The organism is Acidiphilium sp. (genome assembly GCF_049977125.1).
Classification (GTDB): domain Bacteria; phylum Pseudomonadota; class Alphaproteobacteria; order Acetobacterales; family Acetobacteraceae; genus Acidiphilium.
This window is the reverse complement of sequence record NZ_JBMFGY010000019.1, coordinates 1-40,701: the sequence shown is the minus strand read 5'-3', so window position 1 is coordinate 40,701 and position 40,701 is coordinate 1. Positions and strand designations below refer to the sequence as shown.

The window sequence follows — 40,701 nt, the reverse complement described above, 5'->3', positions numbered from 1 at the left end:
GCTTCGGGAATGACCCGCCACAACGCCGCCAACCCCGCCGGTTCCATCGGCCCCCGGGACCCGTCTTCAATCACCATGACAATGAGGTCCGTCTGTTACAAAAAATCTCGACCGTTAGAACGCTGTTAATCCGCGCCTGCAAAACTGCCTCGCCGCATTACGGTGATCCGATCATCCGGTTCGGACACCGCAACCATAACCGAGATCACGCAGGAGACTTCATGTCCTATCCGCTTCCCCGAATGATCATACCGATCATGCTTTTGCTACCCGCTGCCGGCTGCGCCTCGATCATGGATGGATCGCACCAGACCATCTCGGTGGCAACCTATTCCGTCGGCGGCAACTCCTACGATCATACTGTCGCCAACGCCTTGTGCACTCTGAAAAACAAGGACGGCACCTGGTTTGTCCGTGCGCCCGGCACTGTCACGGTGCATCGCGACTATGATGATCTCAACGTCGAATGCTCCAGACCGGGATTTCGTCCCGGCGTCCGTATTGTCGCGTCCACGACAAAAAATCTTGAATTCGGCAACATCCTGTTCGGCGGCATCATCGGCACCGGGGTCGATGTCAACGATGGCGCCGCCTTTGATTACCCCTATCTGATCAACGTGCCGATGCAACCGCAAACCAAAACCGCCGCTTCACCCGCCAGTCAGCCGCTTGACTGACCCCGCTCACCCGCGCAGCACCCGCGCCAGCCGGTACAGAATCCACGCCGTCACCCCCCAGATCACATGATCGGGGTGCGGCCAGACCGGAAAGTCGCGCGTGCCGCCATGCCAGGTGCCGCGGCGCCATTCCGGCAGCGCGGGATCGAGCAGAATATGAAGGCCGAGCGGAAAAATCGCCGCGACCTCGCCGGGTGCGGCGGTGAACCGGGGCGTGCCATGGATCAGGGCGGTCACCGGCGTCACGTGAAACCCGGTGCCGGTCGCGAAATCGTCGAGCCGCCCGATCACTTCGACCAGCGCGGGATCGAGGCCGATCTCCTCCCACGCCTCGCGCAACGCCGCCGCCTCGGGAGACGCATCGCCGGGGTCGAGCGTGCCGCCCGGCAGCGCCACCTGGCCGGCGTGATGCGCCAGATCCGCCGAGCGCCGGGTCAGCCACACCCCCGCCGCCGGATCGATCGCGACGAGCACGGCGGCCGATCGCGCGCCGCAAGCCGGCACACCCGGCTTGGGCGCGGCGGCCGGATGGCTGAGCCGGCGCCGGATTTCATCGACATTCATCACCGGGTCATTGTGAACCCGCCGTCAGCCCGGATCAATCGGTGCAGGACGAGATCTCGCCGAGCGAGAAAAACGCCCCCTGACTCCAGACCCCCAGCACATTCCGGCCGAACCGCACACCGGGCTCGGCCAGCGCGACCAGCTCGTAATAGACCGCCCGGTTGATCCGCGCCTCGATCGGAAACATCCCGTCGCCATCGCGCAGATGCACATAAGGAGTCGGCTCGCACGTCAGCAGGTTATGGGCGATCCGCAGCGGGTGCGCCGGCCCGGCGGTCACGATCTGATCGATGTTGGTCCGAAAATTCAGCACCTGAGAGCGTCCATCCCCGGTCCAGTCGAGCCCGACCACGACGAACGGTGAATCCTCCACCGCAATCCGCCCGCGTTCGGCCGGGGTCTCCAGCAGGAACTGCCCCTCGGCATCGCGCTTGAGCACGCTGGCGAACAGGCACACCATCGATTTCCGCGTGATCGGCGAGCCACGATACAACCAGACGCCATCGCGCCGGATCACGAACGGCAGATCACCGCAATCCACCGGCACACGCCGCGGACTTCCCGTCGCGGCGAGCGGCGCCATCGTCCGCAGCGTCCGCCCGTGACTGCATGACGCCAGGCCGTTGTCCTTCGACGGGTTCTGCGCCATGGTCCCCATTGTCGGAAACAGCGGCGACTCTCCGGCGTTACGGTGGAAATCGTTCACAATGGCGCGCCTCTATGCTTCGACCTGATCGTTCATACATGTTGATATAGGCAGGCGGCACTCCCGGTAAAACCACACAGGCGATCACAAATGACCAGCATGTTGCAAAATGATGTCCCCGCCGGATATATCGCATCCGAGACGGATATTCTGGCGCGGTTCGCCGCCACCACCACCCGGCTGGCCGCGGCGCGCGATGAAATCCGGCGGGTCATCCTCGGCCAGGACGCCGTGATCGAGCAATGTCTCGCCGCGATCCTGTCCGGCGGTCACGCGCTGATCGTCGGTGTGCCGGGCCTCGGCAAGACCCGTCTGGTCGAGGCCCTCGCCGCCGCACTCGGTCTGGCGACACGGCGGATCCAATGCACCCCCGACCTGATGCCCGGCGATATATTGGGCAGCGAGGTCCTCGAGACCGACGCCGCCGGCGGCCGCAGCTTCCGCTTCATCGAGGGGCCGGTCTTCACCGAATTGCTGATGGCCGATGAAATCAACCGCGCCAGCCCGCGCACCCAGTCCGCGCTGTTGCAGGCGATGGCCGAAAACCGCGTCGCGGTCGCCGGGCTGAACCGTGCGTTGCCCGAACCGTTCCATGTGCTGGCGACCCAGAATCCGCTGGAACAGGAGGGGACCTACCCGCTGCCGGAGGCGCAGCTCGATCGCTTCCTGTTCGAAATCCGGATCGATTATCCAAGCCTGCCCGACGAACGGGCGATGCTGCTCGCCACCACCGGCATCGCCCAGGCCGAGGTGCGCCCCGTGCTCGACCCGGCGGGGTTGCGGGCGGCGCAGCATCTGGTGCGCGCCATGCCGGTGGGCGAGCATGTGCTCGACGGCATCCTGCGGCTGGTGCGCGGCGCGCGGCCGGAAACGCCGCTCATCCCCGAACTCGCCGAGGCGCTGGCCTGGGGGCCGGGGCCGCGCGCCGCCCAGGCGCTGATGCTCGCCTGCCGGGCGCGCGCCCTGCTCGATGGGCGGGAGGCGCCAAGTCTCGACGATGTCGCCGCCCTGGCGCCGCCGGTGCTGCGCCACCGGATGGGCCTGTCCTTCGCGGCCCGCGCCGAGGGCGCCGGGGTCGAGGCATTGATCGGCCGGGTGGTGACCAAGGCGCTTGGCTGACCGGCATCCCTCCCCATCGGCCGGCCGGCACGTCGCGGCGGCGCAGGTCCTGGCGGCGCGGCTGCCGGCGCTCGTGCTGGCCGCCCAGCGCCTCGCCGCGAGTGCCACGCCCGGCCGGCATGGCCGGCGCCGCGCCGGGGCCGGCGAACAATTCTGGCAATATCGCGACGTGCGGGACGGCGATGCCCCCCGCAGTATCGACTGGCGGCGCAGCGCGCGCGGCGAGCGGCTCTACGTCCGCGAGCGTGAATGGGAATCGGTCGAAACCCTGGTGATCGCCCTCCAGGACCATCCCGGCATGGCATTCTCCAGCCAGCGCAGCGGCGAGACCAAGCGCGACCGGGCGATGCTGCTCGCCCTCGCCCTCGCCGCCCTGGCGCTCGATGGTGGCGAGCGGGTGGCCCTGTTCGGCCGCACCCCGGCCTTCGCTGGTCCGGGCGCGCTCGATCGCCTCGCCGCCGGGTTTCTGCTCCCCGCGACCGCAACGCCGCCGCCCGGACGGCTGGCGATGATCGGCGACTTTCTCGATCCGGCCGATGCGCTCACCGCCGGTCTGGCGCGGCATGGCGCGGCGGCGCGCGGCGGCGCCCTGCTTCACCTGCTCGATCCCGCCGAGTGCGAATTCCCCTATCGCGGCCGGGTCCTGTTCGAAGCGGCGAGCAATGACCCGCCGGAGGATGTCGCCCGCGCCGAGGATGTCGCCGCCGCCTACCGCGCCCGGATCGCGGCTCAGCGCGCCCTGGTGGTCAATGCGGCGGAGGCGGCGCGGCTGGTGCCGGTGTTTCACCGCACCGACGCCTCGCCCGGCCCCGCGCTGGCGGCGCTCCGCGCCGGGTTGGAGCCGGTCGCATGATCGGCCCGATCAGCTTCGCCACCCCGGCGATCCTGGCGGGGTTGATCCTGCTGCCGGCGCTCTATTTCCTGTTGCGCGCCACTCCCCCGGCGCCGCGCCGGCAGGTGTTTCCCCCGCTCCGCCTGCTGCGCGACATTCTGCCGACCGAACGCAGCCCGGTGCGGATGCCGATCTGGCTGCTGCTGCTGCGTCTGCTCGCCGCGGCGCTGGTGATCATCGGCTTCGCCGGGCCGCAGATCGTGCCGCCCCGCCTGTTGCCCGGCACCGGACCGATCCTGCTCGTGATCGATAATTCCTGGGCGGCGGCGCCGGATTTTTCCGCCCGGATCGCGGCGGCGCGCCGCATTGTCGATCAAGCGGGACACCGCGGCGTGATCCTGCTCGCCACCGCCGGCACCGCGGCGGGGCGTCAACCGCAGGCGAGCGGCGTCCTTGCCCGCACCGGCGCGCTGGCGGCGCTCGGCGCCCTGCATGCCGAACCCTGGCCGGCCGACCGCGCGCAGGACACGGCGGCGGTGCGCGCCGTGCGCCGCCACAACCACGACATTACCGGGGTGTATCTGGCCGATGCCCTGGCCGCGCCGGGGCTTAACCGCTTCGTCGCCGCGCTCGACCCTGCATGGATCATCACCAATGGCGCGAAATCCATCCGCCTGTTGTACCCTCCCGGCCTCGCGCCGGATGGGGCGTTGATCGCCCGGCTGGGCGTGGTGGCGCAGCCCGCGGCGATCCTGCAACCGGTGCTGGCCGAGGCGGCGTCCGGTGCCGCGTTGGCGCGGGTCGTGGTGAGGGTATCGCCGGGCGCCACACACGGCGAGGCGCGGTTTGACCTGCCGGTGGCGCTCGCCGCACAGGTCGCCAGACTGGCGCTGCCCGGCGCCGCCGCACCCGGCGGCATCGCGCTGCTCGATGGCGCGACCCGGCTGGTCACCGTCGGGCTGGCCTCGGGCGGCACCGCCAATCCCGAACAACGGCTGCTCGGCACCCTCTATTACGTCCGGCGGGCGCTGCCGGTGGGCACCCTTGTCCGCACCGGCAGGGTCGATCAGTTGATCGCCGCCGGGGTCAGCGCCATCATCATGGCCGATCTGCCGCTCGACCCCGGTGAAATCGGCCGGCTGCGCCGCTTCATGGCGGCGGGCGGTGTCGTGATCCGCTTTGCCGGGCCATTGACCGCGCCGCAACCCGACGCTTTGACCCCCGATACGCTGATGCGCGGCGTGCGCGAACTGGGCAGCGCGCTGGCTGCCGGCAAGCCCGAGCGGATTGCCGCGTTCGATCGTGACTCACCCCTCGCCGGTCTGGCGTTGCCGGACCATGCGACGGTCTCGCGTCAGATCCTCGCCGATCCCGCCACCCTCGACCCGGCCACGGTATGGGCGCGGCTGAGCGATGGCACGCCGATTGTTCTGGGCGCGCGGCAGGGGCGCGGCGCGCTGGTGTCGGTGCTGACCACGGCGAACGCCGCCTGGTCGAACTGGCCGATCGCGGCGGATTTTCCGGCGCTGATCGATCGTCTGGTGCATCTCGGACTCGGCTCGGCCCCGAAATCGGGCCTGTTGCGACCCCTGCGGGTGCTCAACGGCGCCGGCGCGCTGGTGGTGCCGGGTGCGGCGGCGCGATCCCTGGCCGCGGGCGATTTTATCACGACGATGGTCTCGCCGCTCCATCCGCCGGGACTATGGGGCAATGCGCATGGGGTGGTGGCCCTCAATATCGGGGATCATGTGCCGGTGCCGGCGGCAGCGGCCTTTCCGGCGACGGTGCCGGTGATGGGGCTGGATGCGGTGCCGCGCGCCCGGCGCTTCGGTCCACCGGTTCTGGCGCTGGCGTTGGCGATCCTGATCGCGGATGGGCTGATCTCGTTGCTGCTGCGCGGCGCGCTGCGGTGGCGCGCCGGGGTGGCGGCGCTGCTGCTGCTCGGCCTCGCACCCCGCGCGCATGCCGCGCCGCCGCCCGGCGCGCTGGCCCCGATGCTCGCCTATGTCCGCACCGGCGATGCGCGGATCGACGCGGTCAGCCGGGCCGGGCTGGGCGCGATCTCCGATCTGGTCAATCAGGAAACCGCGGCACGCCTGGCCGCGCCGCGCGGTGTCACGCCGGGAGCCGATAATCTGAATTTCTATCCGCTGCTCTATTGGCCGATCACCGCCGCCACACGTCCGCCGGACCCTTCGGCCTGCCGCGCGCTCGATGCGTTCATGGCCGGTGGCGGACTTCTGGTGATCGACACTGACGGCGGCGGCGCGGAGCTGGCCGGGTCCGGCGCCGGGTTCGATCCGGGGGCGGGGGCGGCGCTGCGCAAGGCCACCGCCTGTCTTGCGATTCCACCGCTGGAAACCCTGACCGATCGTGATACGCTGGCGCACACGTTTTTTCTCGCCCGGCATTTTCCGGGGCGGTTCGATGGGGCGCCGGTCTTTATCGCGGCCAAGGGCGGACGTGATGCCGACGGGGTCAGCCCGGTGGTGATCGGCTCGAATGACTGGGCCGGGGCCTGGGCGGTCGATGGCGCGGGCATGCCGATGCGCGCGCTGCTGCCCGGTGCGCCGGGGCAACGCCAGGATGCCGACTGGTTCGGCGTCAACCTCGTGATGTATGCGCTGACCGGTACCTATAAATCCGATCAGGTGCAGATCCCGGCGATCCTGCGCCGTCTCGCGCAATGATGCTGCCGATCGGCATTTCACCCCTGATCCCGGTTCCGGCGCTGATCGCGCTGGCGGTGCTGGCGGCACTGGTCGTGCTGGCCGGGATGGCGCGGCGGGCGCGCGGCGCCGTGCTGCGCGCCTTGGGGTTCGCCCTGCTGCTCGCCGTTCTCGCCGGACCGCGCTGGCAGGTGCGGACAACGACGCCGCTGCCCGACATCGCCCTGGTGATCCGCGACCGTTCGCCCTCGATGACGATCGGCGATCGAACGCGGCTCGCCGATGTCGCGTTTCATCATCTGGTCGCGACCCTGCCGCCGGACACCCGGCTGCGCGTGGTGAGCGTGACCGGATCGCATGACGACGGCACGCCGCTGTTTGCCACATTGCGCACGGCGCTGGCGGCGATCCCGCCCGATCGGCTGGCCGGGGTGGTGGCGATTACCGATGGCGAGGCCACCGATCGGCCGGTGCGGATACCGCCCGGCGTAAAGGTATCGGCGTTGCTCGCGGCCTCGGGCAACCAGACCGACCGTGCGCTCAGCCTGATCGCGGCGCCCCGCTATGGTCTGGTCGGGCATCACGTCGCGCTGCGCTTCGTGGTGCGCGATCATGGGCGCGACGATCGCGGCGATCAGGTGCCGGTGAGTGTCTCGGTCGATGGCCGGATCGCGGCGCGGGTGATCGCGACGGTCGGTACCCCGACGGTGGTGCGGCTCAGGATCGCCCATGCCGGGACTGCCGTGGTCGCGGTGGCGGCGCAACCGCTGGCGGGCGCGGTATCGACCGCGAACGATCAGGCGGTGTTCGATCTGGCCGGGGTGCGGCGGCGGTTGACCGTGTTGCTGATCGCGGGCGCGCCCAATCCGGGTCTGCGCACCTGGCGGTTGCTTCTGAAAGCCGATCCGGCGGTGCGGCTGGTCAATTTCACCATCCTGCGTCTGCCGAGCGAGCCGCTCGCCGCCCCGGTGCGCGACATGGCGCTGATCCCGTTTCCGGTCAATCAGCTGTTCGGGCGCGACCTCGGCAAATTCGACCTGATCATTCTCGACCAATTCGCCAACGACGATCTGCTGCTGCCGCCCTACCTCGCCAATATCACCAACCATGTCCGCGCCGGCGGCGCGCTGCTGATCGAGGCCGGTGCCGAATTCGAGGGGGAAAACTCGCTCGATCGCTCACCGCTGGAACCGATCCTGCCGGCGCGCCCCTATGGCGCCGGCACCGTGACCGGCCGGTTCGACCCGACGCTCACGCGTGCCGGGCGGCGTGATCCGGTCACCGCGGCGCTGGCGCATGATCACCTCGGCCCGTGGTATCGCTATGAAAGCGTGCAGCAATCCGCCGGCGTCACCCTGCTGCGCACCCAGGGTCCGGCGCGTGCGCCGTTGCTCATTCTGGCGCATGCCGGCAAGGGGCGCGTCGCGATGCTGCTGTCGGATCAGTTCTGGCTCTGGGCGCGCGGCGCCCTGGCGCATGACCCGACCATGGCGGGACCGGCCGAGCCGTTGCTGCGGCGCACGGTGCATTGGCTGCTCGGTGAACCTTCGCTGGCGGCGCGGCAATTATCCGCGCGGTTCGACGGCGACACGCTCAGGATCGAACGGCGCTCGCTGCGCGGCGGCGCGCCCGGATCGGTCGTGGTGACCGATCCGGGCGGCGCCACGCGCATGGTGCCGTTGCATCGCACCGGCCCCGGCCGTTACGCGACGGCATTGGCGGCGAACCTGCCCGGCGTCTGGCGGGTGCAGGCGGGTGGCATGACCGCCTACGCCGGCGCGGCCAATAACGACCCGGCCGAACAGGCCGATCTCGCGGCGACGGACCGGGTGTTCGCCCCGATCGCGGCGCGCACCGGCGGGCGGATCGTCTGGCTGGGCCAGACCGCGAAACCGAACTGGTCGGGCCTGCTGCACCGGCGTCACGCCGCGCTGGTCACCGGCGCGCGTGATATTCCGATCCCGCCGGCCATCCCGACCGCCATGCTCGCGTTCGCCCTGCTGGCGGCGGCGTGGTGGCGCGAGCGGGGGTGAGCCGCGCCGGTGGGATCAGAGCGCCGCTTCGGCGAAGATCTGCTCGACATTGCCGTGCCAGGCGCCGTGATAGCGCCCCAGCCAATACTCCGCCTGGGTCGGCGCGCCATCGACGATCGCCTGCAACGGCGCGAGATAGATCCGCTCATCCGCGCCGGACGCATCGAGCCGCGCCCGGGCGCGCAACCCCTCGGCCGCGATCGCCACCACATCCCGGCCCAGATCGCGCAGGGAGCCTTTGCCGAAGGCGATGTCGAGCCCGGACCGCGGCACGGCGTTACGCAGCGCGACCAGATCGTCGTACCCGATGTCGCGGACCAGGGCGTGGGCCGCTTCGAGCGCGGCATCATCGTAGAACAACCCGGTCCATAGCGCGGGCTGGGCCAGCAGCATCGCCGGATTGCCGGCATCGGCCCCGCGGGTTTCGATGAACCGCTTCAGCCGCACATCGGGGAACGCGGTGGTCGCGTGATCGGCGAAATCGCCGATCGTCGGCGTCTGGCCTTCGAATCCGGCGAGGCGGCCCGCCATGAAATCGCGGAACGACCGGCCTGAGGCATCGAGATACCGCCCATCGCGATAGACGAAATACATCGGCACATCGAGCAGGTAGTCGGCATAGCGCTCGAAGCCGAAGCCATCCTCGAACACGGCGCGTGGAATCCCCGAACGCGCATTGTCGACATCGAGCCAGGTATAGGCCCGGTTCGACAGCAGCCCGTCCGGCTTGCCCTCGCGAAACGGTCCGTTGGCGAACAGAGCGGTCGCGAGCGGTTGCAGCGCGTAGCTCACCCGCATTTTGCGGACCATGTCGGCTTCGGACGAGAAATCCAGATTGGCCTGCACCGTGCAGGTCCGCAGCATCATGTCGAACCCGCGTGATCCCACCTTGGGCATGTAGGCGCGCATGATCGCGTAGCGCCCCTTCGGCATCCAGTCGAAATCGGCTTGTCGCGCGGTCGGGTGAAATCCGAGCGAGGCAAACCCCAGCCCCAGCTTCGGCCCGACCCGGTGGATGCGGGCGATATGCGTGTCGATCTCGGCCTTGGTTTCGTGCAGCGAGGCAAAAATCCCGCCCGATAACTCGAACTGTCCGCCCGGTTCCAGCGAGATCGAGACATTTTGCCCGGTCAGCCCGATCGGCTTGCCCCGATCCAGGATCGGTGCCAGCCCCTCATCCGCCGCGATCATCTCCAGCAGGTCGCGGATACCGCCCTCGTAGGGCGGCGGCGCGTGGTCGGTCAGGCGAAAGCCGAAACTCTCATGTTCGGTGCCGATGCGGAACTCGTCCGGCGTCTTGCACCCGGCCTCGAACCACGCGGCCAGCTGGCGCGATGAGGTGATCGGCGTCGTATCGGCCTCTCCGGGATTCGACAAGCGTGTCTCCTGATCTCAACTCTGATCGGGTGCGGCGAGGAGGCGCGCAAGCCCGGCGATGGCGGCAGTCTCGGCGCGCAGAACACGCGGCCCGAGCGAAACGAGGGTAACAAACCCATGCCGTGCCATGCCGTCAAGTTCCGCCGGCGCAAACCCGCCTTCGGGGCCGATCAGCAGGGCCTGGGGTTGCAAATCGGCCATCGGCACCAAGGGCGGCGCGGCCTGGCGCTCCGCCGCGACGAACAGCCGCCGGCCCGGGGGAAAACCGGCGAGGAACCGCGCCAGATCAATCGGTTCAGCGACCGGTGGCACGTGCAGACGTTCCGATTGCTCGGCCGCCTCGGTCGCGATCGCGCCGAGCCGGTCCCGATTGACCCGCCCGGTCTGGCTGCGTTCGGTGAACACCGGATGGATCGCGCTTACCCCCAGTTCGGTCGCCTTCTCGACGATCAGATCCGTCGCGTCGCGCTTCACCGGGGCGAATGCCAGCCAGCAATCCGGCTCGGGCGCGGGCGGGCGGGTCTGTTCGCGCAGCAGCACATCAGCACCCTGCCGTCCGATCCGCTCGATCACGGCGTCGTACTCGCCGTCGGTCCCGTTGAAGACGCGCAACCCATCGCCCGCGCGCCGGCGCATCACCGCGCCGAGGTAGTGCGCCTGGGCGGCATTTGTGCCAATCACCGCACCGGTTGCCAGTTTCGGCGGCATATGAAGGCGAATGATCGAGGCCATGACCGACGCTTTACCAGCAGATCGCGGATTCACCGATATCGACACCTCAGGATGGGTTGCCGGCCTGCCCGCATCGTGGCGCCCGTTCGCGCTGCTCGCCCGGCTGGATCGGCCGATCGGCGTGTGGCTGCTGTTTCTGCCAGGGCTGTGGAGTATTCTGCTCGCGGGCGCCGGCGGCTGGTTCAGCCTGTATCTGATCGTGTTGTTCGCGGTCGGCGCGGTGGTGATGCGGGCGGCCGGTTGCGTGGTGAACGATGTATGGGACCGCGAACTCGACCGTCAGGTCGCCCGCACCGCCGCCCGCCCGATCGCCGCCGGAACGGTCTCGCTGCTTCAGGCGCTGGGCTTTCTCGCGGTGCTGCTGCTGGTCGGGCTGGTCATCCTGTTGCTGCTCGACCGTTCGGCGGAAATCCTGGGGGTGATGTCGCTCGTGCCGGTCGTTTTGTATCCGGCGGCGAAGCGGTTCACCTACTGGCCACAACTGGTCCTGGGCTTCACCTTCGGTTGGGGCGCGCCGATGGGCTACGCCGCGGCGCATGGCGTGCTCGGCTGGCCGGTTCTGCCGCTCTATGGCGCCACCATCCTGTGGATTCTCGGCTACGACACGATCTACGCGCATCAGGACCGCGAGGATGATTCCCTGGCCGGGATCAAATCCACCGCGCTCAAATTCGGCGCCGGCACCCGGATGTTCCTGATCGCGTGCTATGGCGGCATGATGGTTCTGCTGCTCGCCGCCTTTGGACTTGCCGGTCTGCGGCCGCTGGGCGTCATCGCGCTGATCGCCCCGGCCGGTCTGCTGCTGTGGCAGATTATCCGGCTCGATATCGATAACCCGCCCCGCTGCCTCAGCCTGTTCAAGCTCAATCGTGAGGTCGGGCTGCTGGTCGCGCTGGCCATCCTGCTCGGACAATGACCGATCGGCAGGACTTCATCCGCGGTGCCACACGCCTCGCCGCGCCTGAGATGATCGGCGAAATCCGGTTGCATCTCGCCAGCGAAATCACCCCGATCTGGCAGGCGACCGAGGCGTATCTGGCCGAAACCGGAATAGCACCGCCCTATTGGGCGTTCGCCTGGCCGGGATCGATCGCGCTGGCCCGTCACATCCTGGATCACCCGGAATTGGTGCGCGGCAAGCGGGTGGTCGATTTTGCGGCCGGATCGGGTCTCGCGGGCATTGCCGCCTTCCAGGCGGGGGCGGGCGTGGTCACCGCGATCGAGATTGATCCGATGGCGGGTGCCGCGATCGCGCTCAACGCAGCGGCCAACGGCGCGCGCATCGCTATCGCGATCGGTGATGCCACCGGCGCGCCGCTCGAGGCCGATCTCGTTCTGTGCGGCGACATCTGCTACGAAGCCCCGATGACGCGGCATATCTGGCCATGGTTGCGCGCATGTGCCGCGACCGCGGAGGTCTGGATCGCCGACCCTGGCCGTGCCTATGTTCCCGCCGCTGGACTGGCCGAATTCGCCCGCTACGACATCGCGACCACGGCCGAGCTCGAAAGCCGCACCCACCGGGAGACCATTCTCTATCGGGTGACCTGACGGGTTGGCAACCCGGGGTTTTTGCGGTTTTTTCGCAAAAATGAAGGCGTTTCTTCACGCTCGCCGGCACATTGACATCCGGTTGACCCTCGCCACCTCGAGCAGTAAGCAAGTGCAGCATTTCGAAATGTTTCTTCAACGATCCGTGTCCACCGATCCACTGAAACTGGTGATCACCATGCAAGATATGCGTGAGGCCCTGATGCAGGGGCGCAATACCGCCGGCAAACTGGTGCAGCGCCCGCTCTCGCCGCATTTGCAGGTCTATAAGCCACAGATCTCCTCGGCACTGTCGATTTTTCACCGCCTGACCGGGGTGGCGCTGGCGCTCGGCGCGATGTTGCTTTCGCTCTGGCTCGCCGCCGCCGCGACCTCACCGGGGGCCTTCGCCGATGCGCAGGCGCTGCTCGATTCCATCATCGGCATGATCGTGCTGTTCGGCTTCACCCTCGCGTTGTTCTATCATTTCTGCAACGGCATCCGTCATCTGCTGTGGGATGCCGGCTATGGGTTTGATCTGCCGACGATGCACCGCACCGGTTACGCCGTCATGATCGCCAGCGTCGGGCTGACGGTCGTGTTCTGGATCATCGGGCTGGTGATCCTGTGAGCGCCCCCCGTGGTGACCAGGCGGTCAAGATCATGCGATCCTCGCTCGGTCAGGTCCGTGGCATGGGTGCGGCCAAATCCGGTCTCGGCCATTGGTGGGCGCAGCGCCTGACCGCGATGGCGCTGCTGCCGCTGACGCTGTATTTCGTGCTCTCGGTGTTCCTGCTTGAAGGGGCCGATCAGGCCGCGATGCTGCGCTATATGGCGCAGCCCTGGAACGGCGTTCTGTTCATCGCGCTGGTCGCTGCCCTGTTCTACCATTTGCAGCTGGGTTTGCAGGTCGTGATCGAGGACTACATCCATACGGAGAGCCGGCGCCTCATGGCACTGCTTGGAATGCGTGCTGGCGTTGCGCTGTTTGGTTTGCTCGCGCTGCTCTCGGTTTTGAAACTGTCTTTCTGATCGTCAGGAAAATTGCATGAACGCGATGTCGAAGCCTTCGCTCGGGGCTTATACCATCATCGACCACACCTATGACGTCCTGGTGGTTGGTGCCGGCGGATCGGGCCTGCGCGCCACCCTTGGCATGGGTCAGGCCGGGCTGAAAACCGCCTGCATCACCAAAGTCTTTCCCACCCGCAGCCACACCGTCGCCGCCCAGGGCGGCATTGGCGCCGCGCTCGGCAACATGGAGCCGGATGATTGGCGCTGGCACATGTACGATACCGTCAAAGGCTCGGATTGGCTCGGCGATCAGGATGCGATCGAATACATGGTCCGCGAGGCGATCCCCGCGATCTACGAGCTCGAACATTTCGGCGTGCCGTTCAGCCGCACCGAGGACGGCAAGATCTACCAGCGTCCGTTCGGCGGCCATATGAAGGAATTCGGCGCCGCCCCGGTGCCGCGCGCCTGCGCCGCCGCCGACCGCACCGGCCACGCCATCCTGCACACGCTGTATCAGCAGAGCCTCAAGCAGGATGTGGAATTCTTCGTCGAATATTTCGCGACCGACCTGATCATGGACGATGAGGGTGCCTGCCGGGGCGTGATGGCCTGGTGCCTTGAAGACGGCACGATCCACCGCTTCCGCGCGCAGCTCGTCGTGCTCGCGACCGGCGGCTACGGCCGCGCCTATCTCTCGTGTACCTCCGCCCACACCTGCACCGGCGATGGCGGCGGCATGGCGCTCCGCGCCGGTCTGCCGATGCAGGACATGGAGTTCGTGCAATTTCACCCTACCGGCATCTTTCCCGCCGGCTGCCTGATCACCGAGGGCGCGCGCGGGGAAGGCGGCTACCTGACCAATGCCGAAGGCGAGCGCTTCATGGAGCGCTACGCCCCGACCGCCAAGGACCTCGCCTCGCGTGACGTGGTGTCGCGCTCGATGATCATCGAGATCGCGGAGGGTCGGGGATGCGGGCCGAAAAAAGATCATCTCATGCTGCATCTGGAGGGGCTCGATCCCGAGCGCCTGCATCAGCGCCTGCCCGGTATTTCAGAGACCGCACGGGTGTTCGCCGGCGTCGATGTCACCAAGGCGCCGATTCCGGTGCTGCCGACCGTGCACTACAACATGGGCGGTATCCCGACCAATTTCCGCGCCGAGGTGCTGCGTCCGACCGCGTCAGATCCCGACGCGATCGTGCCGGGGCTGATGGCGGTGGGTGAAGCCGCCTGCGTCTCGGTGCATGGCGCCAACCGGCTCGGCACCAATTCGCTGCTCGATCTCGTGGTGTTCGGCCGCGCCGCGGCGCACCAGGCCGCGAAAATCGTCACCCCCGGCGCCTCGCAACCCAATCTGCCGCCGCGCGCCGGTGAAGCCTCGCTCGACCGGCTCGATGCCACGCGCCACGCCAAAGGCGACACCACGGTCGCCGCCCTGCGCGATAGCATGCAGCGCACCATGCAAAGCCACGCCGCGGTGTTCCGCAATTCGAAAACCCTCAAGGAGGGGGTCGATAAAATGTCCGCCCTCTGGCACGGCATGAAGGATATCGCGGTGTCCGATCGCGGCATGATCTGGAATTCCGACCTGATGGAGGCGCTCGAGCTCCAGAACCTGATGGGCAACGCGATTACCACGATGGTTTCGGCGGAAGGTCGCCACGAGAGCCGGGGCGCGCACGCGCATGACGAATTTCCCGAACGCGACGATCATGACTGGTTGAAACACACGCTGGCCACCTGCACGCCCGACGGCGCGGTAGCACTCGATTACCGCCCGGTGCGGATGCAGACGATGACCAACGACGTCTCGGTGTTTCCGCCGAAAAAGCGCGTGTATTGATCAGGGATTTTCCACCATGGCCGAACTGACTCTCCCAAAGAACAGCCGCGTCGTTGCCGGTACGACCCACAAGGCGCCCGCCGGCAGCACCAACGTCAAGAGTTTCCAGGTCTATCGCTGGAACCCCGATGAGGGCGGCAATCCGCATACCGACACCTATGAAATCGACCTCGACCAATGCGGCCCGATGGTGCTGGACGCGCTGATCAAGATCAAGAACGAGATCGACCCGACCCTGACGTTCCGCCGTTCCTGCCGGGAAGGCATCTGCGGCTCCTGCGCGATGAACATCGATGGCACCAATACACTCGCCTGCCTCAAGCCGATCGAGTCGGTGCAGGACGCGGTGAAGATCAACCCGCTGCCGCATATGGCGGTGGTCAAGGATTTGATCCCCGACCTGACCCAGGCCTATGCGCAATACACCTCGATCGAACCCTGGCTTCAGGCTGACAGTCCGGTGCCACCCGATGCGGAACGGCTGCAAAGCATCGAGGAGCGCGCCGAACTCGATGGGTTGTGGGAGTGCATCCTGTGCTTTTGTTGCAGCACATCCTGCCCGTCCTACTGGTGGAACGGCGATCGTTTCCTCGGCCCGGCGGTGCTGATGGCGGCCTATCGCTGGATCGTCGACTCACGGGACGAAAACGCCGGCAAACGGCTCGATGCGTTGGAAGATCCGTTCAAACTCTATCGCTGCCACACGATCATGAATTGCACCCAGACCTGCCCCAAGGGCCTCAACCCGGCCCAGGCGATCGGTAAAATCAAGCAACGCATGATCGAACGGCGGGGCTGATCCAGCCACCGGGCGAGGGCAGGGCGGTTGCGCCACCGCGCGAGGCGAGGATACCCGCGGCTGGTATCCTTGTTCCATGTCATGGCGTGATCGGACCCCTTCGCCTATCCTGACGCCGTGATGTTGCCGGTGCGCCCTCGATGAATACCCATCCCGACCCACAGCCGCGTCCGGTGCTGGTGTTCGGCGCCAGCGGTTATATCGGCTCCAATCTCGTGCCCGCGCTGGTTCGCGCCGGTCGCCCCGTCCGCGCCTGCGCCCGCAGCCGCGCGGTGCTCGAATCCCGGTCGTGGCAGGAGGTCGAGCTGGTCGAAGCCGATGCGCTGCGCCCGGAAACCCTCGATGCCGCGCTGCGCGGCGTCGGTGTTGCGTATTATCTGGTCCATTCCATGGCGGCCGGTCGTGATTTCGGCCGGATCGACATTGTCGCGGCCGGTCATTTCGCAGATGCCGCCGCGCGCGCCGGTGTCGAGCGGATCATCTATCTCGGCGGGCTGGTGCCCCCCGACGCCGCCTCGGAGCATCTGTTGTCCCGCCGCGCCACGGGCGATCGGCTTCGCGCCGGGACCGTCCCGGTCACCGAAATCCGCGCCGGCGTTATCGTTGGACCCGGATCGGCCGCGTATGAGGTGATCCGCGATCTGGTCAATGCCCTGCCGTTCATGCTGGCGCCGAAATGGATCCAGTCGCGATCGGCCCCGATCGCGCTGAGCAATCTGTTGTACTATCTGATCCATGTCGCCGATCTGGCACAGACCGCCGGCGCGATTCTCGATGCCGCGGGGCCGGATTTTCTGAGCTATGAGGCGATGATGCGGCAGTTCGGCGAAATCGTCGGCCGGCACCCGCGCATCCTGCGCGTGCCGCTGCTGACGCCGCGCCTGTCATCCTACTGGCTCGGCCTGGTCACGACGGTGCCCACCAGCATCGCGCGCGCACTCGTCGCGGGACTGGGACACGACATTCCGGCCGATGATGCCGCACTGCGTCAACTGGTGCCGCAGCCGCTTCTGGGGTATCGGGATTCGGTAGTGGCGGCGCTCGTAGCCGAACGGCAGCATGCCGTCGCCGCCCGCTGGAGCGAAGGTCTGTTCATGTACCGTAACTACCGTCAGGATCATGCGTTCTACGCCAAGCGCGCGGGCGCCAGCGCCATCACCACCGCCTCGCCTCAGGCGCTCTGGCATGTCGTGACCGCGATCGGCGGCAATACCGGGTATTACTACGCGGATGTGCTGTGGGAAATTCGCGCGGTGATGGACTGGCTGGCCGGCGGTTCCGCCCTGGCCAAGGGCCGCCGCGATCCGACCGAACTGCGCCTCGGCGACCGGATCGATAGCTGGACCGTGATGGCGCTGGAACCCGAACGTTTGCTCACGCTGCAATTCGGCATGCGCGCGCCGGGCTCCGGCGCGCTTGAATTCGTGATCACGCCGCATGAGCACGGCCGCACCACCCTCACGATCACCGCCTATTGGCACCCGCAGGGGATCTGGGGCCTGTCATACTGGTACGCCTTCGTGCCGGCCCATATGTTCATTTTCAAGGGCATGACCGCGGCGATCACCCGGCGCGCCGAACTGCTCGAACGAACCGCCGCCGCGCGCGCCGTGCCCGACTGAGCGAATTGTCCTGGGGCGTTATGCTTTTTCGAGCGATTTCACGCGATTATGTTGCCACGGCAACGTCAACCTAACCGCATATCGCTCTGGAGCGTTATGCTTTCAGCGTAACGCTCCAGGACTATGTTTTTCGAGCGATTTCATGCGATTATGTTGCCGCTGCCGCGTCAACGTAATCGCATATCGCTCTGGAACGTTATGCTTTCAGCGTAACGCTCCAGGACTATGTTTTTCGAGCGATTTCATGCGATTATGTTGCCGCTGCCGCGTCAACCTAACCGCATATCGCTCTAGCCGGTCGTTCTGTGCAGGTGTGCGGCACCGCGCGGCGCGGATCAGTTGGCCGGGGTGATCACCTTGGCCTGAGTGGCCGGCATCGGCGGCAGTTTCGACAATTGCTGCTGGTTCAGCTGGTCGGCGGTCATGCGACCGGATTGTTTTGTGGTCTTGGATTTTGTTTTTGCCGTCGTCGATTGTTTCGCTGTCGTGGGTTGCGCCGGATTGGCGCTCTGCGCATGCGCCGCACCGGGACAGAGCAGCCCGATGGTGATCGCGATCAACCCAGCCTTGATCAATAATCGCGACATGATCGAACTCCCCGTGCGAAATTTCACTCTTTCCACCCGATTTACCGGCGCGACGCAAGGGATTTCGATCGCGGAGCGGTAGGGATCACCGAGGGGCAGCCGCCGCGATGGCGCTGAAATCATCGGCCTGAAGGCTGGCGCCGCCGATCAGCGCGCCGCCGACCTCGGGTACCGCGAGCAATGCGGCCGCGTTCGAGGGTTTCACCGAACCGCCGTAGAGAATGCGCATGGTGGTGCCGGCATCGCCGAGTTGGCGTCCGAGTGCGGCGCGGATGGTGGCGTGCATCGCCGCGACATCGGCCTCGGTCGGGGTCTTGCCGGTGCCGATCGCCCAGACCGGCTCATAGGCGATCAGGCCGGCGAAATGATCCGGCACGCTGCCGGCCAGCTGCGCGCGCACCACGGTTTCGGCCTCGCCGGCCTCGCGCTCATCGAGCGTCTCGCCAACGCAAATGATCGGGATCAGCCCGGCGGCGATGGCGGTACGGGCCTTGTCACGCACCAGCGAGGAGGTTTCGCCGTGGTCGGCGCGGCGTTCGGAATGGCCGAGAATGACGTGGCTGGCGCCGATTTCCGCGAGCAGCACGGCCGAGACATCGCCGGTGTGGGCGCCGGCGGTTTCGACCGCGCAATCCTGCGCCCCCACAGCGATGGCGGTGCCACGAAGTGCCGCGATCATCGGGCCGATCAGCGGAAATGGCGGGCAAATCAACAGATCGACATCTGTGCCGGTTCGCCCCAACCCCGCCACGAATGCCGGCAGAGCGGCCAGTGTGCCGTTCATTTTCCAGTTTCCTGCGATCATCGGACGCATCATGAACCCTCCATCATCGCTCCGAGGTAGTGCGTCCGCCCGCGGGTGGCAATCGGGCGCACTCGTGGTATGACGCGCCTCGCTCAATGCGCCTGCGCGGTCTGGCCCGCGCGTCACCTGTTGGATAAGGTCTGATCCGGATGCTTTCGTCGATCCGTAAACTGCTCGATAACTGGCTGGTTCGCGCGTTTTTCATGGTGCTGATCGCCGTGTTCATCTTCTGGGGCGTCTCCAGCGTGGTGACCCAACAAGGCAGCGGTGATGCGGTGGCTTCGGTCGGCGGGCAGAAAATCGAGGCGGCCGCGATCAACACCACCTATCAGCAGCAGATCACCGCCTATGCCAAGGCGCATGACGGCGCCGAGCCAAGCCAGGGCGAGCGGCGTCTTTATGCCGGCGCGGCGCTGGGTCAGGCGATCGACCGCGCGACCATGGCGCTCGATGCGCGGCATCTCGGCGTTACCGCGCCACCCGAGGCGCTGCGCCAGCAGATTTTCGCGATGACCGTATTCGACGGGTCGGATGGCAAATTCGACAAGACCATTTTCAACCAGGTGCTCGCCCAACATAATCTGACGCCCGCAATCTTCATGGCGGATATCGCGCGCGGGCTGGACGCCAGCCAGATCGTGCAGGCGATCACGGCGGGGGCCAAGGCGCCCGCGCCGCTGGTGCAGCAGATTTTCGATTATGTTGGCCAGGAGCGTACCGTTCAATACGCGCAACTGCCCTTTGCGGCCGCCACCCCGCCGCCACCGCCCGCGACCGCCGTGTTGCGGCGCTATTGGCGCAACCATCCTGGCAGGTTTTCAACGCCGGCGCTGCGCAAGATCCAGGTGGTCATCCTCTCGCCCGCGCTGCTCGCCCCCGACCAGACCGTGACGCAGGCTGAAATCGCCGATGAATACGAGGCCGAGAAATCCAGGTTCGCCCGCACCGCAAGCCGCACCGTCGAAATCATCACCGCCGAGGATGCCGCCAGCGCCGCCAAACTCGCCGATCAATGGACCAAGGGGGCCGATTGGGCGGCGATGAAGCGAGCCGCCGCCGCCGCGACCGCGACCGCCGTTACGTTCAAGAACGCCGTGCCCGATCAGTTTCCCTCGGGTCGTCTGGCCAAGGCGGTGTTCGCCGCCACGCAAGGTCAGGTTGCGCCACCCGTGACCGGCGCCTTGGGGACCTATGTGTTCAAGGTCACCCAGGCGACTCCGGGTGGCGTGACGCCGCTTGATCAGGTCGAGCCGCAGGTGAAGGCGGCGGCGCAGCTGCGCAAGGCGCGGCATATCGTTGCGGCGAGCGTGACCAAATTGCAGGATGCGCTCGCCGGCAACACGGCGCTTGATCATCTGCCCGGAGATTTACATCTGGTCGCCGTCGAGGGAACGCTCGATGCCCAGGGCTTGACCGCCGCCGGAACGCCGGCCCCGATTCCGGGGCCGAAAGCCCTGCGTGCGGCGATCATCAAAACCGCGTTCGATACCGCCCCGGCCACTCAGCCCCGCGCGATCACCGGGCCGGATGACAGCTACTATGCGTTGACCGTGCAGAAACTGATCCCGCCCGCTCTGAAACCATACCACACGATCAAGGCCGACGTGCTGGCGGATTGGACCGGCAGCCAGGTCAAACGCCAGGAGGAGATCGCCGCCGCTGGCCTGCTCGCCGCGGTGAAATCAGGCACGAGTTTTGCTCAGGCCGCCAGCGCCGCCGGCCAGCCGATCACGACCTCGCCGCCGATGACCCGCGCCAAGCCGGCGCCGGGACTGCCGGCCAAACTGCTGCCGATCATTTTCACGCTCAAGCCCGGTGAGCCGACCATGGTGGAGACCAATTCGGAATTCGTCGTTGGCGTTGTGACCCGCATCGCCGAGCCGAAGCCCGGCAGCGACCCGGCGATCAGATCCCGGATCCAGACCGCGCTCGACCAGGCGATGCAGACCGACATCCTGCAGACCTATGCGACCGCGCTGCGCAGCCGCTACCATGTCACGATCAACGCAGCGAAGCTGCACCAGATCAGCGATTAAGGAGACGCAATGCACGCCGTGCCCGATCAGACGACCAGTTTCCGCGCCGCCTATGAAGCTGGATCGGGCGCGCTGGTCTGGCGGGTTCTGGCGGCGGACCTGATCACGCCGGTCGCCGCCTTCCTGAAGCTGGCGCATGGCAGACCGTATTCGCTGCTGCTCGAAAGCGTCGAGGGTGGCGCCGCGCGCGGCCGGTATTCGGTGATCGGGTTTGCCCCGGACCTGATCTGGCGCTGCACCGCCGGTGCCGTCGCGGTCAACCGCGACGCGGCGCGCGACCCGGCGGCGTTCGTGGCCGATGAGCGTGACGCGTTTACCAGTTTGCGGGCGTTGATCGGTGAAACCCGGCTTGAGTTGCCCGAACATCTGCCGCCGATGACCGGCGGACTCGTCGGGTATCTCGGCTATGACATGGTCCGGCTGATGGAACGTCTGCCGGCGGACAATCCCGATGTGCTCGGCATCCCCGACGCCGTGCTGATGCGGCCCGGGCTGTTCGCGATCTTTGATTCGGTGAACGACGAAATCACGTTGGCCGCGCCGGCCTGGCGGCGCGAGGGGGTTTCAGCGGCGGATGCCTACCGCGCGGCGACGGCGCGGATCGAGGCGGCGGAAGCCGCGCTGGAAACGCCCACCCCGTATCTGACCGGATCGCTGGCCGTGGCGGGTGAGCCGCGCTCGAACATGAGCGAGGCCGAGTTCAAGGATATGGTCCGACGCGGCAAGGAGTATATCGTGGCGGGCGATGTGTTCCAGGTCGTCGCGAGCCAGCGCTTCGCGCAGACCTTCTCGGCCCCGCCGTTCGCGTTCTACCGGAGTCTGCGGCGGATCAACCCGGCCCCGTTCCTGTTTTTCCTCGATTTCGGCGATTATCAGGCCGTCGGGTCAAGCCCTGAAATCCTCGTCCGGTTGCGCGACGGCACCGTCACCATCCGCCCGCTCGCCGGCACCCGCAGGCGGGGGGCGAACCGGGCCGAGGACGAGGCGCTGGAGAGCGAATTGCTCGAGGATCCGAAGGAACGCGCCGAACATCTGATGCTGCTCGACCTCGCGCGCAATGATGTCGGGCGGGTCGCCAAGATCGGCTCGGTCAAGGTGACCGAAAGCTTCGCGATCGAGCGTTTCTCGCATGTGATGCATATTTCATCGACGGTGGACGGCACGATCAGGGATGATGCCGACGCGTTGGACGCATTGATCGCCGGCTTCCCCGCCGGCACACTCTCGGGCGCGCCAAAAGTGCGGGCGATGGAGATCATCGAGGAGTTCGAACCCTCGCGGCGCGGCCTGTACGGCGGTTGCATCGGCTATTTCGCGGCAAACGGCACGATGGACACCTGCATCGCCCTGCGGACCGCGCTGATCAAGGATCAAACTCTTTATGTGCAATCCGGGGTCGGCATCGTTGCCGATTCCGACCCGGATGCGGAATATGCGGAGAGTTTGCAGAAGGCGAGGGCGCTGTTCCGGGCGGCCGAGGATGCGGTGAATTACGTCAGCGCCAATCGGAGCGCGCCATGATTCTGATCATCGATAATTACGACAGTTTCACCTTCAATCTGGTGCATTTTTTTGGCGATCTGGGCGCGGATTGCGTGGTGCGGCGCAATGACCGGATCACGCCCGATGAGGTGCTGGCGATGCAGCCGGAGGCCATCGTGCTGTCACCCGGCCCGTGCACGCCGAACGAAGCAGGCATCTGCCTCGATCTGATCCATGCGGCGGCGGGAAAAGTGCCGATCCTCGGGGTTTGTCTGGGTCATCAGGCGATCGGCCAGGCGTTCGGCGGCGTGGTCAAGCGCGCGCCGCAGCCGATGCATGGGAAAATGGCCGCGATCCGGCATCAGGGCAGTGACATCTTTGCCGGCGTCCCCGACCCGTTCGAAGCGACGCGCTACCATTCCCTGATCGTCGAGCGGGAGAGCCTGCCGGAGGTTCTGGTCGCCACCGCGTTCACCGAGGATGGCCTGATCATGGGGTTGCGGCACCGTGATCTGCCGATTTTCGGCGTGCAATTCCATCCCGAAAGCATCGCGACGGCGCATGGTCATGCGCTGCTCCGGAATTTCCTGGCCCTGGCCCGCGGACGCAACCAGGGTTCGGCGGAAATCCTGGCGGATCTGAAGCCGGTGCTGGATCGGCTCGCGAGGGGTGACAAGCTCAGCGAGGAGCTGGCGGAAGCGGCGTTTGGCGCGATCATCGATGGCAAGTCGAATGATTCGCAGATCGCCGGCATGCTGATGGCAATGCGGGTGCGGGGCGAGACCGTGGCGGAGCTGACCGGTGCGGTGCGCGCGATGCGCGAGCGGATGCGGGCGATCGTGGCCCCTCAAGGCGCAATCGATGTGTGCGGCACCGGCGGCGACGGGGTGGGTACGCTGAACATCTCGACCGCGGTGACGTTCGTGCTGGCGGGGCTGGGCGTGCCGGTCGCAAAGCATGGCAACCGGGCGCTGTCCTCGCGGTCGGGCGCTGCCGATGTACTGACCGCGCTGGGCGTTACCGTCGAGCCGCCGTTCGAGCGTCTGTCGGGGATATTAAACGAGGCGGGGTGCGTGTTTCTCTATGCGCCGCGCCACCACGCCGGGCTGCGCCATGCCGCGGCGGCGCGCATCGCGCTGGGGACGCGGACGATCTTCAATCTTTTGGGCCCCTTGGCCAATCCGGCCTCGGTACGGCGGCAACTGGTCGGCGTGTTCGATTTCGCCTGGGCGTGGCCGATGGCGGAGACGCTGGCGCAGCTCGGCACCGAGCGGGCGATGGTGGTGCATGGCCAGGGGCTCGATGAGCTGACCCTTGTGGGGGAAAGCCGGATCGTTTCACTCGATCGGGGGGTGATTTCGGAGACGACGATCAGCCCCGAGGAGGCCGGCTTGGCCCGCGCGCCGCTCGCGGCGATCATCGGTGGTGACGCGGCGCATAATGCGGCGAAGCTGCGGGCGCTGCTCGACGGCGAGGTGGGGCCGTATCGCGATGCCGTGCTGCTCAATGCCGCCGCAGGATTGATCATCGCGGGTCGCGCCGATGATTTTCGCACCGGTGTCACGATGGCCGCCGGCGCGATCGATAGCGGCGCCGCGCGCGCCGCCCTGGAGCGCCTGCGCCGCGCGAGCGCGCCAACCCCGGAACTGGCACGATGAACGATTCCACCACCGATATTCTCAAAAAAATCTGTGACGATACCCGCGCCGAGGTCGCGCGACGCAAAGCCGTGACCGATCTCGACACCATGCGCGGCCGGGCCAAGGACGCCGCACGGCCGCGCGGCTTTGCCCGTGCCCTGATGGATGCCGCCGCCGCCGGCCGCACCGGGCTGATCGCCGAGATCAAGAAAGCCTCGCCGAGTGCGGGCCTGATCCGCCCTGATTTCGATCCGGCCGCGATCGCCACGGCCTATCAGGAGGGGGGCGCGGTCTGCCTGTCGGTATTGACCGACGGTAAATATTTTCAGGGCGACATCGCGCATTTCACGGCGGTTCGCGGCGCGGTCGATCTGCCGATGCTGCGCAAGGATTTCATTCTCGATGCGTGGCAGATCTATGAGAGTCGTGCGATCGGGGCGGATTGCATCCTTCTGATCATGGCGGCGATCACCGATGACGAGGCGCGCGGCTTCGAGGAACTGGCGATGGCGCTCGACATGAACGTGCTGGCCGAGGTCCATGACGAGGCTGAGCTGGACCGCGCGCTCGGCCTGCGGGCGCGCCTGGTTGGCATCAACAATCGCAATCTGAAAACCATGACAACGGATATCGGCCTGTCCGAGCGCATGGCGGCGGATATTCCGCCGGAGCGGTTCGTCGTGGCGGAAAGCGGGATCCGGAGTTTCGCCGATATCGAGCGGCTCAAGGCCGCCGGGGTGCAGGGGGTTCTGGTCGGCGAGAGCCTGATGCGCCAGGGCGACATTACCAAAGCGACCCGCGCGCTGCTCGGAATCGGCGCATGAGCCTCACCCATATCGATGCGACGGGTGCTGCCCGCATGGTCGATGTCTCGGACAAGCAAGCCACCGTGCGCGACGCGACCGCCGCCTGCCACGTCACGATGCGCGCCGAAACCCTGGCGCTGGTGACGGCGGGCACGGCCAGGAAGGGCGATGTTCTGGCGACCGCGCGCATCGCCGGCATCATGGCGGCGAAGCGCACGTCCGACCTCATCCCCCTGTGTCACCCGCTCGCGATCGCGGCCGTCAGCGTCGATCTGACGCCGGATGACGAGCTGCCCGGCATTCGCATCACCGCCACAATCCGCACCACCGGGCCGACCGGCGTCGAGATGGAGGCGCTGACCGCCGCCTCGGTCGCCGCCCTCACCATCTATGACATGCTGAAAGCCGCCGACCGGGGGATGCGGATCGAGGCCCTCCGTGTGACCGCCAAATCGGGCGGCAAATCTGGCGATTTCACACAAGGCTGATTCATGCTGAGCGTCACCGAAGCCCGCGACCGGATTCTGGCGTTACTCGCCCCCACCGGCAGTGAAATCGTCACCCTCGCCGAAGCCGCCGGCCGGGTACTCGCCGCCCCGGTGGTGGCGCGGCTGACGCAGCCGCCGCTCGACGTCTCGGCGATGGACGGATTTGCGCTGCGCGCGGCGGATGCGACGGTCGGCGCCCGGCTGCGCATCATCGGCGCGGCGCCGGCGGGGCATCCGTTCGCCGGATCGGTCGGGGCAGGTGAGGCCGTGCGCCTGTTCACCGGCAGCGTCGTGCCCTCAGGGGCGGATTGCATCGTGATCCAGGAGGATACGACATTTGACGACGATGTCGTTATCCTCAACGCGGCCGGTCATCCGGGCAAACACGTCCGCGGTGCCGGGCTGGATTTCACCATCGGCGATGTCCTGCTCGAACCGGGCCGCCGCCTGACGGCGCGCGACATCGGCCTCGCCGCCGCCGCCAACCACCCCTGGCTCACGGTTCACCGTAAGCCGATCATCGCCGTGCTCGCCACTGGCGATGAAATCGCGATGCCCGGCGACCCGATCCCGCCCGGTGGCATCGTCAGCTCCAATTCCCACGCCCTCGCCGGCTTCATTCGTGCGGTCGGTGGTGTGCCGATCATCCTGCCGATCGCGCTCGACGATCGCGCCGCCATCGCCACCGCCGCCCAGGCGGCCGCGCGCGCCGACCTGCTGATCACCACGGGCGGCGCCAGCGTCGGGACCCATGACCTCGTGCAGGCGGGGCTCGCGGACCTCGGCCTCGACCTTGATTTCTGGAAAATCGCGATGCGTCCGGGCAAGCCGCTGATGTTCGGCCGCCTCGGCGCCCTGCCCGTGCTCGGCCTGCCGGGCAATCCGGTTTCCGCCATGGTTTGCGCGTTGCTCTTCGGCAAACCCGCGATCGAACGCCTCTGCGGCCTGCCCGGCGACCCACCGCCGAGCGAGCCGGCGCGTTGCACCATTCCGCTCGCGGCCAACGACCAGCGCGCCGATCACCTGCGCGCCACCCTCACCCGCGATGCCGACGGGTCATGGCTGGTCACCCCGTTCGGCCCGCAGGACAGCTCATTGCTCCGCCGCCTCGCTTTGGCCGACGCCGTGGTGCTGCGCGCGCCCTACGCCAGGGCCGAACCGGCCGGCACCGTGGTTGACATCATTCGCCTCGCCGCGTGCGGGCTATAACGAGGGTGAAGCGTCCGGCACGCGATGTCATCGCGCTCTATCCGGGCAGATGCTTCGCGATATAGGGGGGCAGCCAGAAGGCGGCGACGTGGATCTGGGGCGACCAGTAGCCGGTGGTGCCCAGGATGCCGGCGTCACGGGCGCGGGCTTCGATGGTTTCGACCGGCAGCGCCGTCAGCGCCGGGTCCTTGCCGGCCCAGCCCAGCGTCATGTAACCCCCGACATAGGTCGGCACGGCCGCGACATAGGCGGTGACGTGGGGAAAGAAATTGCGCCGCCGCGCCGAGGTTTCCCGCAATTCATCGGCCTGCATGAAGGGGACGCCGCACTGGTTCACGATCAGGCCGCGGTCGGTCAGGATGCGGGCGCAGTTGCGGTAGAAATCATCCGTGAACAGCACTTCGCCGACGCCGATCGGGTCGGTGGAATCGACGATGATGATATCGAAGCTGCGGTCCGGCGCGCGTTTGACATAGTCGATCCCGTCGCCGACGATCACCTCCGCGCGCGGATCGGTCCAGGCATCGCCGCCGATGTCGGGCAGGAATTCCTTGGACAGACGGATCACCTCCCCATCGATTTCCACCATCACGGCCCGGGTGACGCGCTTGTGCATCAGCACGCGCCTGAGCACGCCGCCATCGCCGGCGCCGATGATCAGGACCGATTTCGCCTCGCCATGGGCGAGCAGCGGCACGTGCGCGAGCATTTCCTGATAGACGAATTCATCGCCCTCGGTGATCTGCACGACGCCATCGAGCAGCATGACCCGGCCATGGAATTCACTGTCGAAAATCGCGATATCCTGGAATTCGCTGGTCACCCGCGCCAGTTCCCGCACCACGCTGAAGCGCTGTCCCCAGTAAGGATACAGCGTCTCGTTCACCCACATATCGGTCATCCAGATATCTCCCATACGAAAACACCGCCCTACCATGGGCAGGGCGGTGCGTCGGTTTCAGCCTGATGAAATCAGCTGGTCAAGCCGCGGCGCTGTTCGCTCACCTGCACGTCGCCCGGCGTGAACGCCGCGCGCAGGAACGGAATGGCCTTGTACGGGTCGCATTCGCCGCACATGAAAATGTCGATCGCGGCAAAGCCGCGTTCCGGCCAGGTGTGGATCGAGATATGGCTTTCCGCCAGCACGACGACACCCGACACGCCGGCATTCGGCGTGAAATGATGGAAATGACTGTGCAGAATCGTTGCCCCGGCCGCCACGGCGCCATCACGCAGAGTCACATCGATCAAGGCGGGATCGTCGAGATTTTCGGCACCCCATAAATCGATGAGCAGATGTGTCCCAGCGAATTTCACGCCGTCACGTTCCACGAAATAATCCTTCGGCACGGCGACCTGATCGACCGTGTCGTGCGCAAACGTCTGGTTTTCGCTCGGAAAATCCGAGACCATCCCCAGTCGGGCAAGTGCGTTCATTGCGAACCCCCAAACCAGTGACAGCCTGTAGAACGCAGCACCGCGCCGCGCCCCCCGGGGCCAAAGAGAGCGCGATATGCGCATAAATCCCTGACGACGCAAGGGCTTTGAGGGGTTGATTGTGTGAAATTTGTCCCCCCTGACGCGCAGGGGCAATGCGGTGGGGTTATAGGCGGTCGAGTTGCACCTCGGCGGTGGCTTTTCGCTCGCTGTAGCGATCGACCAGATAATCCGCCCGGTCGCGCAGCAGCCAGGTGAAGCGGAGCAATTCCTCCATCACATCGACCACGCGGTCGTAATAGGGTGACGGCAGCATCCGTCCCGCCGCGTCGAATTGCTCATAGGCTTTGGCGACGCTCGACTGATTCGGGATCACCACCATCCGCATCCAGCGGCCAAGCAGCCGCAGCGTGTTGACCGCATTGAAACTCTGTGAGCCGCCGGATACCTGCATGACCGCCAGAACCCGTCCCTGGGTTGGCCGTACCGCGCCGATTTCAAGCGGAATCCAGTCGATCTGGTTCTTGATCACCCCGGTGATCGCGCCATGCAGTTCAGGGCTGCACCAGACCTGCGCTTCCGACCACAACGAAAGCTCGCGCAGCTCCCGGACTTTCGGATGATCGGGCGGAACGCTGTTGGTGAGCGGCAGATCGCGCGGATCGAACATCCGGACCTCGGCCCCCATCATGGTGAGCAAGCGGGCGGCCTCCTCGCTCAGCAGGCGTGAATAGGAGCGTTCCCGCAACGAGCCATACAGCAGCAGAACCCTTGGCCGGTGGGTGGCGCGCGCGGTCGGTTCCAGCCGGGCGGCATCGGGGGGCAACAGCAGATCGCGCCGCAGTGCCGGCATCTCATCCATGACCGGCGCCTCCCACGATCGGCAGCCACAGGGCCAGCGCCGCCAGGGCGGCGAGCAGCACCGGCGGCGTGATCACCAGCCCGATCCGCATGTACTGGCCCCAGGTGATGGTGGTCCCCTTGCGTGCCAGCACATGGAGCCAGAGCAGCGTGGCGAGGCTGCCGATCGGGGTGAATTTCGGGCCGAGGTCGCAGCCGATGACATTGGCATAGACCATCGCGTCATGGATCTGCGGCGTCACGTTCGGCAAATGATTGATCGCCAGGGCCCCGATCAGGACGCTCGGCATGTTGTTCATGACCGATGACAGCACAGCGGCCAGGATTCCGGTGCCGAGCGAGGCCGCCCATAGGCCGTGACGGGCGAACACTCGCAGCGCATCGCCGACATCATCGGTCAGCCCGGCGTTGCGCAGCCCATAGACCACCAGATACATCCCCAGGCTGAACACCACCACCTGCCAGGGCGCGCCGCGCAACACGTGGCGCACATCGATCACCGGCGCGCCGCGGCCGATCACCCGCCCGGCCAGGGCCAGCAGCACCACGGCACCGATGATGGTCACGAACGAGACCGGCACGCCGAACGGGGCGGTGATGAAATAGGCGGCCAGCAGCACCAGCAGCACCGGCCAGGCCGCGCGGAACACCTGCGCGTCGTGGATCGCCGAGGCCGGGGTGTCGAGTGCGTCGACATCGTAGCGCCGGTTGGCGGTCCGGCCGAACATCACGCCGAGTACCGCAAGCGTCGCGATCAGCGACACGAGATCGATCGGCACCATCACCGCGGCATAGCGATTGAACCCGATCTGGAAGTAATTCGCGCTCACGATGTTGACCAGGTTGGAAATCACCAGCGGCAGGCTGGTGGTGTCGGCGACGAAGCCGGTCGCGATGATGAAAGCAAGCGCGGCCGCCGGCGGAAACTCCAACCCGGCCAGGACCGCCATCATGATCGGGGTCAGCAGCAGCGCCGCGCCGTCGTTGGCGAATACCGCCGCGATCGCGGCCCCCAGCAGCACGATCAGCGGCAGCAGCAACCGCCCCCGCCCGCGTCCCCAGCGCGCGACATGAAGCGCCGCCCAGCGGAAGAATCCCGCCTCATCCAGCACCAGCGAAATCACGATCAGCGCGACGAAGGTGAATGTCGCGTTCCAGACGATATGCCAGACGGTCGGGATATTGCGCCAATGGATCACCCCCAGCGCCAGATCGACCACGGCCCCCGCCATCGCGCTCCAGCCGATGCCGAGTCCGCGCGGCTGCCAGATCACGAGGACGAGGGTGGCGATAAAAATCGTTAGGGCAAGCATTCGTGATTCCCAGGGCAGGGCGACGGCGCGGTACTGTTGCGGTCGCGAAGGTCGGACGCAAGGCACTCCCGTCGGCTAGAGCGATATGCGATTAAGTTGACGCGGCAGCGGCAACATAATTGCATGAAATCGCTCGAAAAAACATAGAGCTAGAGCGTTAAGCTGAAAGCATAACGCTCTAGGACAGGAGATCCTTGACGGTTTCGGAGGGGCGGCAAAGTTTGACCGCATCGGCCGTGATCACGATGGGACGGTTGATCAGGATCGGGTGCGCCATCATTGCGTCGAGCAGGGCATCCTCGGTCAGGTCGGGGTCATCGAGGCCGAGTTCAGCGTAGGGCGTGCCGGCCTGGCGCAGCACCGCCCGCACACCGGTACCCATCCGCGCGATCAGATCGACCAGTTCGGCCCGGCTCGGCGGCGTTTTCAAATATTCGATCACGACCGGCTCGATTCCGGCCGCCCTGATCAGACCCAGCACATTGCGCGATGTGCCGCAGTTCGGATTGTGATAGATCGTGACGCTCATGCGGCGGTTCCCTCGCTCGAATGTGGCCCGATCCGGCCGATCTCACGCACCTGCCGCGCGAGCGAGGCGCGTTCGAGCTTGGCGACCGGCAAGGCGGTGAACAGCTTGATCCGCGTCTCCAGCATCCGCAGCGCGCGCTGGAACGCTGCCGCGCGCTCCATGTCGCTGCCGGTCACCGCAGCCGGATCGGGCACGCCCCAATGCGCCGTGATCGGTTGGCCCGGCCAGATCGGGCAGATTTCGCCCGCGGCATCGTCGCAGACGGTGAACACGAAATCCATCACCGGCGCGCCGGGGACGGCGAATTCGTCCCATGATTTCGAGCGCAGCCCCGAAACTGGCAATCCGGCCTCCTCGAGGGTACGAAGCGTGAGGGGATGCACCTCGCCCTTCGGGTGGCTGCCGGCGGAATAGGCATGGAATGCCGCGCCGCCCCAGACGGTGAGAAGCGATTCGGCCATGATGCTGCGCGCTGAATTGCCGGTGCAGAGAAACAGCACATTGAGCGGTTGACCGGTCACGCGGATACCTCCCGATGGGGCGAAACGTTCGAAGCCGCCACCGATGGCGCCGGATCGCAGACCAACCCGCCCTGGCCGCAGCAATTCTGCACCAGAAACCCGACAAGATCATTCATCGCGGTGAAATCGGCGGCATAGATCACATGCCGGCTGGCGCGCCGCTGCGTCACGATGCCGGCGCGCAGCAACGCCTGGATATGAAATGTCAACGACGACGGCACCAACCCGATCCGCTCGGCAATATCGCCAGCCGCCATGCCCGCCGGTCCCGCCTGGACCAGGAGACGATACGCGGCCAATCGATGCTCATGCGCGAGGGCAGACAGTGCCGTGACCATCCAGTGAGGATCGACCGTGGCGTGAGGGGACGACGTGGCGTGAGGGGATGACCGATCGGCTTCCATATTTCGATAGTCGTCGAAATCTGGTGCCGTGTCAAACGCGGATGTCGCCGGTCGGCGGACCCGGGGCGCGAGGCACGAACGATCGCCGCATTGATCACGATGAAGCGATCGCCCGTGTCGGGTCGGATTATTTTACCTGCGAGACCAGCTTGACGGTCGAACTCTGGGCGCCGTCGTAGGTCAGGGCGGTGCTGCCGGCCGGATAGCCGTTTTTCGAGAGGATGAAGGCCATGATGTCGGTATAGTCGGACTTGCTCAGGCTGCCCGGATTACCGGCCGGCATCTGCTGGGATAATTCATCGAAAATCGCGGCGACGGTGTAGTTGTTGGCGGCGCTGGCGAAGCTCTGGCCGATCAGCGCCGGCCCGCTGATGCCTTGCAGGGCCGCGCCGTGGCACATCGAGCAATTGGTGGCGAACAACGTCTGTCCGCTGGCGGCCTGGCTGGCGGTGTAGAGCGCGGGCGGCGTCGTGGCCTGGGCCGCGGTGCTGGCAAGGCCGAGAGCGGCGGCGACGAGCAGGGATCGGAATGGGTAGCGGGTCATGGGATGGTCCTTTGGGGTCAGCGCCGCTCAGGGCAGGTTGTAGGGAGCGATCAGCCGTTGCAGGCGGCCGGATGTCGTCAGCTGGCGGATCGCCCGATCGAATTGCACCGCGACGCGGTGGGATGCCGGGGTGGGCCGGTACAGCGCCACCATCGACCATTTGGCGTGCGGCTGGGTCAGCAGTCGCTGGCTGATCGCGGCGGGATGCGCCGCCAGATGCTGGTTGAGCCAGGGTTGCCAGATCAGCGCCGCATCGATTTCATGCGACTGCAACGCCGCCAGTTCCGCAGCGGGGCTGGAATACTGGTGTTCGGCCAGCACGGTGCCGTGGCCGCTGCCGAAATAGGTGGTCGGCACCGTCAGATAGGTGACGCCGACCGTCGATTTCGGCGGGAGTGTCGCGAAATTGCCGGGCGCGCTGCCCAGGGCAGCGATGACGAAGCCGGTGGCGGCGTAGGGCTGCGTGGCTTTGACGCCCTCCGGCAGGGTCGGGTAGCCGGTTTCGACCGGAAATCCCATCACCAGATCACAACGTGACGCGAGGCGCGCGAAGAATTTCGGTTTCTGGGCGTTCAACGCATCTGAACCGTCACGCGTGTCGATCGTGATGAAGCGCGGGGTGACGTGATCGATGGACCCGACAGCAAGGGCGACCGCGCGATCGATGTGATAGAACGGGTTGGCCTGATCAAGGCAGACGCTGGGGCCGGTGGCGGCACACGCCATCACCGGCGAGAGCAGCGCGGCCGCCAGAGCCACCGCGCCGCAACCGAGGCCCGGCTGCTTGCGCAGCCGGACGTTGGCGCGATCAACCATTGATCGCAAAGACATGCAACTGACCACCGCGCGGCGCCTTGGCCATGCTGGCGCCGAGCTTGCCCGACCAGAGCGGCCAGACGCCCCCCCAACCCGACCAGACCGCGACATATTGCTTGCCATCGATTTCATACGAGATCGGGTCGGCAATGATCGCCGAGCCGAGGTCCGGGCTGATCCACATGATCTTGCCGGTCTTGGCATCGAAGGCATAGAGCTTGCCGTTGGTGCCACCGCTGAACACGAGTCCGCCACCGGTTGCCAGCGCCCCGTCATCCCAGGGTTCCTTGCTCTTGAACTGCCACACCTGCTTGCCGGTCGAAAGGTCGATCGCCTGGATCGAGCCCAGTTCGTTCGGCGATGCGGGGTCGGGTTTCATCGTGAAGGTTTCGCCGAGATACGGCAGACCCGCGGCGTAGCTGGTCGGCACGCCTTTCATGGTCATGCAGGCGTGCAGCGTCGGCACATAGGCCATGTTGGTCTTGGGATCGACCGCGCCGGGCCACCAGTTTTTGCCGCCCAGAAAGCTCGGGCAGGTGAAGATCTGCTTATCGAGTGCCGGCTCGACCTTGGGATTGTCGATCGCGTGGCCGGTCTTGCTGATGCCGGAGATCGAGAGGTCATGGACGAACGGCTTGGCGTAGATCAGCTTGCCGTTGAGCCGGTTGATCGCATAAAAATAGCCGTTGCGATTGGCTTCGACGATCGCCTTGTAGCTCTTGCCGTCATGCTTGAGATCCACGAGCTGCGGCGTGTTGACGCCATCGTAATCCCAGGTGTCGTTGCGGGTATATTGATAGTGCCATTTGATCGCGCCGGTGTTCGGGTCCATCGCGAGGAGCGAGTCCGAATACAGATTATGGCCGGGGCGCATCGTCGCGAGCCATGGGCCCGGATTGCCGACGCCCCAGAAAAGATCATGGGTCGCGGGATCGTAGGTGCCGGTCATCCACGGGCTGCCGCCGCCGTGCTTGTAGGCGCCGGCCGGCCAGCTCTTGCCACCCGGTTCGCTGGGCGAGGGGATGGTGTAGGTTTTCCAGAGAGTCTTGCCGGTCTTGGCATCGAGCCCGACGATAAATCCGCGCGCGCCATACTCGCCACCGCCGGAACCGATGATCACCTTGCCATCGATCACCATCGGGGCTTCCGAGATCGAGTAGCCGATCCCGGGTTTCTCGAGGGCGACGTTCCAGAGCACCTTGCCGGTCTTGGCGTCGAATGCCAGCACGTGATTGTCGAGCGTGCCCATGAACACCATGTCGTCATAGACCGCGACACCGCGGTTATTGACATCGCAGCAGATCGTCTTCAGCGCGGCCGTGGGCAGCTTGTAATCATACTTCCACAGCAGCTTGCCGGTCTTGGCGTTGAACGCCATCAGATGATCCATCGGCGTGGTTGCGAACATATAATCGCCGTTCACGATCGGCGAGCCTTCGAACCCATCGGGGATGTTGATTTTCGGCGAAGACCAGACTTCCTTTAGCTTGGGTGCGTTGCTCGGCGTGATCTGGGTGAACGGGGCGTAATCGTCGCCGGCATAGCTACGGTTGAACATCAGCCAGCCCGGCGAGGACGCGGCATCGTTCAGCATTGCCTGCGTGACTTTTGGATACGGCATCTGCGCCGCGGCGATCGCTGGCAGCGCCAGCGCCGCAAGCGCGCCGCCGAACAGGCATGTCTTGAGTTTGGCTACTCTGGACGTCATCTTGGTCTCCCTCATTATTGATCTTGATCGATCAAGTGTTAAGCGAATGGGTAGTCATTGGTCGCGCTTCGTCAAGCACCGGGCGGCGCGTCGAGCGCTTTGGCCTCGGCGTCGGTGAACACGCGCGAGCGGGTCAGGAAGCGCTGGCCGGTGCCGTTGTCGAGCGAGAACATCCCGCCCATGCCGGCAACGACATCGATGATCACCTGCGTATGCCGCCAATAGGCGAATTGCGACGATGTCATGTAGAACGCGACGCCGCCGATCGAGCCGAGGCACACATCATCGGGTCCGGTCATGAAATCATCCTGCGGGTAACACATCGGTGATGAGCCATCGCAGCAGCCGCCGGATTGGTGGAACAGGATCGGGCCATGCCGCGCCTTGAGTTGCTCGATCAGGGCGAGCGCCGCCGGTGTGGCGACCACCCGCTCGACCGGGGCTGGCGGCGCGGCAGGGTCCATCTCAGAAGAACCCGAGCTTGTTCGGGCTGTAGCTGACCAGCATGTTCTTGGTCTGCTGGTAGTGATCGAGCATCATTTTATGATTCTCGCGCCCGATGCCGGATTGCTTGTAGCCGCCGAACGCCGAATGCGCCGGATACAAATGATAGCAATTGGTCCAGACCCGGCCGGCCTTGATGCCGCGCCCGAACTGATAGGCGCGGTTGCCGTTGCGGGTCCACACGCCGGAGCCGAGGCCGTAGAGCGTGTCGTTGGCGATTTCGAGCGCCTCGGCCTCGTCCTTGAACGTGGTGACCGAAACCACCGGGCCAAAGATTTCCTCCTGGAACACGCGCATCTTGTTGTTGCCGCGGAAAATGGTGGGCTCGATGTAGAAACCCTCGGACAATTCGCCGCCATGCGCGCCGCGCGCACCGCCGGTGAGCACTTCAGCGCCTTCCTGACGGCCGATATCGAAATAGGACAGAATTTTATCGACCTGCTCGGTCGAGGCCTGCGCGCCGATCATGGTCGAGGGGTCGAGCGGGTTGCCCTGCTTGATCGCCTTCACCCGCGCGAGCGCGCGCTCCATGAAGCGGTCATAGATGCTTTCCTGGATCAGCGCGCGCGAGGGGCAGGTGCAGACCTCGCCCTGGTTGAGGGCGAACATCGCGAAGCCTTCCAGCGCCTTGTCGAAGAAGGCGTCATCGGCGTCGCACACGTCGGCGAAGAAGATGTTGGGTGATTTGCCGCCGAGTTCCAGCGTCACCGGAATGAGGTTGTGGCTGGCGTATTGCATGATCAGGCGGCCGGTGGTGGTCTCGCCGGTGAAGGCGATTTTCGCGATCCGCTTGGACGAGGCGAGCGGCTTGCCGGCTTCGAGGCCGAAGCCGTTGACCACGTTGAGCACGCCGGGCGGCAGGATGTCGGCGATCAGCTCGGTCAACACCAGAATGCTCACCGGGGTCTGCTCGGCCGGCTTGAGCACGACGCAATTGCCGGCGGCGAGAGCCGGGGCGAGTTTCCACACCGCCATCAGGATCGGGAAGTTCCAGGGGATGATCTGGCCGACCACGCCGAGCGGTTCATGGAAGTGATAGGCGACGGTGGTATCATCGATCTGCGAGAGCGATCCTTCCTGCGCGCGGATGCAGCCGGCGAAATAGCGGAAATGATCGATCGCCAGCGGGATATCGGCTGCGGTGGTCTCACGGATCGGCTTGCCGTTATCGATGGTCTCGACATAGGCGAGCAGCGCGAGATTCTGCTCCATCACATCGGCGATGCGGTTGAGCATGTTGGCGCGCTCGGTGGTCGAGGTGTGGCCCCAGGCATCGGCGGCGGCGTGTGCTGCGTCGAGCGCGGCATTGATGTCGGCCTCATCGGAGCGGGCGACCTCGGTGAACACCTGGCCGGTGACCGGGGTGACGTTATCGAAATAGCGGCCACCCAGCGGCGGGGTGAACTTCCCGCCGATGAAATTCTCGTAGCGGGGTTTGAACGCGAAACCGCCGGGCGCGGTGCCGGGCGTGGGGCGCAATGAGCCGTCGGGCATGGTCGGTCCTCCTGATGAGCGAAGCCACCCCGATGGCGGCTTGTACGCTGTTTCGTTAATCCCCTCCCAGCAAATCCCGTGCCAACGCGGCGAACCGGCGGTCACGCTCGCATGGGGGGCCGATCGCGGGTGGCATTGGCGAATCAGGACGTCCCGTTCCGGCACATTGTCCTGTAACGGGACAGAAATCGGCCGATCAGCGCATGAACCCGGTTGTCAGGTCGCGCGGTGACGCCTAACGTTCGTCAAAATCAATCAGCAACGACTACGGGTGGAACGAAAGCACAGCTCAATCATGCGGCGACATCCCGATCGCGACATCACCGATCCTGGTTCCGTGCCGGTCTCCCTGGCGCTGGCGCGGCGACATCTCATCGAGCGCGGGAGTGTCACCGGCCTCAGTCCGCTGCTCGCGCGGTCCTGGTCGCGCTGCGTCACCGCCGGCCTGTCGCCGGAACCGGCGCGGCGCGAGGCGCGGCATCTCGGCGGGCATGAATTGCGCCAGGCGATCGAGTGTCAATCCGATCTCACCACCCGCGCCCGCCCGATCATCGAGTATCTGCATGGTCAGATCCGTGATTCCGGCTGTATCATCCTGCTCTCCGATCGCAACGGCCTCCTGCTCGACGCGGTGGGCGATGCCGGGTTCAGCGATCGTGCCGCCCGCGTCGCGCTGCAACCAGGGGCGTCCTGGTCCGAGGCCGACCGTGGCACCAACGCCGTCGGCACCGCCCTGATCGAGGCGGCACCCGTGGTGATCAACGGTCCGGAGCATTTCCTGATCCATCACGGCTTCCTCGCCTGCGCCGCCGCCCCGCTCGCCGGCCCCGATGGCACGCTGCTCGGCGTGCTCGACATCTCCTGCGATCATCGCGTCTATCACCCGCACACGTTCGGCCTGGTGCGCGCCGCCGCGCAGATGATCGAGACCCGGATGTTCGAGATCACCCACGCGCGCGACGTCAAACTGCGCCTGCACACCTCGCCCCAGGCGATCGGCACCGCGATCGAGGGCGTCGTGGCGATCGCTTCCGATGGCCGGATCATCGGCGCCAACCGCATCGCCACCGATCTGCTCGATCTCCAGGCGAGCGACATCGGCCATCGCGACATGGGTGAAATCATCGCGTATCGCCTCGCCGATCATCGCGCCCGCGGCGCGCACCAGACCGGCGATCTGATCGAGACCCGCCGCCGTGACGGCTGCGCGGTCTATATCCGGCTCGACCATCCCGCCCCACCACCGCGCCCGGCCGCGCCGCGTCCCACCGCGCTGTGGCCCGGCGATGCGCTGGCGGCGCTCGATACCGGCGATGCCCAGATCAGCCGCGCCATCGGCCAAATCCGCCGCGTCCTGGCCAAACCGATCCCGATTCTGCTGCGTGGCGAAACCGGTGTCGGCAAGGATGTCATGGCCCGCGCGATCCACGCCGCCGGACCGCGCCGCGCCGCGCCCTTCGTCGCGGTCAATTGCGCCGCCCTGCCGGAGGCGCTGATCGAGGCCGAGTTGTTCGGTTATGCTCCCGGTGCCTTCACCGGTGCGAAACGCGAAGGTTCATGCGGCCGGATTCGCGAAGCCCAGGGCGGTACCCTGTTCCTCGATGAAATCGGCGACATGCCGGCCAGCCTGCAAAGCCGCCTGTTGCGGGTTCTGGAAGACCGCACGGTCTCGCCGATCGGTGGCCGGCCGGTCACCGTCGATTTCGCGCTGATCAGCGCGACCAATGCCGATCTTGCCGCCGGCGTCGCGCGCGGCAGCTTCCGATCCGATCTTTATTACCGGTTGAACGGCCTCTGCATCACCTTGCCGCCACTGCGCGCGCGCAGCGATCTGACCGCGCTGATCGGTCGGATTCTCGCGCATGGCAACGGCAATGCCGCGCCGCGCACGATCGAACCCAGCCTGCTCGCCGCCCTGCAATCCTACGCCTGGCCCGGCAATATCCGCCAACTCGCCAGTTTGCTCCGCATCGCCGCCGCCCTGTGCGATGCGGAGGACACCGCGCTCGACTGGCATCATTTGCCCGACGATGCCGCCGCTGAGCTGCGCGCCCCGCTTGCCCCGCTCGCCCCCGACGAGGCGGCGCGCGGCGTCGAGACCGCCGCCTCGCTCCGCGCCCATTCCGATCAGATCATTCTGCGCGCCATCGAGGCCACCGCCGGCAACATGAGCGCCGCCGCCCGGCGCCTGCGCATCAGCCGCAACACGCTGTATCGCCGCGTCGCCGCGATTCAGCCGGAGGCACCGGTGTTCGCTACCGGGCATGGCGGCCACCGCGGTTCCGAGCAGGTCGTTTGATATCGAACTAAATTTCGCCTATATCGGTGATCTCGAACCATCAGCAGGAGATAGATCGTGGCAAAGATTCTTGTTCTTTATTACAGCACCTGGGGTCATGTCGAAACCATGGCCAATGCCGTCGCCGAAGGCGCCACCGCCGCCGGCGCGACGGTGACGGTCAAGCGCGTGCCGGAGACCATGCCGCCCGATGTCGCCGCGTCGATCCATGCCAAGACCGAGCAAGCCGCGCCGATCGCAACCCCTGGCGAACTCGCCGATTACGATGCGATCATTTTCGGCACCCCCACGCGGTTCGGCAACATGTGCGGCCAGATGCGCAATTTTCTCGATCAGACCGGCGGGCTCTGGGCCAAGGGGGCGCTGATCGGTAAAATCGGCTCGGTGTTCGTGAGCACCGGCACCCAGCATGGTGGCCAGGAAACCACCATCACCTCGTTCCACACCACGCTGTTCCATCACGGCATGGTCGTGGTCGGGGTGCCCTATTCCAACCCCGAACTGACCAACATGACTGAAATCACCGGCGGCACCCCCTATGGCGCCACCACGATGTCGAACAGCGACGGCTCGCGCATGCCGAGCGCCAATGAACTCGCCATCGCGCGCGCGCAGGGAAGGCATGTTGCCGCCATCGCGGCGAAACTCGCGGGCTGACGCCGAACTGTCATATGACAAGCGTCCCTGGTCGGGGTATGGCAGCCGCCGAACCGACCAAGGACGCCTCATGAGCCTCTCCCGCCGCCGCTTTCTCGAATCGGGTGCCGAACTCGGCGCCGTTTCGCTGCTCGCCACCGTCCCGGCGCGCGCCGCCGAACCCGGCCTCCGTTTTTTCGTGATCGGTGACTGGGGGCGCGACGGCATGCACCACCAGCGCGCGGTCGGCCGGGCGATGGCCGCCGCCGCCGTTGCGTCCAACCCGGCGTTCATCGTTTCGGCCGGCGATAATTTCTATGAATCCGGCGTCACCAGTATTCATGATCCGCAGTTCAAGACCAGTTTCGAGGATGTTTACGCCGAGGCCGCGCTGCACCGGCCCTGGCATGTCATCCTTGGCAATCACGATTATCGCGGCAATGTCGAGGCACAGATCGACTACACGAGGCTGTCGCACCGCTGGCAATTGCCGGCGCGCTATTACACCCGCACCATCGCGGCCCCCGGTGGCGGGGCCGAGATTTTCTACCTCGATACCTCGCCCTTCATCCGCAAATACGCCGGCACCATCACCAACACCGCCGGCCAGAATCCGCACGCCCAGCGCGCCTGGCTCGATGCCGCCTTGACCGCCTCGACCGCCCGCTGGAAAATCGTGATCGGCCATCACCCGCTCTACACCGCCCTCGGTGGCCACGGGCATGACCAGCCGGACATGATCGCCGCGTTCGAGCCGATCCTGCGTCGCCATCATGTCCCGCTCTACATCAACGGCCATGACCACTCGATGCAATATGTCGAAATGACCGGCACCGCTTACCTCACCACCGGCGCGGGCTCGCACACCTACCAGCCCGGCCCGCCGAGCCGCGCGGGCTATTGCTCGGGCGATCACGGCTTCCTCGCCGTCAGCCTCACCGCACAGGACATTCAGCTCGATTTCGTGGATATCCGGGGGCGCAACGTCTTCGCCAAACGGCTGACGGCTTAGCCGAAGCGCTGCCGGCTAGAGCGTTATGCTTTCAGCTTAACGCTCTAGCT

General features: G+C 66.3%; 38 protein-coding genes and 1 pseudogene. 21 read left to right on the top strand and 18 right to left on the bottom strand.

Features of this window, described 5'->3' with window-relative positions; all coding sequences use genetic code 11:
• The first annotated feature begins 257 nt into the window (after positions 1-257).
• Entirely contained in the window at positions 258-677 is a 420-nt protein-coding gene (locus tag ACP5E6_RS05305) for a hypothetical protein (protein WP_427952543.1), read from the top strand.
• Between the two features lie 6 nt (positions 678-683).
• Here the strand turns inward: ACP5E6_RS05305 and ACP5E6_RS05300 are convergent, their stop codons facing one another.
• Positions 684-1,241, bottom strand: coding sequence for an NUDIX hydrolase (locus ACP5E6_RS05300; RefSeq protein WP_427952541.1), 558 nt, complete (start codon positions 1,239-1,241; stop codon positions 684-686).
• 34 nt (positions 1,242-1,275) lie between these two features.
• Positions 1,276-1,824: a DUF1285 domain-containing protein gene (locus ACP5E6_RS05295; RefSeq protein WP_427952547.1), complete on the bottom strand. Its 549-nt coding sequence runs from the start codon at positions 1,822-1,824 to the stop codon at positions 1,276-1,278.
• Between the two features lie 213 nt (positions 1,825-2,037).
• Between ACP5E6_RS05295 and ACP5E6_RS05290 the strand changes: the two genes are divergently transcribed.
• The 4 genes from ACP5E6_RS05290 to ACP5E6_RS05275 are packed head-to-tail and all read left to right on the top strand — an operon-like array spanning position 2,038 to position 8,600.
• Complete coding sequence (locus ACP5E6_RS05290) at positions 2,038-3,066, top strand: AAA family ATPase (RefSeq protein ID WP_427952539.1); 1,029 nt, start codon at positions 2,038-2,040, stop codon at positions 3,064-3,066.
• Positions 3,059-3,919 (top strand): DUF58 domain-containing protein, encoded by an 861-nt coding sequence (locus tag ACP5E6_RS05285; protein ID WP_427952538.1) that lies wholly within the window; start codon positions 3,059-3,061, stop codon positions 3,917-3,919. The genes ACP5E6_RS05290 and ACP5E6_RS05285 overlap by 8 nt, the downstream gene beginning before the upstream one ends.
• On the top strand, positions 3,916-6,588 hold the full coding sequence (locus ACP5E6_RS05280) for a DUF4159 domain-containing protein (protein ID WP_427952537.1): 2,673 nt from the start codon (positions 3,916-3,918) through the stop codon (positions 6,586-6,588). Before ACP5E6_RS05285 ends, ACP5E6_RS05280 begins: the two co-directional genes overlap by 4 nt.
• The gene (locus ACP5E6_RS05275; protein WP_427952536.1) at positions 6,585-8,600 is read left to right on the top strand and encodes a hypothetical protein; all 2,016 of its coding nucleotides are present in this window, start codon (positions 6,585-6,587) and stop codon (positions 8,598-8,600) included. The genes ACP5E6_RS05280 and ACP5E6_RS05275 overlap by 4 nt, the downstream gene beginning before the upstream one ends.
• 15 nt (positions 8,601-8,615) lie before the next feature.
• On the opposite strand, the gene ACP5E6_RS05270 is transcribed toward ACP5E6_RS05275, so the two are convergent.
• Both ACP5E6_RS05270 and ACP5E6_RS05265 read right to left on the bottom strand, forming a co-directional pair.
• Positions 8,616-9,977, bottom strand: coding sequence for a glutamate--cysteine ligase (locus tag ACP5E6_RS05270; RefSeq protein WP_427952534.1), 1,362 nt, complete (start codon positions 9,975-9,977; stop codon positions 8,616-8,618).
• A gap of 15 nt (positions 9,978-9,992) precedes the next feature.
• Entirely contained in the window at positions 9,993-10,709 is a 717-nt protein-coding gene (locus ACP5E6_RS05265) for a 16S rRNA (uracil(1498)-N(3))-methyltransferase (RefSeq protein ID WP_427952532.1), read from the bottom strand.
• Between ACP5E6_RS05265 and ubiA the strand changes: the two genes are divergently transcribed.
• The 7 genes from ubiA to ACP5E6_RS05230 all read left to right on the top strand — a co-directional run bounded on the left by ubiA (position 10,708) and on the right by ACP5E6_RS05230 (position 17,520).
• Positions 10,708-11,625 (top strand): 4-hydroxybenzoate octaprenyltransferase, encoded by a 918-nt coding sequence (gene ubiA / locus ACP5E6_RS05260; RefSeq protein ID WP_427952530.1) that lies wholly within the window; start codon positions 10,708-10,710, stop codon positions 11,623-11,625. The two genes, ACP5E6_RS05265 and ubiA, sit on opposite strands and share 2 nt — an antisense overlap.
• The gene (locus ACP5E6_RS05255; RefSeq protein WP_427952528.1) at positions 11,622-12,260 is read left to right on the top strand and encodes a class I SAM-dependent methyltransferase; all 639 of its coding nucleotides are present in this window, start codon (positions 11,622-11,624) and stop codon (positions 12,258-12,260) included. Before ubiA ends, ACP5E6_RS05255 begins: the two co-directional genes overlap by 4 nt.
• Positions 12,261-12,405: 145 nt before the next feature.
• Positions 12,406-12,870, top strand: coding sequence for a succinate dehydrogenase, cytochrome b556 subunit (gene sdhC, locus ACP5E6_RS05250; protein ID WP_427952526.1), 465 nt, complete (start codon positions 12,406-12,408; stop codon positions 12,868-12,870).
• Positions 12,867-13,271: a succinate dehydrogenase, hydrophobic membrane anchor protein gene (gene sdhD / locus ACP5E6_RS05245; protein ID WP_427952524.1), complete on the top strand. Its 405-nt coding sequence runs from the start codon at positions 12,867-12,869 to the stop codon at positions 13,269-13,271. Before sdhC ends, sdhD begins: the two co-directional genes overlap by 4 nt.
• 16 nt (positions 13,272-13,287) lie before the next feature.
• Positions 13,288-15,099 (top strand): succinate dehydrogenase flavoprotein subunit, encoded by a 1,812-nt coding sequence (gene sdhA / locus ACP5E6_RS05240; RefSeq protein WP_427952522.1) that lies wholly within the window; start codon positions 13,288-13,290, stop codon positions 15,097-15,099.
• A gap of 16 nt (positions 15,100-15,115) precedes the next feature.
• Positions 15,116-15,898 (top strand): succinate dehydrogenase iron-sulfur subunit, encoded by a 783-nt coding sequence (locus tag ACP5E6_RS05235; protein WP_427952520.1) that lies wholly within the window; start codon positions 15,116-15,118, stop codon positions 15,896-15,898.
• Between the two features lie 140 nt (positions 15,899-16,038).
• On the top strand, positions 16,039-17,520 hold the full coding sequence (locus ACP5E6_RS05230; protein ID WP_427952518.1) for a DUF2867 domain-containing protein: 1,482 nt from the start codon (positions 16,039-16,041) through the stop codon (positions 17,518-17,520).
• Positions 17,521-17,855: 335 nt separating this feature from the next.
• On the opposite strand, the gene ACP5E6_RS05225 is transcribed toward ACP5E6_RS05230, so the two are convergent.
• Positions 17,856-18,107, bottom strand: a complete 252-nt coding sequence (locus tag ACP5E6_RS05225) for a hypothetical protein (protein WP_427952516.1) — start codon at positions 18,105-18,107, stop codon at positions 17,856-17,858.
• Positions 18,108-18,192: 85 nt separating this feature from the next.
• Positions 18,193-18,921 (bottom strand): triose-phosphate isomerase, encoded by a 729-nt coding sequence (gene tpiA / locus ACP5E6_RS05220; RefSeq protein WP_427952545.1) that lies wholly within the window; start codon positions 18,919-18,921, stop codon positions 18,193-18,195.
• 140 nt (positions 18,922-19,061) lie between these two features.
• On the opposite strand from tpiA, the gene ACP5E6_RS05215 reads away from it, so the two are divergent.
• From ACP5E6_RS05215 to ACP5E6_RS05190, 6 genes are read left to right on the top strand one after another with little or no spacing between them, the layout of a single operon-like run.
• On the top strand, positions 19,062-20,948 hold the full coding sequence (locus ACP5E6_RS05215) for a SurA N-terminal domain-containing protein (protein ID WP_427952514.1): 1,887 nt from the start codon (positions 19,062-19,064) through the stop codon (positions 20,946-20,948).
• 9 nt (positions 20,949-20,957) lie between these two features.
• Complete coding sequence (gene trpE, locus ACP5E6_RS05210) at positions 20,958-22,469, top strand: anthranilate synthase component I (protein ID WP_427952512.1); 1,512 nt, start codon at positions 20,958-20,960, stop codon at positions 22,467-22,469.
• On the top strand, positions 22,466-24,088 hold the full coding sequence (locus ACP5E6_RS05205) for a bifunctional anthranilate synthase component II/anthranilate phosphoribosyltransferase (protein WP_427952510.1): 1,623 nt from the start codon (positions 22,466-22,468) through the stop codon (positions 24,086-24,088). The genes trpE and ACP5E6_RS05205 overlap by 4 nt, the downstream gene beginning before the upstream one ends.
• Entirely contained in the window at positions 24,085-24,894 is an 810-nt protein-coding gene (gene trpC / locus ACP5E6_RS05200) for an indole-3-glycerol phosphate synthase TrpC (protein WP_427952508.1), read from the top strand. Before ACP5E6_RS05205 ends, trpC begins: the two co-directional genes overlap by 4 nt.
• Positions 24,891-25,364: a cyclic pyranopterin monophosphate synthase MoaC gene (gene moaC, locus ACP5E6_RS05195; RefSeq protein ID WP_427952506.1), complete on the top strand. Its 474-nt coding sequence runs from the start codon at positions 24,891-24,893 to the stop codon at positions 25,362-25,364. The genes trpC and moaC overlap by 4 nt, the downstream gene beginning before the upstream one ends.
• A gap of 3 nt (positions 25,365-25,367) precedes the next feature.
• Positions 25,368-26,573: a molybdopterin molybdotransferase MoeA gene (locus tag ACP5E6_RS05190; protein ID WP_427952504.1), complete on the top strand. Its 1,206-nt coding sequence runs from the start codon at positions 25,368-25,370 to the stop codon at positions 26,571-26,573.
• Between the two features lie 37 nt (positions 26,574-26,610).
• On the opposite strand, the gene speE is transcribed toward ACP5E6_RS05190, so the two are convergent.
• The 12 genes and pseudogenes from speE to adh form a co-directional block, all read right to left on the bottom strand.
• Positions 26,611-27,474 carry a polyamine aminopropyltransferase gene (speE, locus tag ACP5E6_RS05185; RefSeq protein WP_427952502.1) on the bottom strand — a complete coding sequence of 288 codons (864 nt, stop codon included), beginning with the start codon at positions 27,472-27,474 and terminating at the stop codon, positions 26,611-26,613.
• Between the two features lie 71 nt (positions 27,475-27,545).
• Positions 27,546-28,010, bottom strand: a complete 465-nt coding sequence (speD, locus tag ACP5E6_RS05180; RefSeq protein ID WP_427952500.1) for an adenosylmethionine decarboxylase — start codon at positions 28,008-28,010, stop codon at positions 27,546-27,548.
• Between the two features lie 166 nt (positions 28,011-28,176).
• Complete coding sequence (arsH, locus tag ACP5E6_RS05175) at positions 28,177-28,872, bottom strand: arsenical resistance protein ArsH (protein WP_427952498.1); 696 nt, start codon at positions 28,870-28,872, stop codon at positions 28,177-28,179.
• Positions 28,865-30,184 (bottom strand): arsenic transporter, encoded by a 1,320-nt coding sequence (locus tag ACP5E6_RS05170; protein ID WP_427952496.1) that lies wholly within the window; start codon positions 30,182-30,184, stop codon positions 28,865-28,867. Before ACP5E6_RS05170 ends, arsH begins: the two co-directional genes overlap by 8 nt.
• A 184-nt stretch (positions 30,185-30,368) precedes the next feature.
• A pseudogene (gene arsC, locus ACP5E6_RS05165) lies at positions 30,369-30,713 on the bottom strand (arsenate reductase (glutaredoxin)); the annotation flags it as partial.
• Complete coding sequence (locus ACP5E6_RS05160) at positions 30,710-31,234, bottom strand: arsenate reductase ArsC (RefSeq protein WP_427952494.1); 525 nt, start codon at positions 31,232-31,234, stop codon at positions 30,710-30,712. The pseudogene arsC and the gene ACP5E6_RS05160, both read right to left, overlap by 4 nt.
• Positions 31,231-31,572, bottom strand: a complete 342-nt coding sequence (locus ACP5E6_RS05155) for an ArsR/SmtB family transcription factor (protein ID WP_427952492.1) — start codon at positions 31,570-31,572, stop codon at positions 31,231-31,233. Before ACP5E6_RS05155 ends, ACP5E6_RS05160 begins: the two co-directional genes overlap by 4 nt.
• A 193-nt stretch (positions 31,573-31,765) precedes the next feature.
• Positions 31,766-32,182, bottom strand: coding sequence for a c-type cytochrome (locus tag ACP5E6_RS05150; protein WP_427952490.1), 417 nt, complete (start codon positions 32,180-32,182; stop codon positions 31,766-31,768).
• Between the two features lie 27 nt (positions 32,183-32,209).
• Positions 32,210-33,013, bottom strand: a complete 804-nt coding sequence (locus ACP5E6_RS05145) for a hypothetical protein (protein WP_427952488.1) — start codon at positions 33,011-33,013, stop codon at positions 32,210-32,212.
• On the bottom strand, positions 32,991-34,706 hold the full coding sequence (locus tag ACP5E6_RS05140; protein ID WP_427952486.1) for a methanol/ethanol family PQQ-dependent dehydrogenase: 1,716 nt from the start codon (positions 34,704-34,706) through the stop codon (positions 32,991-32,993). The genes ACP5E6_RS05145 and ACP5E6_RS05140 overlap by 23 nt, the downstream gene beginning before the upstream one ends.
• 71 nt (positions 34,707-34,777) lie before the next feature.
• A complete protein-coding gene (locus ACP5E6_RS05135; protein ID WP_427952484.1) occupies positions 34,778-35,170 on the bottom strand; it encodes a DUF779 domain-containing protein in 393 nt (130 codons plus the stop codon).
• Position 35,171: 1 nt separating this feature from the next.
• On the bottom strand, positions 35,172-36,704 hold the full coding sequence (gene adh / locus ACP5E6_RS05130; protein ID WP_427952482.1) for an aldehyde dehydrogenase: 1,533 nt from the start codon (positions 36,702-36,704) through the stop codon (positions 35,172-35,174).
• 295 nt (positions 36,705-36,999) lie between these two features.
• Here adh and ACP5E6_RS05125 point away from each other — a divergent pair, with 295 nt between their 5' ends.
• The 3 genes from ACP5E6_RS05125 to ACP5E6_RS05115 all read left to right on the top strand — a co-directional run bounded on the left by ACP5E6_RS05125 (position 37,000) and on the right by ACP5E6_RS05115 (position 40,651).
• On the top strand, positions 37,000-39,003 hold the full coding sequence (locus ACP5E6_RS05125) for a sigma-54-dependent Fis family transcriptional regulator (protein WP_427952480.1): 2,004 nt from the start codon (positions 37,000-37,002) through the stop codon (positions 39,001-39,003).
• A 57-nt stretch (positions 39,004-39,060) separates the two neighbouring features.
• Entirely contained in the window at positions 39,061-39,660 is a 600-nt protein-coding gene (gene wrbA, locus ACP5E6_RS05120) for an NAD(P)H:quinone oxidoreductase (protein WP_427952478.1), read from the top strand.
• 70 nt (positions 39,661-39,730) lie between these two features.
• Entirely contained in the window at positions 39,731-40,651 is a 921-nt protein-coding gene (locus ACP5E6_RS05115; protein ID WP_427952476.1) for a metallophosphoesterase, read from the top strand.
• Positions 40,652-40,701 lie beyond the last annotated feature (50 nt).

Excerpts from the sequence above, each read along its gene's own strand:
- ACP5E6_RS05305 (WP_427952543.1), top strand. The coding sequence starts at position 258 with ATGCTTTTGCTACCCGCTGCCGGCTGCGCCTCGATCATGGATGGATCG.
- ACP5E6_RS05300 (WP_427952541.1), bottom strand. The coding sequence starts at position 1,241 with ATGAATGTCGATGAAATCCGGCGCCGGCTCAGCCATCCGGCCGCCGCG.
- ACP5E6_RS05295 (WP_427952547.1), bottom strand. The coding sequence starts at position 1,824 with ATGGCGCCGCTCGCCGCGACGGGAAGTCCGCGGCGTGTGCCGGTGGAT.
- ACP5E6_RS05290 (WP_427952539.1), top strand. The coding sequence starts at position 2,038 with ATGACCAGCATGTTGCAAAATGATGTCCCCGCCGGATATATCGCATCC.
- ACP5E6_RS05280 (WP_427952537.1), top strand. The coding sequence starts at position 3,916 with ATGATCGGCCCGATCAGCTTCGCCACCCCGGCGATCCTGGCGGGGTTG.
- ACP5E6_RS05275 (WP_427952536.1), top strand. The coding sequence starts at position 6,585 with ATGATGCTGCCGATCGGCATTTCACCCCTGATCCCGGTTCCGGCGCTG.
- ubiA (WP_427952530.1), top strand. The coding sequence starts at position 10,708 with ATGACCGACGCTTTACCAGCAGATCGCGGATTCACCGATATCGACACC.
- ACP5E6_RS05265 (WP_427952532.1), bottom strand. The coding sequence starts at position 10,709 with ATGGCCTCGATCATTCGCCTTCATATGCCGCCGAAACTGGCAACCGGT.
- ACP5E6_RS05255 (WP_427952528.1), top strand. The coding sequence starts at position 11,622 with ATGACCGATCGGCAGGACTTCATCCGCGGTGCCACACGCCTCGCCGCG.
- sdhA (WP_427952522.1), top strand. The coding sequence starts at position 13,288 with ATGAACGCGATGTCGAAGCCTTCGCTCGGGGCTTATACCATCATCGAC.
- ACP5E6_RS05235 (WP_427952520.1), top strand. The coding sequence starts at position 15,116 with ATGGCCGAACTGACTCTCCCAAAGAACAGCCGCGTCGTTGCCGGTACG.
- ACP5E6_RS05230 (WP_427952518.1), top strand. The coding sequence starts at position 16,039 with ATGAATACCCATCCCGACCCACAGCCGCGTCCGGTGCTGGTGTTCGGC.
- ACP5E6_RS05225 (WP_427952516.1), bottom strand. The coding sequence starts at position 18,107 with ATGTCGCGATTATTGATCAAGGCTGGGTTGATCGCGATCACCATCGGG.
- tpiA (WP_427952545.1), bottom strand. The coding sequence starts at position 18,921 with ATGCGTCCGATGATCGCAGGAAACTGGAAAATGAACGGCACACTGGCC.
- ACP5E6_RS05215 (WP_427952514.1), top strand. The coding sequence starts at position 19,062 with ATGCTTTCGTCGATCCGTAAACTGCTCGATAACTGGCTGGTTCGCGCG.
- trpE (WP_427952512.1), top strand. The coding sequence starts at position 20,958 with ATGCACGCCGTGCCCGATCAGACGACCAGTTTCCGCGCCGCCTATGAA.
- ACP5E6_RS05205 (WP_427952510.1), top strand. The coding sequence starts at position 22,466 with ATGATTCTGATCATCGATAATTACGACAGTTTCACCTTCAATCTGGTG.
- trpC (WP_427952508.1), top strand. The coding sequence starts at position 24,085 with ATGAACGATTCCACCACCGATATTCTCAAAAAAATCTGTGACGATACC.
- moaC (WP_427952506.1), top strand. The coding sequence starts at position 24,891 with ATGAGCCTCACCCATATCGATGCGACGGGTGCTGCCCGCATGGTCGAT.
- ACP5E6_RS05190 (WP_427952504.1), top strand. The coding sequence starts at position 25,368 with ATGCTGAGCGTCACCGAAGCCCGCGACCGGATTCTGGCGTTACTCGCC.
- speE (WP_427952502.1), bottom strand. The coding sequence starts at position 27,474 with ATGACCGATATGTGGGTGAACGAGACGCTGTATCCTTACTGGGGACAG.
- speD (WP_427952500.1), bottom strand. The coding sequence starts at position 28,010 with ATGAACGCACTTGCCCGACTGGGGATGGTCTCGGATTTTCCGAGCGAA.
- arsH (WP_427952498.1), bottom strand. The coding sequence starts at position 28,872 with ATGGATGAGATGCCGGCACTGCGGCGCGATCTGCTGTTGCCCCCCGAT.
- ACP5E6_RS05170 (WP_427952496.1), bottom strand. The coding sequence starts at position 30,184 with ATGCTTGCCCTAACGATTTTTATCGCCACCCTCGTCCTCGTGATCTGG.
- ACP5E6_RS05155 (WP_427952492.1), bottom strand. The coding sequence starts at position 31,572 with ATGGTCACGGCACTGTCTGCCCTCGCGCATGAGCATCGATTGGCCGCG.
- ACP5E6_RS05150 (WP_427952490.1), bottom strand. The coding sequence starts at position 32,182 with ATGACCCGCTACCCATTCCGATCCCTGCTCGTCGCCGCCGCTCTCGGC.
- ACP5E6_RS05145 (WP_427952488.1), bottom strand. The coding sequence starts at position 33,013 with ATGTCTTTGCGATCAATGGTTGATCGCGCCAACGTCCGGCTGCGCAAG.
- ACP5E6_RS05140 (WP_427952486.1), bottom strand. The coding sequence starts at position 34,706 with ATGACGTCCAGAGTAGCCAAACTCAAGACATGCCTGTTCGGCGGCGCG.
- ACP5E6_RS05135 (WP_427952484.1), bottom strand. The coding sequence starts at position 35,170 with ATGGACCCTGCCGCGCCGCCAGCCCCGGTCGAGCGGGTGGTCGCCACA.
- adh (WP_427952482.1), bottom strand. The coding sequence starts at position 36,704 with ATGCCCGACGGCTCATTGCGCCCCACGCCCGGCACCGCGCCCGGCGGT.
- ACP5E6_RS05125 (WP_427952480.1), top strand. The coding sequence starts at position 37,000 with ATGCGGCGACATCCCGATCGCGACATCACCGATCCTGGTTCCGTGCCG.
- ACP5E6_RS05115 (WP_427952476.1), top strand. The coding sequence starts at position 39,731 with ATGAGCCTCTCCCGCCGCCGCTTTCTCGAATCGGGTGCCGAACTCGGC.